28 protein-coding genes and 1 pseudogene (1 of these 29 only partly in view) are annotated in these 44,353 nt (G+C 42.4%); 20 read left to right on the top strand and 9 right to left on the bottom strand.

Features of this window, described 5'->3' with window-relative positions; genetic code table 11:
• A pseudogene (locus B9A58_RS08475) lies at window positions 1-702 on the bottom strand (collagen-like protein); the annotation flags it as partial.
• A gap of 2 nt (window positions 703-704) precedes the next feature.
• A complete protein-coding gene (locus B9A58_RS08470; RefSeq protein WP_084372297.1) occupies window positions 705-1,187 on the bottom strand; it encodes a T9SS type A sorting domain-containing protein in 483 nt (160 codons plus the stop codon).
• A gap of 255 nt (window positions 1,188-1,442) precedes the next feature.
• Here B9A58_RS08470 and B9A58_RS08465 point away from each other — a divergent pair, with 255 nt between their 5' ends.
• The 5 genes from B9A58_RS08465 to B9A58_RS08445 all read left to right on the top strand — a co-directional run bounded on the left by B9A58_RS08465 (window position 1,443) and on the right by B9A58_RS08445 (window position 6,702).
• Window positions 1,443-1,805 (top strand): response regulator, encoded by a 363-nt coding sequence (locus B9A58_RS08465; RefSeq protein WP_084372295.1) that lies wholly within the window; start codon window positions 1,443-1,445, stop codon window positions 1,803-1,805.
• Between the two features lie 64 nt (window positions 1,806-1,869).
• Window positions 1,870-2,355 carry a T9SS type A sorting domain-containing protein gene (locus B9A58_RS08460; RefSeq protein WP_084372293.1) on the top strand — a complete coding sequence of 162 codons (486 nt, stop codon included), beginning with the start codon at window positions 1,870-1,872 and terminating at the stop codon, window positions 2,353-2,355.
• Between the two features lie 21 nt (window positions 2,356-2,376).
• On the top strand, window positions 2,377-5,376 hold the full coding sequence (locus B9A58_RS08455) for a hypothetical protein (RefSeq protein ID WP_084372291.1): 3,000 nt from the start codon (window positions 2,377-2,379) through the stop codon (window positions 5,374-5,376).
• An 88-nt stretch (window positions 5,377-5,464) separates the two neighbouring features.
• Window positions 5,465-6,283, top strand: coding sequence for a sulfotransferase domain-containing protein (locus B9A58_RS08450; RefSeq protein ID WP_084372289.1), 819 nt, complete (start codon window positions 5,465-5,467; stop codon window positions 6,281-6,283).
• 2 nt (window positions 6,284-6,285) lie between these two features.
• Window positions 6,286-6,702: a hypothetical protein gene (locus tag B9A58_RS08445; RefSeq protein ID WP_084372287.1), complete on the top strand. Its 417-nt coding sequence runs from the start codon at window positions 6,286-6,288 to the stop codon at window positions 6,700-6,702.
• A gap of 50 nt (window positions 6,703-6,752) precedes the next feature.
• On the opposite strand, the gene B9A58_RS20360 is transcribed toward B9A58_RS08445, so the two are convergent.
• Window positions 6,753-6,893, bottom strand: coding sequence for a hypothetical protein (locus B9A58_RS20360; RefSeq protein ID WP_176214727.1), 141 nt, complete (start codon window positions 6,891-6,893; stop codon window positions 6,753-6,755).
• 57 nt (window positions 6,894-6,950) lie between these two features.
• On the opposite strand from B9A58_RS20360, the gene B9A58_RS08440 reads away from it, so the two are divergent.
• Together B9A58_RS08440 and B9A58_RS08435 are read left to right on the top strand one after the other, a co-directional pair.
• On the top strand, window positions 6,951-7,298 hold the full coding sequence (locus B9A58_RS08440) for a PadR family transcriptional regulator (protein WP_084372284.1): 348 nt from the start codon (window positions 6,951-6,953) through the stop codon (window positions 7,296-7,298).
• Window positions 7,285-9,888 carry an ABC transporter permease gene (locus B9A58_RS08435; RefSeq protein WP_084372282.1) on the top strand — a complete coding sequence of 868 codons (2,604 nt, stop codon included), beginning with the start codon at window positions 7,285-7,287 and terminating at the stop codon, window positions 9,886-9,888. The genes B9A58_RS08440 and B9A58_RS08435 overlap by 14 nt, the downstream gene beginning before the upstream one ends.
• Before the next feature lie 14 nt (window positions 9,889-9,902).
• Here B9A58_RS08435 and B9A58_RS08430 read toward each other — a convergent pair whose 3' ends face one another.
• The 5 genes from B9A58_RS08430 to B9A58_RS08410 form a co-directional block, all read right to left on the bottom strand.
• Window positions 9,903-11,012, bottom strand: a complete 1,110-nt coding sequence (locus tag B9A58_RS08430) for a beta galactosidase jelly roll domain-containing protein (RefSeq protein ID WP_084372280.1) — start codon at window positions 11,010-11,012, stop codon at window positions 9,903-9,905.
• A complete protein-coding gene (locus B9A58_RS08425) occupies window positions 11,009-11,551 on the bottom strand; it encodes an aspartyl protease family protein (RefSeq protein ID WP_176214726.1) in 543 nt (180 codons plus the stop codon). The genes B9A58_RS08430 and B9A58_RS08425 overlap by 4 nt, the downstream gene beginning before the upstream one ends.
• Window positions 11,552-11,649: 98 nt before the next feature.
• Window positions 11,650-12,339 (bottom strand): response regulator transcription factor, encoded by a 690-nt coding sequence (locus tag B9A58_RS08420; RefSeq protein WP_084372277.1) that lies wholly within the window; start codon window positions 12,337-12,339, stop codon window positions 11,650-11,652.
• Window positions 12,332-13,909 carry a sensor histidine kinase gene (locus B9A58_RS08415; RefSeq protein WP_084372275.1) on the bottom strand — a complete coding sequence of 526 codons (1,578 nt, stop codon included), beginning with the start codon at window positions 13,907-13,909 and terminating at the stop codon, window positions 12,332-12,334. Before B9A58_RS08415 ends, B9A58_RS08420 begins: the two co-directional genes overlap by 8 nt.
• Before the next feature lie 79 nt (window positions 13,910-13,988).
• Window positions 13,989-16,400, bottom strand: coding sequence for an ABC transporter permease (locus B9A58_RS08410; RefSeq protein WP_084372273.1), 2,412 nt, complete (start codon window positions 16,398-16,400; stop codon window positions 13,989-13,991).
• 318 nt (window positions 16,401-16,718) lie between these two features.
• Between B9A58_RS08410 and galE the strand changes: the two genes are divergently transcribed.
• The 13 genes from galE to B9A58_RS08345 all read left to right on the top strand — a co-directional run bounded on the left by galE (window position 16,719) and on the right by B9A58_RS08345 (window position 43,091).
• Window positions 16,719-17,741 carry a UDP-glucose 4-epimerase GalE gene (gene galE / locus B9A58_RS08405; RefSeq protein WP_084372271.1) on the top strand — a complete coding sequence of 341 codons (1,023 nt, stop codon included), beginning with the start codon at window positions 16,719-16,721 and terminating at the stop codon, window positions 17,739-17,741.
• A 281-nt stretch (window positions 17,742-18,022) separates the two neighbouring features.
• Window positions 18,023-21,934, top strand: coding sequence for a hybrid sensor histidine kinase/response regulator transcription factor (locus tag B9A58_RS08400; RefSeq protein ID WP_084372269.1), 3,912 nt, complete (start codon window positions 18,023-18,025; stop codon window positions 21,932-21,934).
• 217 nt (window positions 21,935-22,151) lie between these two features.
• Window positions 22,152-25,280 carry a SusC/RagA family TonB-linked outer membrane protein gene (locus B9A58_RS08395; RefSeq protein ID WP_084372267.1) on the top strand — a complete coding sequence of 1,043 codons (3,129 nt, stop codon included), beginning with the start codon at window positions 22,152-22,154 and terminating at the stop codon, window positions 25,278-25,280.
• A gap of 19 nt (window positions 25,281-25,299) precedes the next feature.
• Window positions 25,300-26,841, top strand: coding sequence for a RagB/SusD family nutrient uptake outer membrane protein (locus B9A58_RS08390; RefSeq protein ID WP_084372265.1), 1,542 nt, complete (start codon window positions 25,300-25,302; stop codon window positions 26,839-26,841).
• A 1-nt stretch (window position 26,842) separates the two neighbouring features.
• Window positions 26,843-28,456, top strand: coding sequence for a hypothetical protein (locus B9A58_RS08385; RefSeq protein WP_084372262.1), 1,614 nt, complete (start codon window positions 26,843-26,845; stop codon window positions 28,454-28,456).
• A gap of 166 nt (window positions 28,457-28,622) precedes the next feature.
• Complete coding sequence (locus tag B9A58_RS08380; RefSeq protein WP_221407840.1) at window positions 28,623-30,935, top strand: glycoside hydrolase family 3 N-terminal domain-containing protein; 2,313 nt, start codon at window positions 28,623-28,625, stop codon at window positions 30,933-30,935.
• A 12-nt stretch (window positions 30,936-30,947) separates the two neighbouring features.
• Window positions 30,948-32,549, top strand: a complete 1,602-nt coding sequence (locus B9A58_RS08375) for a sulfatase family protein (RefSeq protein ID WP_245827039.1) — start codon at window positions 30,948-30,950, stop codon at window positions 32,547-32,549.
• 12 nt (window positions 32,550-32,561) lie between these two features.
• Window positions 32,562-36,047, top strand: coding sequence for a sulfatase-like hydrolase/transferase (locus tag B9A58_RS08370; RefSeq protein ID WP_084372258.1), 3,486 nt, complete (start codon window positions 32,562-32,564; stop codon window positions 36,045-36,047).
• 4 nt (window positions 36,048-36,051) lie between these two features.
• Window positions 36,052-37,599: a sulfatase gene (locus B9A58_RS08365; RefSeq protein WP_176214725.1), complete on the top strand. Its 1,548-nt coding sequence runs from the start codon at window positions 36,052-36,054 to the stop codon at window positions 37,597-37,599.
• On the top strand, window positions 37,578-38,396 hold the full coding sequence (locus B9A58_RS08360) for an alpha/beta hydrolase fold domain-containing protein (RefSeq protein ID WP_084372254.1): 819 nt from the start codon (window positions 37,578-37,580) through the stop codon (window positions 38,394-38,396). Before B9A58_RS08365 ends, B9A58_RS08360 begins: the two co-directional genes overlap by 22 nt.
• 2 nt (window positions 38,397-38,398) lie before the next feature.
• Window positions 38,399-40,066: a sulfatase family protein gene (locus tag B9A58_RS08355; protein ID WP_245827038.1), complete on the top strand. Its 1,668-nt coding sequence runs from the start codon at window positions 38,399-38,401 to the stop codon at window positions 40,064-40,066.
• Window positions 40,067-40,072: 6 nt separating this feature from the next.
• Complete coding sequence (locus tag B9A58_RS08350) at window positions 40,073-42,241, top strand: sulfatase-like hydrolase/transferase (RefSeq protein WP_084372252.1); 2,169 nt, start codon at window positions 40,073-40,075, stop codon at window positions 42,239-42,241.
• Window positions 42,242-42,347: 106 nt separating this feature from the next.
• The gene (locus tag B9A58_RS08345; protein WP_084372250.1) at window positions 42,348-43,091 is read left to right on the top strand and encodes a TdeIII family type II restriction endonuclease; all 744 of its coding nucleotides are present in this window, start codon (window positions 42,348-42,350) and stop codon (window positions 43,089-43,091) included.
• Here B9A58_RS08345 and B9A58_RS08340 read toward each other — a convergent pair.
• Window positions 43,083-44,353: the 3' portion of a DNA cytosine methyltransferase gene (locus B9A58_RS08340; protein ID WP_084372248.1), read on the bottom strand. It continues 127 nt past the right edge of the window; only the last 1,271 of its 1,398 coding nucleotides appear in the window; the start codon falls outside the window, past its right edge — the gene reads right to left on this strand; its stop codon occupies window positions 43,083-43,085. The two genes, B9A58_RS08345 and B9A58_RS08340, sit on opposite strands and share 9 nt — an antisense overlap.

Genomic DNA, 44,353 nt, shown 5'->3' with positions numbered 1-44,353 from the left:
TCCCGTGGGTCCTGCAGGCCCAATGTCTCCCATGTCACCTTTATCACCCTTATCTCCTTTTGCACCTTTTAGAGAAGCTAAAAACTCCTCTTCAGTACCTTCATTTCCATCTGCTAGCCATAATTCATAGGCGGATTGCCCGTCTTCACCATCTTGGCCATCTGCTCCAGTTTCTCCTTGAGCACCCTGTTCTCCTGTTGCCCCTTGAGGCCCAGTGGCGCCATCTTGGCCATCACTACCATCTGCACCTGCTGGTCCTTGCGGCCCTGTATCTCCTTGTGGTCCTGGGAGTGAACTGCCAGATGTTTCTGCGTAAAGTGCGTAGGGAACACTCAGCATTTGTGTGGTACCTAGTGTTTGGAAACTAGAGCCTCCGTTCGTATCAATAGCTACTTGGATGAAATAGGGGCCTGCACTCCAGTCAATTGCACTGAAAGTACCAGAAATTGTGTTTCCACTGCCTATGTCCATTCCGACCAGCCCATAGCCATTGGTGTTCACCAAATGGGTTTCTGAATAGACTGTGGTGCCAGAGGCACTTCCCTGTAATAGGCTGATTTGAAAATTGACCTCTTGATTGACCATGGGATCTCCTGACCCATCACGAGCAATTGCCTGATATTTGAAGGCATTAGGAGACTGTGCCCAGACAATAGATGTTAAAATAATTAGTAGAAAGCTGAAGGATAGAAACTTCTTCATGGTTACCGAGTTTTGGATAGTTTAAATTTTTTAATGGGCTGCTGGCTCGAGTCTAAAACTTGCAGTGCATAGGCTCCTATGCTCAAGTGACTCACATCAATAATTTTTTGATTTATTCCTGAACTAAAACCTTGATAAACAGTTCTTCCTGCCAGGTCAGCAATAAGGACTTGATAGTTGGAAGCTGCATTGTTGAATTGAATGGTTAGTTGATCCTGAATGGGATTAGGAAAGATCTGAATGTTGACGAAATCTGATTTGACATTTAGTACGTAGGGATCTATTTCTTCCACTTGAACACCAGAGGAAAGCGTGACTTCACTATTAGAAAAAGAGTCTAAAACAGTACCTCCAAGAGTCCAGCTGAGTTGCACGTTGGTACCAGTATAAAAGTCTCCGGCCGAAGCAAAAATGGACGGCGCTAATTCCTGAGCTGAGCAAGGCAGAGCAAACAAAAATAAAAGGGAGAGCAGTAGATTTTTCATGGTCAGACTTTCTGTGTATAGAAATAATTCTTTCCACCGAATAAGTTTCGGTGTCCAACCATTTTTCTGCAATTACCAAAAATAATTAAAAAAAATCTAAATAAAACACAATTAGGAGTATCTTATATAGATTTGATCTATCCTCCAGAGGATTTTAGGTGGTATATAAGTTTTATTTCTTTTGCGATTAATAGGGGCAAAATGATGTAATAACTATATTTAGTTAAATGATTCATTGGGTAAATAACAACCATCATGACAACAGTACTTGTAGTTGACGATTCGAAGTTTCAGAGAGAGACCATCAAAAACATCTTGGAAGAGGGAGGATATGAAGTAATAGGAGAAGCAGCAAATGGTGAAGATGCAATCAAATTGGCTCTGATTCTAAAACCAGAAATAATCACATTGGATAATGTACTTCCGGATATGTTTGGATTAGATGTGATGGATGAGCTGAACGATGTTGATTTCAAAGCCAAAGTAATCATGATTAGTGCCGTAGGTCAGGATATAGCCCAACGCGAAGCCAAAGAAATAGGCATTCTCGAATACATCGTCAAGCCATTTGAAAAGCAAGATCTTTTGGATAAGGTGCTCAAGTTGGCCACGATGTAGTGAGTTTTATAGCATTTGGTTGTTTAAATGACTAAATTAATGCCACCACCAATGATTAGAAGCTATGAATACCCGTTCACTTCTACTTAGTATTGCTTTTTTTATCTTATCAACAGCACTCTGTGCTCAGCAATTAGAGAGGCATATTATTGCAGCAGCTGGTAGTAATAGCACTACAGGCTCCTACACCTTAGGAGAGGTCATAGTAGGATCTACGTCCAATGGGGATTTGGAAATTATTTCAGGTTTTCAGCAGCCATTCCCAGTGGTGGATTCGCCTTTGAATGTTGAAGACATTTCTAAAACAATTAGCGTTTACCCTGTTCCTGCCGAAAATAGGGTCACCATAAATGGACCAACATTCGATCCTGAATTGACAGATATAAGTCTTTTTTCAAGTCAAGGACAAAAAATTAAAATTTCACCTATCCGATCTAAAAACAAAGCCCTATTAGACATAAGTCATTTGCCTGCTGGCAATTATTATTTGACTTTATTGAATGAGGCGAACTCAACCATAGCTAAATACAAAATACTTAAACTTAAATAATACCTCTTAATCCTTACTCCAATGATAAGACGTTATTTCTATATCTTCTCAGCCACCTTGTTTGTACTGTTTACAAGTACCAGGGGTGTCAAAGCCAATATTTATAACCCCTTGCTTGAAGAACTAGCAAGAAACACCAATAGCCCACCAGATGGGTTTAATTATCAGGGTGTACTACGTGATAATAATGGCACGGCACTGGATGAGGCTAATGTAACTATGCGTTTTACCCTTTCTAATTCCGAAGGAGATTTGTTAGTAGAAACCCATAGTGTCACCACCACAGCAGATGGCTTGGTCTCTTTGGTCATTGGGCAAGGCACTAAGACAGGAGGCAGTGCCACATCATTTGCTGATATAGACTGGTCTACAGGAGTTGCTATAAAAGTGGAGGCCAATGCCGGAGATGGCTTTGTGAATTTAGGGACTAATGAATTACAAAGTGTGCCTTATGCCAAATACGCAGAAAATGGCCTGACAGATGTTCAAATTGAAAAACTGGAGGCGCTTGATGAAAATGGAGAACAGAATGTGAATCCAAACTGGGACGAAACGGACAACACGTCTGATGCCTTTATCCAAAACAAGCCGGAAATCCCAAGCGATATCAATGAATTGACGGATGCAGACGGATTGTTAGACGGTAGCACTTTTGATGGCTCCTTTGAAAGCCTGACGGATGTGCCAGCCAACCTGGACGAGGATGCAACTGATGATTTTTCTGGTTCTTTTAATGATCTGACAGATGTTCCAGCTGATTTGGCAGACGGAGATGATGTGAGTGCAGGCGTGTTTTCAAATACTGCTGATGTCATCTTTGCTGGCGATGCAGATGATGACTTTGTTTTTGGGTCAGATCAGCTCACTGATGCAGATGATGCCACCAAGGATGTACGCATGTATTTTAAAAAATCTAATGGTGCCTTCAGGGCAGGTAGAGTTACGGGAACTGCCTGGGACGACCCTGGTGATTTCTCTTTTGCAGCTGGAAGAGCAGTGGTAGCAAGTGGTAGTCTTTCGACTGTAAGCGGAGGTGGGGAAAATTTAGCCACTGGGAATTATTCTACCATAGGAGGAGGAGATTCAAATTCAGCTTCCCAAGATCACGCAACAATTGCAGGAGGTAATAATAATGATGCTTCTAATTATTTTTCTTCTGTAGGCGGAGGTAATAACAATGACGCCAGTGGCTATGCGGCAGCAATTAGTGGAGGGTCTGGCAATGAAGCTTCTGAGTTTGGGACCTTTGTAGGTGGAGGAGTGGACAATGTGGCTTCGAGTCAATATGCGACAGTAACTGGCGGATATAGTAATGCGTCTGAAGGGGATTTTACTGCCATTAGCGGTGGCAAGAACAACATATCTGATGGAAATTACTCTACTATAGGTGGAGGATATGAGAATAGAACATCAGGGGACTTTTCCTTTGTAGGTGGTGGAAAGGGAAATAGAAGTTGGGGAACAAGTGCATCTATTCCTGGGGGACATTATCTGAATGCAAAATCTTTTGCTCAAACAGTAATAGGAACTTATAATACTGACATAGTACCCACTAGTAGCACAGCCTTTGTAAATACAGATCCAATATTTGTGATTGGAAATGGAGCTGACAATGCAAATCTTAGCGATGCTCTAGTAATGCTCAAAAATGGTAATACGACTATAAATGGAGAGCTCACCTTATCGGATGGAGCTAATCCTATTACCTTTCCGAACACTGATGGATCCAGCGGTCAGGTTTTGAGCACTGACGGATCAGGGGCGCTGGGCTGGACTAATGCAGGAGGAGCATTTAGCAATACAGCTAATGTCATCTTTGCTGGTGATGCAGATGATGACTTTGTTTTTGGGTCAGCTCAATTGAGTGATGCAGGAAATGCGGATGAAGACAACCGAGTTTATTTTGACAAATCTAGCGGAAGCTTTAGAGCAGGGTCTGCGAGCTCTACAGAGTGGGATTCGCCAGGCTTATTTTCGTTTGCTGCTGGACGGAATAATACGGCATCTGGTTCTAGATCTACCGTAGGAGGAGGAGAAAGTAATACGGCTGCGGTAAGTTATAGCACGGTGGCTGGAGGTAGGGGCAACGTGGCTTCTCAAAGCTATACGACAATTGGAGGAGGAAGAAATAATGATGCAGAAAATTCTTTTGCATTTGTAGGAGGAGGTGATTCGAATTTTGCTGAAGGCACTGGAACCGCTATAAGTGGTGGGTTAAATAATACAGCTTCTGGAGGTGGGTCTTTTGTTGGGGGTGGACTTGAGAACACGGCCAATGGAGCCTATTCAGTGATAGCTGGTGGTTATCAAAATGTCACTCAAGGAAACTACTCGTTTATAGGAGGTGGCTATTATAATGTAGCTTCTGGCAATCATTCCTCCATTCCTGGGGGAGACAATCTTCTTGCAGAATCATTTGCTGAGACTGTTATAGGTACCTACAATACAGATGTGACACCCAATAGTACTACTACTTTTAATTCAGCTGACAGACTATTTGTCATTGGTAATGGCACTGGCCCATCCAGAAGTGACGCCATGGTAGTGATGAAGAGCGGAAACACAGATGTCAATGGTAGCTTGGTGGCCACAAGCCTGGGAGTAGATGGACAATTTACTTTGCCTACAAGTGATGGAGCAGATGGACAGGTTTTGTCTACAGATGGATCAGGTACTGTCAGTTGGGCAACTATAGTGCCCACCATAGTCACAAGCACGGCCAATGCTGTGACGGTTCCAGATGATGTCAAGGAGTACATTCTTTCACATGACGGATCACAATCTTTTGTCGTCACTATGCCAACTTCAAGTAATGCTGGTGATAAAATCCAGATATCTGTCTCGACTGGCTCTCCTTCAAACGGCGAGGTGTCCTTTAGTGCGGGCTCAGGTTCAGCTACTATATTAAGTACAACTCCCAGTACTTTTGGTGCAACAATGAATTTGACCAACCCCACCATTATTTTTATTTACGATGGTACTACATGGTTGCTGGTCAAAGGAGAATTAAGTGCTGTTTGAAGTGAAATAATTGAAAACGCTATGAGCTAACTTTATTTGCTTGTAATTGTCAGGTTTCTATTTATCTTCTTATTGATTAATTTGAAGCATGGACAAACTACACTTTGTATCTGGATTCCCACGTAGTGGGAGTACATTGCTCTGCAACTTACTCAATATGACAGATGGCTTTTTTGCCACACCTACTTCTCCTACTTTGGATATGGTGCTTCAAATGCGCAAGGTCTTTAGCCACAATGTATCCTACAAAAACATGGATCGTCTGACAGAAGAGGTGAGATTTCAAAGAGGGATGAAAGCTTATCTCCAATCTTATTTTGCAGACCAGCGAGTGGTTTTTGATAAAAACCGGGGTTGGGTCAACAAGCTGCCCATAGTAGATCGGATGATGGAAGATGAGGAGAGTAAAGTGATTTTTTGCTATCGCAATCCAGTAGAAGTTTTTCAGTCTATAGAAAATCAGTATCAGCGAACCATCATGATGGAAAATGTAGATGAGTCGCAAAATACAGCGGGTTTCACCACGCTTTATAATCGGGTGGAAACATTTATAGCAGACAATTTTACTTTGATGTCTACCCCCGTGGCTTTGTTAGAAGATGCACTTACACAGGGTCATGGGCATAGGATACTCATTGTTAGATACGACAAGCTTTGTGCGGAACCTCAGCAGACGTTAAATATGATTCATCAATTTGTGGGTGAGCCGCCACAGCAGTATGATTTCAGTCAACTGAAACAAACCACCTTTGAAAATGATGCTGCCTACAACTATAAGTTTTCGCATAAAATTAGAGAAGGAGAAGTCACCTACAGCCCAACCAAAATCACGTTGCCCAAGGATGCAATAGATCGTATCAACAAAAGGTTTCATTGGATTATAAGTCGTGTCGAGAAATCAGAATAGTCATGGCAGCGATCAACCTTCAAAAAATAGTAGCAGTAAAAGGTCAGCCCGGACTGTTTCATCTGATCAACTATAACTCCAAAGGCTATTTTTTACAGCCATTTGAAGGAGGGGCGACGAGGTTTTTTTCCAATGAAAAAGGAAAAGTATTGGCCGTGGGCAATGTAGATCTAAAACTAAAAGAAGGCTCCATTAATTCACTTCAAATTTTTTTGCAAATGAAGGATACTGAAGTTCCGAGCCAAAACACTTCCAATGATGACATATCGTTTTTTTTCGAGCAATTAATTCCAAATTTGGATGATTCAGTGGCACCCAGTCATTTGGAAAAAGTATGGAAATGGTACCATCTCATTGCTGATCAGTATCAGATGCATGACCTAGTGAATGATGAAGATGATGGGCTGAATATTATCTGATACCCTGGTGTTATTCCTTTTGTCCTAAGACAAATTTCATATCAACGCCTTTAGATCTCCACCAGTACGCCATTATGATTACCGCTCCACATACAGGTTTCATCCAAGCCACTCACATACCTATCGCACTCATCCAACATGGTATTTCGAGTCTCCAGCAGTTGGTCAAGATTTGGATAATCAATATACATATTTGTAGGATTTGATAAAACAATTTATACATTTGTATAAATTGAACTGTTTTTTTTATGAAAGGAACTCAAATTGGTGAATTTGAAGAGGTGGTATTGCTTGTTGTGGGTCTATTATTTCCAAATGCTTATGGCGTCAATGTTCGGCACGAAATCGAATCCCAAATAGGAAGAAAGGTAGTCCTTGGCGCTATTCATTCAGCTTTGAATCGACTGGAAAGTAAAGGGTTTCTCATCTCGAAGCTTGCCGAAGAAACTCACGTACGTGGTGGACGGAGAAAACGACTATTTCAAATTACGGCTAGTGGAAAAAAGGTATTGGAAATCAATCGCAACCTAAGAAATGAACTCTGGAATCAAATCCCAGACATCGCTTGGAAAGGCCTAAACTATGGAGAACTATAGACCTCACTCACCTCCAAAATTGGCGGATAGATTTCTAAAATGGTTCTGTAAAAAGGAACTATTGGAAGAGATCAAAGGAGATCTGCATGAAGTCTATTTTGAAGAGACAAACAAAATGCCTCGATGGCGGGCTTCACTGTTTTACTGGGTGCAGGTGTGCAATTTTTTTCGCCCTTTTGCCATCAATGGTCAAAACTCAAAAAAAACTATCATGATTTTTAGTTATCTAAAGTTCGCGAAACGCAATCTTGTGAAACACAAAACCAGTGCTTTTCTCAATATTCTCTCCTTAGCCATTGGTACAGCCTGTTTTACTTTTATTGCTGCTTATGTCTATTCAGAGCTGATGTACGACAGGTTTCATAAAAACGCAGATCTCATCTATCGTGTGCCGATCGACTTTGTGGATAGCAAAGGCCATAGACTTCCTGATGCTACCACACCGCCTGCATTGGCACCTGCATTAAAGAGAGATTTTCCAGAAGTAGCAGCGGCTGTCAGGCTTTTTCCAGGATGGGGGGAGAATTTCCGTTTTGAAACCGCAGAGGGCAAGCAGTTTTTTGAATCAAAATTTTTAAGAACAGATTCTACATTTTTTGATGTATTTACTTTTCCGTTTTTACATGGAAGCGCTCAGTCGGCATTGAATGCACCTGATCAGATTGTAATTACCAAAAAAGTAGCCCTCAAGTATTTTGGTAAGGATGACGTCATTGGTGAAAAGATTGCCCTCAGAGGCTCGGAAGGTAGAAGCTACCAGGTTTCAGCAGTACTCGAAGACTTGCCAGAAGCGTCTCATTTTCATTTTGATTTTTTGACCAAGATTGACTTTGATGGCCTGGAGCAGCGCTGGGGTTGGTATAACTATTATACCTACATCAAAATGAATAGAGGCGTAGACATGAATGCTTTTGAATCAAAGCTTCAACCATTTTATGAGAGCTATCTGAACGAGGGTGAAGAGTATTATAATATCATTTATACACAGCCACTTACTTCCATTCATTTGCATTCTCATCTGAAGTGGGAATTGGAACCCAATGGAGATATCAATAGCATTTACATTTTTGCCGCCTTGGGGATTTTCGTCCTCTTGGTTTCATGCCTCAATTACGTTAACCTGACCATTTCACAATCTGTGCGTCGTTTTAAGGAGGTGGGCGTGCGAAAAGTATTTGGTGCCAATAAAAGTGGCCTGATAGGACAATTTATGGTTGAGACCATTTTGTTTGCAGCAATTGCTCTTATTTCTGGGTTTATAATCACAGAAATTGCTTTTATACAGTTGGCGCCATTCTTGGGCAAGCAAATCTCTCTTTTGAGTATGGATGGGGCGATTTTTATGTTGGTGGTAGGCATGGTCGTACTGCTGATAGGTTTGATTACAGGAATTTTTCCTGCTCTTCATTTGTCCTCCTTTCAAGTGGTACTGGCCATCAAAGGATTAAGAAGCAGCTCGGGTTCATCTATTAAAAAAATGAGATCCTCACTGTTGATTATTCAGTTTGCCATTTCCGCTTTAATGATATTGGCGGCACTAGTGGTACATCAACAATTGGAATACATGCAAGGCGTGGATAAAGGATTTGACCCAAAGCAGGTATTGGTGATCAAAAATGGCAGGGAAATTGAAAATTATCACACATTAAAAAACGAATTGCTCAACATTCCTGAGGTCCAAAGTGTAGGCAGAGCAAGTGGCGTTTTGGGTCAGCTAAATTGGACAACTAACGTAGGTTATCCTGACCCTTTTTTGATGAATTATTTGGTAATTGATCCTGATTTTATCGAAACACTGGAGTTGGAAGTGATCGCAGGCAGGCCTTTTTCCAAGGAAATAACCACGGATAAAGAAGGCTGGACCCTTATGGTAAATGAAGCAGGGAAAGAAGAACTTGGGTTGGCTGATGACCAAATAGGTGAGTCCATACCACTTACCCAAAGTGAAGATTCAATAATCTATGGGACTGTGGTAGGAGTGATCAAGGATTTTCAGTTTACTGATTTGAAAATGAAAACAAAACCCTTTGCTTTTTTCTATCGCGAAGAGGCTCAAGGTTATATCAATCTGAAAGTCTCAAACAAAAACATCAGCACAACCCTCATGGCCATAGAAGAAGCTTGGGGTAAAGTAGCTGGTGGTGCACCAATTGATTATTTCTTCTTGGACCAGGTGTATGAAGGTCTACTTAAAGAAGAGGATCTTCTCAGCCGATTGATGTTGGGTTTGACCTTACTTTCATTTTTTATAGCGTTTATCGGAATGTTCTCCATTGCCAACATTCGATTAAAAGATAAAACCAAAGAGATAGCTATTCGCAAAGTGCTTGGTTCTTCAGCGTATGCTGTTATACAATTGGTGATTTCCAAATTTTTGTTGCTCGTACTTGCAGCCAATTTGATAAGTCTACCCGTAGCCTATTATTTTGCAAATAGATGGTTGGAAAATTTTAGTTATAGAACTACTCTTGATCTTGATCTGTTTGCCATTTCTTTCATATCTACGCTCTTGGTTGTGCTTGTGGTGGTTGGCGGACAATCTATAAGGGCAGCCTTGGTGAATCCAGTGAAGAACCTGAGGCAAGAGTAGGAGCGAGTATTTTTTCACCTCTTATTCCTAATCATCCTTGTCACCTCCTCTTCCGACACGATACCAATTGGGCCAGAATAAATACCGCCTTCCAGACCAATGTCAATGACCTTGATGGCTATGGTATTTTTGCCCTTCTTGTTTAACAAGCCTTTTGGTATGGGGTAGACTCGCACGGTTTGGTACGAACCACTTTGTCCAAAATCTCTTCCGTCGTCAGTTTCCCCTATTTTTAGACCGTTCAAATAGGTAACATCAAAATCGTCAATTCGCCCAAGGGTCAAATAGTAGTTTTCGCTATCCTTTGGTGAAAAATCCAACTCAAAAGTTTTTCGGTACCAAGCTACACCATCCAGTGATCGGTAACCCTGGTTGTCCCAATAAGATGGAACCAAAATAACATCCCAATTGTCATCATCTAAATCAGGTTCGCTAAAGACTCTCTTGTTCGATTTAGTAAATTTCCAGGGGCCATATAAGTTCTGGAGCAGCTGTTCACTGCCGCCAGAAACATAAATGCCTGGCTCTCCTTTTGCTATGCCTCCATTTTTGTACTCGTCATAGACCTTTACAGCTATTACATTGTCGCCATTGAAATTGATCAGTTCGTTGCCAATAAAATACTCTCGGTTAGAATCGTAGCCAGTTCGGAACCTAGGGGGGAAGTCTCCTGTCTTCCCCACCAATGTGCCATTCAAAAAGGTCTCGTCTACATCATCTATAAACCCCAGCACCAAATAATGGGCTTCATTTCTTTTGAGCATTCTGCCATCAAAGTGGACGCGATACCAGGCAAAGCCATCATAGCCATGAAACCCGTCATTTTCCCAATCTCCTGGTACTTTGATATCGACCCAAGATTTGTCGTCATGCTGGGGGTTTGCCCATCTGTCATTGGTTCCAATCTGAAATTTCCACTGACGTTCTAAGTCAATCACTCTGTAGTGGTCCTTAAAATTGTTAGGGACGACTTTCTCATGGCCGTCAAAAAAATTATTGAATATCAACTCCCAAAAACCAGGTTCCTTTTCTCTTTTACCATCAGATTGAGCTGAAGTATATGGCGCCCAAACCAAAGCAATTAGAAAAATACACCATGCGATTTTTGTACTGTTACTCATCATTTTTTAGCGTTTTTAGCAATGATCATATCGTCAGAACTAAAATCTGACTGGTTCTTTTTCTTTTTGGATTTGATGTGCAAGGTAGCTGTGCTGTCTCGCATATCAATGACAAATCCATAGCTTCGCATCATGTGTGTGCCTATAATTGCAGTAATGCGTTTGCCAGTTCGAAGTTGGATAGATTTGGCTACAGTAGATAGATCAAAGGCATAAGTTGGTCCCTTCAATTTTACGTGGCCAAACCTTAGTTCGGCGTTTGAGGTTTCGCTCAGCCCATTATTTGTGGATCCAAGGCCAGATACATTTATTCTGTCATCATTGGAATGACTGACAAAGAAGTCGTATTTCTGTTTGGCACCACTATCTAGGATGGTATATTCAGATCCAGTATCTAGTAGCACCCATGTTTTTTTGTCGTTTAGTGTCATTTGAATGATCGGTTTTCCTCGATACTTTGCTTCTACAGTTTCTAATTCTTGTGCTCGGGTGAAGTTGTTGACCAGCGCCACTAGCGAGACGATTACAATAAATTTTTTCATGGTTTTGAGTTTTATGTTATTGAATAATTCAAAATAACACCCACTCATGTTACCGTGTGTCACCCTTGGGTAAACAGATGTCACAAGTTGTCAAAACCTTAAAATCCAACCATTTTATACCCCATGCCATGCACGGTCAATATGATCTTGGGTTCGTTCGGGTTGATTTCTATTTTTTGACGAAGCCTCAGGATAAAGTTGTCAACCGTTCTGGTCGTAGGGAATTCGTCGTACTTCCAGATATTCTTTAGTAGTTCGTCTCTGCTCACTATCTCCTGCTGATGGTTTTTCAAAAATTTGAGTACTTCAAATTCTCTATGAGACAATTTGATTTCTTGGTGATCCTTTTTGGCAATGAAATTCTTGAAATCTACTTCCATCAGCCCTATGGTTTCAAACTGCTGAGGTGAAGAAGAATGGCTGTCCTGAGTTCTTCTCAATACCGCCTTGACTCTGGCAAGCAATTCTCGAAGACTAAATGGTTTGGTGATGTAATCATCAGCCCCCAACTCCAGGCCGAGGACACGGTCTATCTCTTCTCCTTTGGCTGTCAGTAAAATCACTGGCAATTTGTGACCTTCCATTCTCAATTTTTTACAAACATCAAAACCAGATATTTCAGGCATCATGACGTCCAAAATCAGCAAATCGTATGACTGCTCCGCTATTTTTTTTAGCGCGACCTTTCCGTCTTCTGCCATATCTACCTGATAACCTTCAAAAAGCAGATTATCTGCCAGCCCTTCCCGCATGGCGGGCTCATCATCAACTACTAGTATTTTATTCATCTTTAGATTTGATTAAGGGGAATTTGAGCGTAAATGTACTGCCCAAGTTTAGGCGAGATTCTACCACCACTTCTCCTTGATGTGACTCCATAATATGCTTGACCAGACTTAGCCCTAGGCCAGTACCCTTGGTTTTTTGTGTTAAGGCGCTTTCTACTCGATAGAACTTGTCAAAAATATGTTTCTGTGTACTTTTTGAAATGCCAATGCCCTGGTCTTTGATACTGCAACAGGCGAAACCACTGACGATAAATGTGGTAATGAAAATCTCCTGTTGACCATTTCCATATTTAATGGCATTTTCGATCAAATTGGACATGGCTTCATCAAACGCCTGCTCATCTACGGAGACAGGAAGCGATTGGTCTGATAATGTCAATTGGCAATTGATTTTCTTTTCGACAAAGTAATGACCATAACTTTCGTGCAATGATTTAATTAAATGATTCAAGTTTTTTTCCTCCATGCGATAGGTCTTTCTATTACCTTCTATTCTGGAAAAGTCCAAAATGTTGTTGACCAAAAAAGTCAATCTACCAGACTCATGATGGATCGTTTGGTAATAATGGTTTTTCTTTTCTTCAGAGGTGAGTCGGCCGAGCATGAGTGTTTCGGCATACATGCGAATCAGAGATAAGGGTGTTCGGATTTCATGAGATACGTTGGAAACAAAATCTGATTTGAGTTGTGCAATTTTAAGCGCATTCCTGATATTTCTAATCATCAAGTAAGTGCCAATAGACACGGCAAAAAGGGAAAAAATTAAAAAGTATAAATTCTCCTGTGACCTGGCCTTGATCAGTTCTGTATAACTTTTCCCTTTAGACTGAATAAATAGGTAGGTATTGGGCAAGAGCCAAAGTTTGTTTTTGACAGAGTTTTTTTTCGGCTCATAAGCTGTGGTACGATACAGCATATCCTGTGCGCTTTGGCTTGGTGGCCAGTGGTCGACAGCAATAGAGAATTCCTCGTGATTGATTTCTTGCATTCTGGGGCCAAGAATCTGTTCGATCCAAAATTTTCGCTCTACAATCAATAGTGCGTTGTACAACACAGAGTCTTGGTCATAAACCATAATGGTAAAGCCCGTTTGATCTGGCCTCAGCCCATCTAGAGGAGTCCAGTCGTCTGCTGATTGAATTTTCTGGAAACCAGCGTCCAAGTATTGGGACAGTCTATTCAGCACGGAATCCTTTTTTGAATACCAATGATCTATACCCGTTTGTGTACTTGCATTGATGGTCACATAGTCATTGCCGTAGATACTATCTACTTGTGTCTCCATATTTTTTAGCACCAGCATTTGAATGGATTCGTTGCCTAGGATCAGCATATTGGCATTTTTAGCCAAAGGATGTTGGTGGTCAGCCAACTGCCGCACCCATCTGCCCATCATGTCGTCCGCATATTGGTTGAGAGAAAACAGCACGGCCTCCATTTGTTTCTCATAGGCCGTTGCGGCCATTTTTTCATCCTCGTCTAGTGATCGGACCTGGAGGAAAGTGTAGATTAAAAAAGGCGCGACAATAAGAATAAGTATCAGGAAAAGTGCTCGAACTTCCTTAGTCATGATGAATTTGAGTTTGCCAGGCTAAAAATAATGCTTTTGCAAAACCTAAACGAGACATTGACGGAATGGATAATTTCTGCTATTCATTTCTCAATGTATCTGCCGGGTTGGCCTTTGCCCCTCTGTAGATGGTAATGCTTGTGGTGGTGATGCCTATAATGAATATAGCTAAGGCGCTTAGCGCGACTGGGATCAACTGGATGGGAATGTGAAAGGCATAGATCAAATCCAAAATCCAAGTCGCGCCATAATAGCCACCTACACTGCCGAGTATACCAGCTGTCACTAAAATGATTACAAATTCTTTATTGAGAAGGAAAAGGATGTTTTGCATAGTAGCACCCAGCGCCTTTCTGATTCCCAGCTCTTTGGTACGTCGTGCAATATTCAATGACGCCAACGAATAGATACCCGAAGCAGAAAGTAACCCGCCGAGTATGGTGAGAAATAAAAATATTTTTTTCAGATTACCATTGGTCTGGTTGCTTTCTGCGAGTACCACATCTTCTTGAAATCGACTAGAATAGGGTTGAGTGGGGTACATTCTTTTCCATTCTTGCTCCAGGTAATCATTGATGGTACTGAGATGTTCAGCTTCTGCTCTCACAATCATATTTCTCCATCTCTCGCCTACAGTAGCATAGAAAATATATGGCTCTGGTTCTTTGGATCTAAAGACGTTATCCACAAAATCTTCAATTACACCCACGATCTTTTTCTTCTGTTCCCTGATGGTCACGTATTGCCCTATAGGGTCTCCCTGAATGTTTAGAGTCTTTAAAAATTGTCGGCTGACTACAGCTGCTTCGTTGAAGTCATTCGTTTTGAAGTAGTCTATTGAGCGGCCTTGAATAAAGTCGAAATTCATGGTTTCAAAATAGTTTTCCCCGAATTCTAAATGTCTGACTTCGATTTCCTGACCTTCAAAAGAAATGGGGTTTGGGTAAGTACTAAATCCTATTTGATGCTCTGTGGAGCCTACTTCCAAAACCCTTGGGTTCAACCGTGCCTTGGCAGCCAATGCCTGATATTCTTTTTCGCTTTTAATATCAATCAACATCAATTGATCTTTTTTATAGCCAAAATCAATTTGCTCCTGAAACCTGGCATTTTGTATAAATACAATTCCTCCAATGAGCACAATTACAGAGATGGCAAACTGGATAGAAACCAATGATCGAGTCAAAAGGTTGGTGCCTTTCACCTGTACCTTTCCTTTGAGTAGCGAAATAGTATTTAGCTTAGAGCTAAATAGCGCAGGGTATATGCCAGCCAAAAGTGCTGTGATCAATACTAATAACAGCAGGGTGATGACTAGGTTGGTTCCACTCAAATCCGAGATGCCGTAGGGCAATTCCCACATGGCCGTAAACTCAGGGACAATGATGGTGGATAGGATGTATCCAGCCAACAAGGCAAGGAAAGCCACTATCACAGTCTCCAGCATGAACTGAGAAATAATTTGTCTCTTGTTAGCCCCTAGGGATTTTCTTACGCCAATTTCTTTGAGTCGATTAGCCACCATAGCTATGGAAGTATTGGTCAGATTGAAACAGGCAATCAGCATGATCATAACGGCCAGAATAATAAAAATAAGGAGAGGCTCTATAGGAATAGGGCTATTTACATAACTCCAGGTAAGGACAGTTGGATCAATGGTTGATTTGAAGGGTTCAAGGCTTACACGTTCGACAACCTGCTCTTTGAATGCTTCATTTCGTCTGGGCAGATACTTCTCAAAGTAGCCTGCAATTTCGTCAGCCTTTGCTGGATCTTCCAGCTCGAAAAAGGTCGCAGGAGCATTCCAGTCGCCCCAAGCAGGTTGATCCAAAGCTCTCATTTCTTCAAAGTGCTCGAAACGCATCACCATGGGCAAATAGATAGAGCTGTTGACTGGTACCTTGGCCAATACACCACCTACAGTTACTTTTTTGACAACACCCCTGGCGAAACTCATGGTAAGGACTTTGCCTATAGGGTCTTCATTTCCAAAATACTTTTCTGCAATCCTTTCACTAAGAAAAATACTGTGCAAACTTTTGAATGCCTTGTGATTGCCAGCCACCAATGGAAAGTCGAAAAAGTCGAATAAGGTGCTGTCAGCATAGGTTACAAATTCACCAAATGTATTGTTGATGTTGGTAGCTTCGTTGATATAGCTCACACTGGCTCCACCACCCTGGCTCCCAGCATACCTCAGGTATCTTTTGATGCCTGTGATGTCAGCTGTCGCCATGGGGCCTACAGGTGACGGAGTGCTCACAGCTTGTCTAAAATCAGAACCATTGATAACCACATGCGAATGCACACGAAAAATATGGCTGACTTTATCTTCATCATGAAAGTCATCAAATTCAATATTGAAGGCGATGAGGATATAGGCTGTCAGACAACAAGCCATGGCAATGCCGAGCCCCAAGGTATTGATGATCACGTAATTTTTGTTTTTAGCCAGATTGCGAATGGCGATGAGTAGATAGTTTTTGATCATGGTGTTTAGAGTTTTGTCAAAGGTGGATCGAATTTTTTGGAGACCAATTCATATAATTTCATTCCTTGTCTGAGAATGTCATAGTTTGTCACCATTCGATGGAATAATGCGAATTCATTCTAAAAAGACTTATGAAAGAAGGGATAGTCACCTTTTTTAGAGAGAAAGTTGAGGCATAGGGAATTAATTAGAAACTTGTAATAATCAACCAGGAGAAGAAGCTGGGCTTGTATTGGCAAATAGTTGTAGTAAGTTCGTTAGTAAACGTAATAAATACGTTTATACTGATTACTTTTGTATTCAAAATTTATGTCACCCATGAGAAAAATTTTAGTCAGTGGCGGATCAGGTTATATAGGGTCACATACTGTGGTGGAACTACAGCAATCTGGTTTCGAGGTTTTGATCGTTGATGATTTATCCAATTCTAAGAAAGAGATACTTCATAAAATTGAGACCATCACCAATCAGCTCCCTGAGTTTGTAGAACTCGACTTGAAAGATGAAGTGGCCATTGCGCATCTGTTCCAATCTTATGAAATTGATGCTGTCATTCATTTTGCAGCAAGCAAATCGGTAGGGGAGTCAGTGGTCAATCCATTGCTGTATTATCACAACAATTTACTGTCCATGCTCAATTTATTGAAAGCCATGGAGGCCAGTGATGTCACTTCCTTTGTGTTTTCATCCTCTTGTACTGTTTATGGTCAGCCAGATCACCTGCCCGTAACAGAGCAGACACCTACCAAACCAGCAGAATCGCCTTATGGCAATACCAAGAAGATTTGTGAGGACATTTTAAAAGACTATGCTCATGCAAACAGCGAATTTAACGGTATGTCACTAAGGTATTTCAATCCTGTGGGTGCACATCCATCAGGAAGTATTGGTGAACGCCCAAGTGGAGTGCCAAATAATTTGATCCCCTATTTACTAGAAACTGTAGCAGGAGTGAGGGAGAAGTTGAGCGTTTTTGGATCAGACTATGGAACGCCTGATGGTACAGCTATTCGTGATTATATACACGTGGTGGATTTGGCACAGGCGCATGTGATTGCAGTTCAGCGACAGCTTGATCAAAAGAATAAGTCCAACTACGAAGTCTTCAATTTGGGCTCAGGCCATGGTTATTCAGTATTAGAAGTGATCAAGGCGTTTGAAAAAGTGAATCAGGAAAAAGTGAACTACGAGTTAGTAGATAGGCGACCTGGGGACATAGAAAAAATATATGCAGATACCACTTATGCCAATGAAGAGCTAGGCTGGTCTGCCAAACTCGGCATAGAAGAAATGATGCGTTCGGCCTGGCAGTGGCAGCAAAACCTCAACAAAGAATCGTAACACACTAAGACAGTTTTGGGTAAATTGGGCGCTCCGGGGGGAGTGCCTTTTTTTATTCCAGAATTCACAGAAATACAAAAGAAATCGTTTGAGCTTCCCTTATAACACGCATCTTAGGTCAAATATCTGTTAAATGAGGTTTGAAAATTGACGAATCGAATATCAAGTAATATTTCAGTTATTTAGACAATTAGATTTCTGTTACATTTACTTAGATCAACAAATTCCAGTTCGCCATCAATAAAATTGTCAAATACAAAAAAAGGTCTTTTGTGAAGCACATGGTCTGTGTGATCATTCTGCTGTGCTTAGGCAGATCAGGCCAGACTCAGGGGTTTGAATTTCAGCATCTAGGTATAGAGGAAGGTATGCCAGGCAATAAAGTATTCATGACGCTGGAGGGCGATGACGGATTCATGTGGATGGCTACAGATCATGGTGTGGTGAGATATGATGGCAGAGTGCTGAAGACTTATCAGCTTCAAAATATTGAAGAAATCAAAAAACGCTCTTTTGTATCTCTGTTTTTGAGTAAGGATAGCCAGGGCAGGGTTTGGCTTATGGCCAATAATGGATTGCTATTCTATTTTGACAATGGACAAGATGAATTTCAGTACTTTGATCAGGTGTTGCCTGTTGGTGGTAAGAATATCTATGTCACAGAGTTTTATATAGATCATCAAGACAGGTTATTGGTTGGTTCTTCTCAAGGTGTGACTATCTATGAGCCTAAAAACAGAAAAACCAGGCAGTTGGAAGAGATAAAAAAGACCGTCTCTTCAATTATTCAGGCAGACAATGATCAATACTATATAGGAAGCAGGGGAAGTGTCCATGTTTTGGATGCCAATCTAAATTCAATTTCTAGTCTCAAATCCAATGGGTCAAATGGAACATGGTTCTCAGAGCAACAAAAAGTGGAGTCACTTTATTTACAAGAATCTGAAGACGAACTTTGGATAGGAACAGAAAGTTCTGGTTTGTATGTGTATGACTTAAAACATGATTTACTTTCTTCTATTAGTCAATTAGGTGGATTGGATATTTCTATTAGATCCATTGTAAACTATCACGGAGGGAAAGTACTCATAGGTACTGATGGCGGGGGTGTTATACTCTTTGATACTTTCAATCAAAAGGTGCTCACTCGTATGACACATCAAGATGACGATTCACAGGCTTTAAGTTCTAATGCTGTTTACGATGTTAACATCAATTCTCAGGGAGTCATTTTTGTCTCCACATATCGTGGCGGTGTCAATGTGCACAATCCCCAACGACAAAATATTTTATCTCTTCGACATATCAAAGGTGAAGCTAATTCGCTAAACAACGACGTGGTGCTTTCCATAGTCGAACCCAAGCCTGGGTATCTCAGCTTTGGTACAGATAAAGGGATTAGCATTTGGCGTCAAGCGCGAAATACCTGGGAGCACCTTGGTTTGGATACTGGAGAAAGCACCTCAAAAAGTGCTGTTGTGCTGTCGCAAACTGTGGATAACGAGGGCAACCTCTGGGTTGCGTCCTATGTATATGCGCTTTCTCAGTTTGCACCCAGTGCGCAAGGCTTCCAATTGTCTTCCAGTCTGACCCGAATCGGAGAGCAGTCTAGGGTCAAGCGTGTGTTTTATCATCCACATGGCGAATTATTAGTAGGAACCATCAATTCAGGATTGTTTTCTTATTTACCCTCTGGAGAAATCAAGAGTTATGACGTAAGAGAGCCTTCAGATTTTGAGGTTTATTCAGATCTAAAAGTAGTGATTGCGAATGGTGATGGATTGGCTCTTTTGGACTTGGTCCACGATCAACTCACCTGGATAGAAAACGATACCTTGTCCAAAATGGTGGTCGTGTCAGTCTTGGTTGATACCAATCGTGAACTATGGATTGGTACGATTGATCATGGCGTATTGAGAGTGGACAACAAGGGAAATATTTTGGATACCTACAATACTTCGTCTGGGCTATCTTCTAATACTGTTTTCGATTTACTATCTGACATGGACAACAATATTTGGGTGGCCACGTCCAGAGGGATCAGCAGAATAGCTGCCCAACGAGTCACCAACTTCTATGAGTCTGATGGGCTGATTTCTACGGACTTCAACCGCAACGCAGGCGCTCGGGACAGCCGAGGCAATTTATACTTTGGCACCAACAGAGGAGTAATCACGTTTGACCCGCAAAAGGTGAAACCCTCAAAAATTGAAAAAAAGGTCGTTTTCACTGATTTTTACCTTAATCATGAACGAATCCTTGTAGAGGAAAATTCAGTCTTGGATCGTCCACTGACTCAGATTCAAAGTATACCACTTTCATACAATCAGAATTCCTTTTCGATTGGATTTGCCAGCATCGACTTCGTGCATGCAGCGTTGGGTCAATATGTTTGGCGGCTGGATGGATTTGATAAAAGTTGGGTCGTAGGTGATCATCAGGACAGGGCAACATACACGAACCTAGACCCTGGCGTTTATACTTTTAGACTGAAAATGACCGACGGCATGGGCAACCAGATCGGAGAAGAAAGTCAGCTTAAAATGGTGATAGACAAACCATACTGGAAAACACCCTGGGCTTATGTGCTATACCTTATCATTATATTGCTTTTGGTTGCTTTACTCCTCTATTCTAATAGGTTACGATTAGAATCCAGGAATGCAGAGGAGCGACTTCATTTCCTGATAGAAATGGCGCATGAAATCAAAACGCCATTGACACTCATTCGAGCACCATTGACTGATTTATTGAGTAATAGCAAAACAGATAATCAAATGAGAGAAAGTCTGCAGGTAGCTTTGGGTAGTGCAGAAAAACTTCACAAGCAAATGATGCAATTCCTTGATTTCAGAAGAATCAATGTGAGGCGCAACGCCCTTCAGCTGGCTCCAATCGATTTGAATGCATTTATTCATTCTAAGATCTATGCTTTTAAAATCCTAGCCGATAAAAAGAACATCAAGCTCATATTCGAACCATCACAGGAGGCTATGATGGTCAATACGGATGAGACGATTTTAGATAAAATCGTGAGCAATCTCATATCCAATGCCATCAAATATACGCGCGAAGATGGCGAAGTCATCCTCAAGGCAGATACCACTGACAAGAGCTGGGCATTAACCGTATCTGACAATGGTATTGGTATTTCAAAAGAAGACCAAAAAAGAATCTTCACCTTATTTTATAGGACTCAAAATGCCAGAACCTCTGGTAGTTCGGGCAGTGGAGTAGGGTTGGTACTTGCCAGCGACCTTGCCCGTACCATGGGCGGTTCTGTCAAGCTAGTAAAATCAGACAGCCAGGGGTCAAAATTTCTGGTCACTATGCCCATGGTCGAGCTGTCAGAACAAACTATGCCAGTGGAATCTTTTGAGGCTATTCCAGTGGAGCAGGAGGCTGAAACCGAAGCAGAGGATAGCGCCAAACTCACGATACTGATGGTAGAAGATGATGAGGACTTGCGTAATTACCAAAAATCAAAATTTGATACAGAATATCGTGTACTCTCCGCATCTAACGGAGAAGAAGCACTGAAAATAGTAGCCAATGACCCACCTGATATGATTATCAGTGACGTGGTCATGCCCAAAATGAATGGAAGGCAGTTGTGCATGAATATCAAGTCTAATTTCGCGACCAGTCACATTCCTTTTATTCTATTGACTGGACAAGAATCTAAAGATCACATTCAGCAAGGTTTGGAGAGTGGCGCTGACGATTATATAGTGAAGCCATTTGATTTTGAGATGTTGTCGTCCAAAATCAAGAATCTCCTAAAAACCCGCGCAGCCATCAAAGATCGTTTTGTGGCAAGCGAAGAAAAGGAGACCTTCCAGGATATATCCAACGAACTGGATCAAAAATTTCTGGATGAGATTACCAATTTGATAGAGGAAAACATAAGTGACCCCGAACTTTCAGTCAATCATATTTGCCAAAGCATGGGGATGAGCCGCACCTCCCTTTACCATAAGTTGAAATCTCTGGTAGACATGTCTCCTGCCGAGTTTATCCGAACCATCAGATTGAAACGTGCTCGTAAGTTGCTTCTCAATCCCATGAATAATATCAGTGAAGTAGCCTATAGTACCGGTTTCTCAGATGCCAAATACTTTAGCACGTTATTCAAAAAATACTACAATCAAAGTCCTTCAACGTTTGTCGCTGAAAAACGCGCAGGCCTCTAATTCGGAGAAATTCAAGGATTGCTAATTATCATTTCCTCTTATTTAGAGTTATCTTATAGTAAAGAATTGATAGTTAAAAATGCCCATTATAGCTCATTAAAAAGGGTTTAACTGGATTTCAACCTTTTGAAACAGTATTTAAACCCTAAGATTCACCGAATTGCTCAACTTCGGGAAATGAATACTGATACAAATCGAACATGACTAACGTGATGATATGAAACAAACTTACTTAATAACGATTTTAATTTTTCTGGTTCATCTGACCTACGCCCAGCACAGTATCAAAGGTACTGTTGTAGATAATGAAGGGCAAACCATCCCTGGAGCCAGCATCCTAATCAAAGGGACAAAAGAAGGGGTGGTTACAGACATTGATGGAAAATTCAATTTGGAGGTTCCACAAAAGGACGCGGTTTTGGTAGTGTCTTTTTTGGGCTTTACCAAACAGGAAGTTGAGGTAGGCGGGCAGTCAACTGTAGATATTGTCTTGCTGCCAGATTTTGTAGAGCTAGAAGAAATAGTGGTGGTCGGCTATGGCACGATGAGAAAGAGTGATCTCACGGGTGCCATCTCTTCAGTGAAAGTCGAGGACAATGTAGCCAGACAATACACCACAGTAGATCAGCTACTCAATGGTCGAGCACCTGGAGTTCAGGTGATTAGCAACAATGCCAATCCAGGGGCTGGTATAAGTGTAAAAATCAGAGGAACCAATAGCCTCAGAGGCAATAATGAACCATTGTATGTGGTAGATGGGGTGGTGATTTCCTCTGCAGGTGAAGATGTAAATAGTGCCTCCACAGATTCGAATGAAAGCCAATCCAATCAAAATGGCCTAAACGGTATCAATCCACGAGACATCGAAAGTATCGAAGTACTAAAGGATGCCTCAGCTACTGCCATATATGGCTCCCGTGGCGCGAATGGTGTAGTACTCATCACCACCAAACAAGGCGTAAGTGGCGAAACGAGGATCAACGCTTATGCGACATCCAGTGTGGCAATGATTGAAAAAAAGCTGGATGTATTGGATCCAGTCACCTATGCCAAGTATCAGAATGAAGGTCAATTGCAGAAAGACGCGAATCCAATATTTCATATTGAGAATGGTCAAATTTATTCAATCGATGGTGGTTCTAATGTAGGATCAGAACCAATGAAAACAATCAATTGGCAGGACGAAATTTATCAGCCAGGCTTGAATTATAATGCTGGCGTTTCTTTCGGTGGTGGGAGTGATAATGGAACCTATTATGTTTCGGCAGGGTATAACGACCAATCAGGTATTGTCGAAACATCGAAATTTCAAAGTGGCGACATTCGTCTAAACCTTAAACAAGATCTGACCAAGGATCTTGTTCTGGATACCCGATTTACTATTTTTTATAGTGAAGGCAGTTTTTCTCAAGATGGAAGTAGAGCAGGAGGAAATCGAGGATTTATCAAAAATATCATCGACTCAGCTCCAATTATTGATTCTGAGATTGAGACGACTGCTGGTGATTTGGACTTAGGAAATCCCTATTCATTCATCAAAGATTTTGAGGATAAAACGAAGGAGTCGAGAATCATAGGTTCCGCGGCTTTGACCTATCAATTGCCTGTGAAAGGTTTAAAATTTCAAGTCAGAGCAGGTGGAAATATCAGAAATAAAGATCGCAGAAGATGGTATGGACTGACCACCTTTCAAGGGCAGCAAGCCAATGGCGTACTTTCAGTTTCAAATATTGTGACTAAATCATACACCATCAACAATTTATTGCTATTCAATCGTACCTTTTCCAAGATTCATAGATTCAATACCACACTCGGGATGACCTTTGAAGGTAGACAGCGAGAAGATCAAATCTACGAAGTACAAAACTTTTCCACATTTGATTTTACAGTGAATGGCGCCCAATATGGTCAATTTCCATCTCGCCCGTTGAAGACCTTACCAAGCGAAGAACAGTTGCTGTCATTTCTTGGCAGGGTGAATTATACGCTGAATGATAAATATATTATTACTGCTTCGCTTCGAGTAGATGGCTCATCCAAATTTATCAAAGACAGGTATGGTTTTTTTCCATCTCTGGCTGTGGCATGGAGATTATCAGACGAAGCATTTGTACAGTCCTTAGGGTTGTTTGACGACCTAAAACTTAGAGCTGGAGTAGGACGGATAGGTAATCAAGCCATCCAACCCTATCAGACGGGAACTAACTATGCCCCAGTGTACTACGCCGCTCCTGATAATTCAGATAATATCGGTTTTGTAGCATCCAATGTGGCCAATCCAGATTTGACATGGGAAAAAACGGATCAGCTGAATGTGGGTCTTGATTTTGGAGTTTTGAATAATAGATTGACGGGTACAGTGGATACCTACTACAAGAGCACCACGGATTTGTTGCAAAATCAGCCATTGCCGAATTCGGCGGGGTTCAGTAGTATTTTGGTGAACATGGGAGAAATCATAAACAGAGGTATTGAGCTTTCTCTCTCATCGACCGCCATAGATAAAGGTGATTTTAAGGTTTCTCTGGGAGCCAATATAGCCTTCAATCAAACACAGCTAGGAGAGCTAGGCATTCCTGATTCGGAGCTACTCATAGACGGTGAGTACAAACAAAAGTCGTTTTATGTAGGAGACCAGATTTCTACAGGTACCTATTTTAAGGCTCCAGCCAATATTTTTATCAAAGGAGAAGAGTCTGCCCTGTTTTATGGCTGGCAGACAGATGGCATTTATCAATCCACAGATACGGAAATCCCCACCGCCTTTCAGCCAGGTGATATCAAGATCATTGACCAAAACGGTGATGGTATAATTGATGACAAAGACAGAACAATCATTGGAAATCCGAATCCAGACTTTATCTATGGAGGTAATATCAACATCAATTATAAGAGATTTTCATTGAATCTGGTCTTTGAAGGCTCACAAGGCAACGACATCGTAAATGGGAGTGCCATCACTTTAGGTACAGCAGAGGCTTCTAGTAGAAACATCTTTCCAGCTGCGTACCACGAAGCCTGGAGGCCTGATCGGGAAACCAATACTTTCCCAAGAGTGGGGTACAGCAAAGAGCAAAGTGCTGGTGCCATCACAGATAGAGTGGTAGAAGATGGTAGCTATTTCAGGTTGAACAATGTGATATTATCTTATGATGTCCCGGTCAAGAACGTGGTTAGCAATTTGAACATTTATGCATCAGCTCAAAATGTTATTACGCTGACCAATTACAGTGGATACAATCCAGTCGTATCAAGCTTTTCAGGTAATGGCCTGATCAATGGTGTCGATTGGTTTGGTTACCCCAATGCGAGATTATTCATCATAGGCTGCAACGTCTCTTTCTAATCAACTAAATCTCAAGAAAATGAAATTCATAAATTATATCATATTAATGGGTCTGCTAATGACCACATGGGCTTGTGACTTAGATGAGAATCCACCATCTCTGTCGAGAGAGTCTGTTTATTCAAACTTAAATAATGCGAAAGGAGCTTTGGATGGGACTTACGCAGGTGTTGCCGCCTATCATTATTATGGCAATACTTTCCATTTTGTAGCCAATTGTCATTCAGGCTTCTTTGTTTCGGGCAGAGGCAATAGTGCTACTGCCACTGATAATGTCACAATCGCGGCACTTCAGCTCACTAATGGTTACAATGACTTGGAAAATGTATGGGAAGCCATTTATCAGGCTATTGCACGCAGCAATGAAATCATTGATCAGCTCGACGCTGTAGAGATACCAGAAGTAGATGAGGAGATCGGAATGAATGAAGTGCTTGGACAGGCTTATTTTCTGAGAGCTTTTCACTATTTCAACTTGGTGAGACTCTGGGGAGATGTGCCTTTGAAATTGGCATTGACTACTAAGGACAACGTTCAGCAAAATACGGCCAGTGCTGAGTATATTTATGACAATATTATTGCTGACGTGAAGCAAGCTCAGTCCTTGATGACAGGGTATTTTGGCGAGGGTTATCCAGAGCAGTACGCGGCGGATATGTTGTTGGCCAAGGTATATATGACATTGGCGACAGCGGACGCTGAGCTGCAAGACAGTACCTTAGACTACTGGCAATTGGCTTATGATGAAGCCATCAAAGTATATGGCCAGTACAGCCTGCTTAATAATTATGCAGACCTGTGGGTAGATACTGGTGGAAATACCTCAGAATCTATCTTTGAGATCCAGTTCAATTATACAGGCCCATCCAACTTTGTTAAGTTTTTCACGGCTCCAAATGCCATTAATACCTCTACCTGGGGTAGAGTTAAAATCAATGCTGATGTTTATGATCGTCATGCGGCAGTTTATCCCGCAGATCCGAGAATTGGCGAGACTTTTCTGGGTTCTTATTTGAATAATAACACTACAAGTAATGGGTTTGGCAATCTACGAGCAAACTATCCGGATAATGCTGCACGCAAAAATTTCTCGCAAGGATTTCCGTACCTGTTGAAATATTCCTCTAAAGACCCAGGTCAAAATACTGATCTAGGGGAGCAAAATTTCATTGTCTATAGATATGCGGATTTGCTACTCATGCTGGCAGAGATCACCAATGAATTGGGTAATCCTGATGGCAATCAATATGACTATGTAGAAGAAGTATTGGGCAGAGTAGGTATGATCCCGAGTGCAGCGCTGCAGATAGGGAGCAGTCAGTCTGACTTCAGGACAGCCATCATGAAAGAGTACACGCACGAGTTGTTAGGTGAGGGGCAGGATTGGTTCAACAATCGTCGCAGAGGATATGCCTACTTTCAATCTGAAGTGATCCAGGCACACAACAATAGTGCAGTCTTTGATCCGAATGTAGACGTGACACTTCTCGACAATGACGAAAGTGTGATGTCGCTGCCTATCCCTCAAACAGAAATTGATAACAACCAAGAAATTGACTGATATGAAAGCCATAAAACTAGTAATGTACGTGATGATCGCATCAGTAAGCATATTGTTTTCGTGCGATGACAATCCTTATGATACCTTTGAAGAATACACACCTGCTGTCATCGATCCGGCACAAGTGGGATTATTGACTTACACAGATACAACCTCTTTCCCAGTTCAGGATGTCATTTATCTTCCTGTCCCATTAGACGAGATTGATCGTTCCCATAGATTTGTATTGGATACGATCAAGGCTGAAGGCCAAGCCGCACCTGTTCTAAACATTTTCTCTGTGGATAGTAGAACTGGTGTGATTGAAATTGATAACTCAAATGGTCAACTCACACCAGGTGAATATGTCATTAGTGTAGGCGTCACCAGTGGCGATGGTGTGGCTATCTTCGAAGATGCTGTGACCATGACTGTCTTGGACGTGCCAGTAGACCTAAATGTCGCGAACAAAACAGTGAACGTTGGCGCCTTAGATGTAAGTACCTTGTCCAACTTGACGGTAGTAGACAACTCTGGAGGTACACTGACCAGCTCTTCAATCACTATTTCATCGAATTATACTGCAGAGATACAAATAGATTCAAATACTGGAGATGTTGAAAAGGTGGCTACCATCCTGGGTAGCCCTACCTTCAACATATCGGCCACGGTACAGACTAATTTGGGGACAAAAGTCTTCAATGACGTGATTACTGTCACAGTAGGAGCTGCCCCCACGATCAACTATGTGCAGCAAGATGGAGTCACGGCCTTAGCAAACGTAAAACTGTCGCCTTGGAGTAGCTATACGACACATGCACCCGTTTTGGATGGCATGACAGCAGCAAGCTTTGATGTGATTTTGCCAGCAGAGTTGTCAGCATTTAGTTCTGAAATCACTATCAATAGCTCAGGACAGGTAGATATAGCTGCGGATGCATCACTTCCAGATGGAACCTTTTCGATTGGCGTAATAGCAAAAACTGTGGCCAGTGTAGAAGCCTCATTTGCGGATGTATTTAGTATAGAAGTTGAAACAGTGATCGAATCAGTTCTCAACGAACAATTAAACGAAGAAGAAAATGATGCCGCAACACCTGAAGTAGCGTATCCTGGCGAATGGCAACAATACAACAATGGCAGTGGTGCGACCTGGAAGAAAAAGAACGGAGCTAATAGCCATTATGGCTTCCGTATGTTCAAACCAAGCGTGACTGCTGCGGATGCGAGCATGACCAGAGCAATAGATGTTACTGGTTACAAATCAGTCAATGTAACCTTCGGCGAGATCCTCAACAATAGTAATAGCCTCAAATTCTGGGAGCACTATTATCGCGAGTGGTTATATGGTGATAATGTCACCGATATTGCTGGTGGCACCTTCAATGCATCCAACTGGACGACCATATTAGATGCCAATCATGCGGATTGGGTAGATACAAATGAATCTTGGAATGGATCATCTAATGAATATTCTACGGAAATAGATGTGAGCCAATTGTCAGGTTCCACCTTGTATTTGCACTGGAGAGTCACACCTCAAAACACCTCATCTGCGGAAGTGGACAACGGACAATGGTGGGTAGATTTTCTGGTAATCAGCGGAGCAAAAGTATACGAAGCGACAGAGGAATAGTATCTCTGATAGACAGATAAAGATATGAAAAAAGAAAACATGAGAGTGGTAGGAAAGGGTAGACGGCGATATGCTGTGCTGGAGGTATTTTCCAGTGTCTTGTTGGTAGCAGTACTACTTACCATGCTCCTGTTTTTATTGTAATAATTTTTTAATGAAGAAAAACGTGAATAAAATATTAATCTCCTTGTCACTGGCATATACAGTGGCTGCTTGTCAGCAACCTTCTATACCTGTTGACTATCTGAATGCTGATGCACCAGTCGAACAAAGGGTAGAAAGTTTAATGTCCCAAATGACATTGGAGGAGAAAATCGGCCAAATGTGCCAATACGTGGCTCCCTTGCATATCGAGGAGTCTAAGAAAAGAATCAAAGGAGAAGAATTGATTCATAATGACCAATGGGGCTTATATCCAGGCATGAGTGCAGATTCTTTGAGATCATTAGTAAAAGAAGGAGAGATAGGCTCATTTCTTCACGTGAAAGATGCCAAAGAAGCGAATGAACTTCAAAAATTAGCACAAGCCACCCGCCTCAAAATTCCATTACTCATTGGCATAGACGCTATCCACGGTCATGCCATGATCGAAGGCAGTACAGTTTTCCCTACACAACTGGGGCTTTCTTCTTCTTGGGATAACGAGTTGTTGTATGAAGTAGCCAAGGCTACTGCCAAAGAAGTGAGAGCAACTGGCATGCACTGGACCTTCTCACCCAATGTAGACGTAGCTCGCGACCCGAGGTGGGGAAGATGTGGAGAGACTTTTGGCGAGGATCCATTCATGGTTACTCAGATGGGATTGGCTTTCACCAATGGCTATCAGGGAGATTTTGGAGAAGACAATGTGCTGGCTTGCGCCAAACACTTCATTGCAGGTAGCGAACCCTACAATGGCACCAATGCATCTCCCATGGATGCATCTATGAGACAGTTACGCGAAATCTGGTTACCGCCTTATAAAGCGCAGGCGGAAGCGGAAGTCTTCACCTTCATGGCCGCGCATAATGAACTGAACGGCATACCCTGTCACAGCAACAAAATGTTGCTCAATGATATTCTTCGAGAAGAATGGGGGTATGATGGTTTTGTGGTGAGTGATTGGATGGATATCGAAAGAATAGAAAAGCTGCACCACGTGGCTGGCAGCCCTAAGGAGGCCATCCAACTGTCCGTAGATGCGGGTATGGATATGCACATGCATGGCCCTAACTTTTTGAAGCCTTTGGCTGAGTTGGTAAGAAATGGAAATATAGACGAAAACAAAATCAACGAATCATGTCGCAAAATTTTGACTGCCAAATTCATGCTTGGCTTGTTTGAAAATCCTTTCGTAGATGAGGGTAGCGCGGCCAAAGAATTATACTCACAACAACATCAGGAATTGGGGGTTGAAGCAGCCCGAAAATCAATTATTCTTTTAAAGAATGACGGGTTGCTTCCTTTTTCTGATCAAAAGAAAATCCTGATCACTGGGCCAAATGCAAACAATCATAGACTCATGGGTGACTGGGCACTGCCACAGCCTGAGGATAAGATCACTACGATTTATGAAGGTTTCAAGCAAGTGTTTTCAGATGCACAAGTCGACTTTGTGAATAGTGGAGAAAGTCTAAGAAACCCAGACGCAGCTGCATTGGATGCAGCCATTGCACAAGCCAGAGGATATGATGCTATTGTGGTGGCCGTGGGCTCCAATTCGCTCAGATACGAAAAGTATGAGAAAAACTGTGGCGAGAACGTAGGCCGCTCCACCATCAATTTGATGGGCAACCAACTGGAGTTGATCAAAAGATTATATGAAATCAACAAAAACATAGTCATAGTTTTAGTGAATGGACGTCCACTATCAGAACCCTGGATTAAGGAAAACATCCCAGCCATAATTGAGGCTTGGGAGCCGGGTTCTTTTGGTGGGCTGGCCATAGCCGAGATCGTGAAAGGCGACGTGAACCCCTCAGGCAAATTGACCATGACTTTCCCTCAGCACGTAGGCCAAGTGCCCATGGTGTACAACCAGAAACCATCAGTATTTTTTCACAAGTATATAGACTCCCCATCCAAGCCGCTTTGGCATTTTGGTTATGGTCTGAGCTACACCCAATTCGAGTTCAGTGATTTGCAATTAAGTGCCAGTGAAATAGCGCCCGAAGATCAGGTGTCGATTGCTGTGACAATCACTAATACGGGAGATCAGGCGGGCGACGAAATCGCTCAGCTTTACATCAGAGATGAGGTGTCGTCTGTTACACGACCAGTTAAAGAACTAAAAGGATATCAAAGAATCTCATTAGCTCCGCAGGAATCAAAGCAAGTAGTGTTTGAGCTGGTGGCAGACGACCTCGCGTTCTACGACATAGATATGAATTATGTGGTCGAGCAGGGCAGTTTCAAAATCATGGTAGGTGCCTCATCGGCAGATGAAGATTTGCTCACGACAAATCTTGAATTGACCCAATCAAAATCAATGAATAAGTAATAAACACTATAGATGATGAATAAAATGAAATATCAAATTGGAGTAGGATTAGCAGTAGCGATGGTAATGTCATCTATAGTGACAAGCTGTACCAGTTCGACTGCCAGCAAGAAAAAACGCCCAAACATTATCTACATCATGAGTGACGATCATGCCACACATGCGATCAGTGCTTATGGGGGTATTTATGACGATTATTTACAAACGCCGAATATTGATCGTATTGCCAATGAAGGCATTAAGTTCAATAATGTGTTTTGCACCAATGCCATTTGCGGCCCTAGCCGCGCGGCTATCCTGACAGGCAAGTACAGTCACGAAAACGGCTACTACAAAAACGAAAGTGGGGGCAAATTCGACTCTACGCAGTGGACATTCCCAAAGGCCATGCAAGACCATGGTTATAAAACTGCCTTGGTAGGCAAATGGCACTTAGGTACTGAACCAGTCGGGTTTGACTACTTCAAATATCATGACAACCCTGGTCAGCAAGGGTTCTATTATAATCCTATTTACAATGAGAATGGTACTAAGGTGAAAGAGGAAGGCTATGCCACCACCCTGACTACTAATTATGCGCTGGATTGGCTGAAAAACGAAAAGGAAAATGAAAAGCCTTTTATGTTGATGCTGCAATACAAAGCGCCACACAGAAACTGGTTTCCTGAAGAAAAGTATGTGGACTTGTACAAGGGGATGGAATTGCCATATCCTGAGACGTTCTACGACGATTATAAAGGCAGAGAAAAGACCGCAGGTGATACGGATATGACCATGGACTTTTTCAATAGAAAAGACATGAAACTGACACCTCCAGAGGGTCTCTCTCCAAAGGAATTGAATAGGTGGTATGCTTGGGGAAATAAACGAGGCATGGGCGAAGGCTGGATGCCGAACGACACCATGACAGTAGAAGAAGCCCGCAAGTGGAAATACCAACGATACATCAAAGACTATCTGGCCTGTGTCAAATCTGTAGATGATGGCATTGGCAGAGTATTGAAATATCTGGATGAAGAAGGCTTGGCCGAAAACACTATAGTAGTCTATACTTCAGACCAAGGGTTTTACTTGGGTGATCATGGCTTTTTCGACAAGCGATTTATGTACGAACCTTCATTGAAAATGCCGTTTGTACTTCGCTATCCTGCAGAGATCAAACAACCTAAGGAAAATAATGACATGATCACAAATGTAGATTTTGCCCCCACCATCTTAGATCTGGCTGGTGTGCAAATTCCAGGAGATGTTCAAGGGAAAAGTTTTGCTTCCAATATGATTGGCAATAAGCCAACGGATTGGCCCAATTCCATGTACTATCACTATTATGAATTTCCATTCTGGCACCATGTCCAGCCTCACTATGGATTGAGAGGAGAGAGGTACAAGCTGATTCATTTCTATTACAACGTGGATCAATGGGAATTTTATGATCTCAAAAAAGACCCGAACGAAATGAATAATGCGATTGATGATCCGGCCTACACCGACATCATCGTACAGATGAAAATAGACCTGAAAGAACGGCAAAAGCAGTATGGCGATGATGAGTCATTGAATGAATTCAGAGCCATCACTGATACAGATTTTGGCAACATTTCGGGAAATCATTAAACAACTAAAGAGATGAAGAAATTGAAGTTGGTTTTTTTGTTGATCTTGAGTCTGGCCGTTTCTGGTTTGGCCAGTGCTCAGGATCAAAATGTACTGTTTATAGCAGTAGATGACCTCAAGCCATTATTAGGTGCTTATGGTGATGAGATGGCGATCACGCCTAATATTGATCGTCTGGCAGCCATGGGTGTCACCTTTACCAATACGCAGTGTCAGCAAGCGGTATGCGGACCATCCAGAGCGAGTTTGCTCACTGGTATGCGTCCAGATGTAACCGAAGTTTGGGATCTGAAAACTTTGATTAGAGATAAAAATCCCAACATAGTAACCCTGCCACAATACTTTAGAAGCAATGGTTACGAAACGGTAGGTATAGGAAAAATCTTTGACCCAAGAAGTGTAGACAAAGGCCTGGATGAAAAATCATGGTCTGTGCCCTATCTGATGCCTGATGTGGAGGATGAACAGTATGGTGAGCCAGCCGGACACTACCAATCACCCGAAAACAAAGCCAAATTTGAAGCGCTCAGAAAAGAAGGCGAAGCCAAAGGATTGTCTGGAGGCAAGCTCAATGCTTACGTGAGAAATGGCAACAAGCCTACAACTGAATCTTTGGATATAGCAGACGAAGGATACTTCGACGGGATGGTGGCAGTAGAAGCCATCAAGCAATTAAAAAATTTAGCCAGTGGATCAAAGCCATTTTTGCTTTGCGTGGGGTTCAAAAAACCGCATTTGCCTTTTGTAGCACCCAAGAAATATTGGGACATGTACAAAAGGGAAAACATGCCCTTGGCAGAATTTCAAAAGCAAGCGTCAGGTACAGTACAGCTCTCTTATCACAACAGCGGCGAGCTCAATTCCTACACGGATATCCCTGATGCCTATGGTAAGAATGGATTGGTCAATGAAGACAAACAACGCGAGCTGATTCATGGCTACTACGCCTGTATTTCGTATGTCGACGCTCAGATAGGAAAAGTACTGGATGCGCTGGAAGCGCAAAATTTAGCTAAGAATACGTCTATCGTGCTTTGGGGTGATCATGGCTGGCACTTGGGCGACCATGGTATGTGGAACAAACATTCCAATTTCGAGCAGGCCACCCGATCACCATTGATTTTTGCCAGCACCACTATGCAGCAAGGGGTACAAAACGATTCACCTACAGAGTTTGTCGATATCTTCCCGACGTTGTGTGATTTAACTGATCTGGAAACGCCAGATTACCTCCAAGGCAAAAGCTTAAAACCAATCCTGGATGGTAAAGAAAAGAGTGTAAAGCCATTTGCGATCAGCCAATATCCGAGAGCCAAAAACATGGGCTATGCCATGCGCAATGATAGATACAGATATGTGGTGTGGTACAAAGACGGTGACACATCCAGCCCATCCAATATCTTGGCCAAGGAGCTGTACGATTACAAGAAAGATCCCTTAGAAACTCAAAATGTAGTAGGGAGCAACAAGGCCCTGGCAGACGAACTGCAAAGTCAATTGGATGGTTTTTTAGTAAATCAAGAGACTCAGAAAAAGGCTTTCAAAAAGTCAATGAAGCAAACTGTGAAAATAGGAATGGCTGCACCCGTAGTAGGTAGTGGGGCCAATCTGGTCTCTAATCCGGGATTTGAAAATGGACTGGAGGGCTGGAAAACCTTTGGTAAATGTGGCATAAAGGTAGTGAATGAGGAGGCGCATGCTGGCAGTGCCAGTTTGCAGTTTACAGGTTCCAAAGGGGGCGTCAATCGAGTGATCAAAGGACTGAAGCCCGAAACTACCTATGAGGTTTCAGTTTTTGCCAAAACACAAAACAATGAAGCCGTCATACTGAAGTTGGCTGACTTTGGGGGTGAGGAGGCGAAGGCAAAGCACAAGGCCAATGACTATGGTCAAATGACTGCCTCATTTACTACTGGAGCAGGTGCCACATCCGTAAAGATTGGACTTCAAAAGTATGGCGACGGCACAGGCAAATCATGGTTTGACGAGGTACAAGTCGTAGAAAAAAAAAGTAAAGGTGAGAGTATCCAAGGCGTAGCGCTAAAAGACGCCCTAAAGGACGGAAATAAAGAACCCTTCTACATAGGAGCCACCATGGCCCATAGCCAATTAGGTACAGACGCGCAGGATATACTTGTCAGTCAATTCAACTACACCGTTTCTGAAAATGCGGCCAAGCAAACCAAAGTTCACCCTGCTCCAGGAGAATGGAACTGGCAGGAAGTAGACGCCATAGTAGATATGGCCAAGGCCAATAATCTCGTGGTGAGACTGCATGGGCCTATCAGTCCACAAGCTTCGAAATGGGCGAAGGCAGATGAGCGCACACCTAAAGAGTTGGAAAAAATAATGACTGAGTTCTTCACTGCCCAATGCAAGCGCTTCAATGGTCATCCGAATATCAAATGGATGGACGTGGTGAATGAGACAGTAGAAAAAGACGGCACTTGGTTTAGCCCAAAACCAGGTGTGAAAGATTGGGAAAACCCATGGACGATCATTGGCGCTGACAAGGACAAAAATCAAACACCCATCTATATTTCAAAAGCCTTCGAAATGGCCAACCAATATGCCCCAACTATTAGTCTGGTTTATAATCAGCACGGTGGCATGGAGCCACCCATGTGGGAGCGAGTAAAGGAGACCATTTTATACTTAAAAGATAAAGGACTAAGAGTGGATGGTATTGGCTGGCAAGCCCACTTGAGAAGCGATGAGCCATTGGCTTTCGCGCCAAAAGAACTGAATTATTTGGCCGAATTGATCGATTGGACGCATGCCAATGATTTGGATTTTCACGTGACTGAGATTGATTATAAACTCTGGGATAGAGTGAAGACAGCTGATGCCTTGAAAAAGCAGGGAGAGGCTTATGCCAATATTCTCAAAGTATTGTTGGCCAAAAGATCCACAGGAGTAGTCACTTATAATACCTGGGGGATTCTGGATGGCCATGGCAAACATGCCGACAAATTCATGTTTATGTTTGATGAAGATGGCAACCCAAAGCCAGCATATTTTGCCGTGAGGGAAGCTTTGATCAACCCCAATTCAACAGTTCGAACCGTCTCAAAAACAGTAGTGTTTAGTGATGGATTTGAAAACGGGGATTTCGAAAAATCCTGGAAACAGTTTGGTGATACCAAGCCGTCTGTGGTCAATCAAAATGCCGAGCAAGGCCAAGCTTGTGTGGCACTTACTGTCGACAAAAGTGGTATTAAGCGAACGCTAGAAAGCCTAAAGCCAAATACAAAATATACCGTTGAGGCTTCTATCAAGTCGCCTAAGGATATGAAATCTGTTGTGAAAGTAGATGATTTTGGTGGCGAGCAGGTGGTAGAAAGAGTAAAAGGAAATGGAGACTATCAAAAGGCCGTGCTTTCATTTACCACTGGAGCCACAGCCACCAGCGCCCAACTGATCATCAACCGTTGGAACACAGCAGGTGAAGGGCAGGTATTGATCGATGCCGTGGAAGTTTCAGAATCAGCTAATTAAGTCTATGAAAAGTATTAAGAACATACTATTGGGGATATTGCTTTTGTTTGCCTTTTACGCTTCCGCGCAAAACAAAAATGTCCTTTTCATCATCGTTGATGATTTAAAACCCTTGATTCATGACTATGATGAAAATCAGATGATCACCCCAAATTTGGATGCTTTGGCAGGGGAAAGTGTGGCCTTTACCAATGCGCACTGTCAGCAGGCCGTGTGTGCCCCGTCGCGAGTGAGTTTTATGACTGGTATGCGCCCAGACTATACCAAGGTGTGGGATTTGAAAACCAATATGCGAGACAAAAATCCGGATATCCTCACCATGCCGCAATATTTCAAGCAGCAAGGATACGAAACAGTAGGAATGGGAAAAGTGCTGCATGGTGCCAAAAAGAATGATCCTAAGTCGTGGTCAATGCCTTTCATCGAAGATTTGGATTTGAGCTATGCCAAGGGCTTTGACACACCTGCCAATTTCAAGTATCAGAGTCCTGAGATTCAAAAAATCTATCAGGAAATGAAAAACGACTTTCCGGGAGACCCTACCAGCGACAAAGTCTGGCTGGCTGTCAATCGGGAATTCAAGAAAAAGGGAATCAACCCATCCAGCGAATGTCTGGATGTGCCCGACGATGCTTATGCAGATGGCGCATTGATCACCAAGAGTACTGCTTTGATGGATCAATTTCAAAAGGAGAATAAGCCCTTTTTTCTGACAGTTGGTTTTCGCAAGCCGCATCTGCCCTTTGTGGCCCCCAAAAAATATTGGGATTTGTACGACAGAGATAAGATTGAACTGGCGCCCTTCCAGCAGCACGCAGAAGGTTCTCCTGCGTTTGCCTATCACACCTTTGGCGAGTTGAAGAATTACTCCGACATCAAAGAGCACATTGACGAAAATGGCGCAGTAAAGGCAGCCAAGCAAAAGGAATTGATTCATGGCTATTATGCGAGTGTTTCTTATGTAGATGCACAGGTCGGAAAACTTATGGCATATTTGAAGTCTACAGGACTGGATCAATCGACCATGGTAGTGCTGGTAGGAGATCATGGTTGGCACTTGGGCGATCATGGCTTATGGAACAAACACTCGAATTTTGAGCAGGCCACCCGTACACCACTCATGATCAAATCGCCAGATTATAAGGTTTACACTCAAAACAGCAGCCCGGTAGAGTTGGTTGATATCTTTCCTACAGTATGTGAGTTGAGTGGATTAAGTATCCCTGAGCATTTGCAGGGCAAGAGCTTGGTGTCGATTGTTTCGGGAGATCAAGCCAGCGTAAAAGCCTTTGCCATTAGTCAGTACCCTAGAGGTCAAAGAATGGGGTACGCCATTCGCAATGATCGCTATCGCTATGTAGAATGGTATGAGGGGGATTTTACAGATCGTATCAGCCACGACGAATCTAAGGTGGTCGCCAGAGAATTGTACGATTATCAGCAAGACCCATTGGAAACCAAAAACTGGGTGAATGAAGCAAGTATGGCACCTATTTTATCTGAGTTGCAAGAGAGCTTAAGAACGATGATATGGCAGTCAAACGGATTATAATACTGCTACTGACCTGTACAAGTATTTCTTGGCTATGGGCAGCACCAGCCCAGCCGAGTGTCGCAGATAAAGTAATCGTATACAAACAAATGGATACAGTAGTCTTAAAACTACATCAGTATTTGCCAGCCGATTTTGATTCTACAAAGACATACAAAGCAGTCCTTTTTTTCCATGGCGGAGGCTGGCGGTCTGGCAGCTACAAAGCCTTTAATCGTCAGGCCAGGTATCTGGCTAAACGGGGGATGATGGCTTTTTCGGCTGATTACCGTATTTACAACTTGCATAAGACCTCTCCATTAGACGCCACTGCAGATGCTTCTGATGCTTTCCAATACTTATTGGATCATGCCAGAACATTGAATATTGACCCTAATCAGGTAGCAGTAGGTGGTGGATCTGCTGGTGGACATTTGGCTTCTGCTACTTGTTTCTGGCAAGATAGAGATATAAATCCTGCAGCTTTATTGCTGTTCAACCCAGTACTTGATACTGGCCCCAGTGGGTTCGGGTTCCAACGAATGGAGGGTCGCTATCTGGAAGTGTCACCCATAGACCACATAGCTGCCAATTATCCACCTACCTTGATTTTGGTAGGCACAAAGGATAAAGTTTTGCCAGTAGACTTGGCAAAAAGATATCAGAAAGGAGTAGAAAATGAAGGTGGTCGATGCGACGTCATATTTTACAAAGGGGAAGAACACGCCTTCTTTAATAAGCCAAAATATGTGGAACTCACAATGGCTGAAGTGGATAAATTTTTAGTATCCTTAAACATATTAACCAGCAGCGAATAACTATGATGAATTTACCATTCAATCGTCTTTCGAAAAGGATGCACATGGGGCTAATCAGTATATGGTTCAGTGGGATATTACAAGCCCAACAGCCCAATATCCTATGGATCACTTGCGAAGACATCAGCCCAGCGCTGTCCATGTATGGCGATTCTACAGCTCAAACCCCCAATTTAGATCGACTGGCAGCTGAAAGCACCATCTATACAGAGGCGTATGCGACAGTAGGTGTTTGTGCGCCTACACGCAGTTCGATCATCACTGGCATGTACCCCATTTCGATAGGCACGCAGCACATGCGTACTGGAAGAGATATGGCTGGGTGGGGAAGCCGGGATTATAGCTCGCCCTCTGAGGCTGTAGATGTCAATGGAGAGGCTATACCCCTGTATTCGGCCGTGATTCCCGCGAAGGTGAAATGTTTTACTGAGTATCTGCGCAAGGCCGGGTATTTCTGTACCAATAATCCCAAGACAGACTATCAATTTGCTGCGCCAGTCACCGCTTGGGATGAGAATGGATATCAGGCACATTGGAAGCACAGACGGGAAGGGCAACCGTTCTTTTCAGTGTTCAATATCAATGTAAGCCATGAGTCTTTCCTTTGGAAAAACAAGGACAAGCCGCTGACTGTAGACCCTGCCACAGTGCCTGTGCCCCCATATTTTCCTGACACGGAAACCGTGCGGAAAGATATCGCCAGAAACTATTCCAATATCGAATTGATGGATGCGCAAGTAGGTGTACTGATTGAAGAATTGGAAGCTGCTGGTTTGTTGGACAACACCATCATATTCTTTTTTAGCGACCACGGCGGCCCATTACCAAGAAGCAAAAGATTGCACTATGAGTCTGGCTTGAGGGTGCCACTGATGGTTCGCATGCCTGACGCATTGAAACAGAAGTATGACTATGACATGGTGTCTTTTGTGGACTTAGCGCCAACAGTGTTGGTGCTGGCCAATGTGGATGTACCTGATTATTTACAGGGGCAAGCCTTTATTGGAGGTCCGGTCGCACGACGAGAATTTATTTTTGGCTCTGGTGATCGCTTCGATGAATTCAGTGATCGGGTACGATCTGTGATCAGTAAGAACTATGTATATGTCAGAAATTTCTATCCCGAAAAACCAGCCTACAAGGATATCTCTTATCGCAAGCAAATTCCCATGATGGATGAATTGTTGGCTATGAATGCATCAGGAGAGTTGAATAAGAACCAGCAATACTGGTTTCGTCAGACGAAAACGAAAGAGGAATTTTACCTGAGGAAAGAGGATCCGTACAGTTTAAAAAATAGGATAAATGACCCCAAATATCAGACGCAAATCCAGTTTTTGCGCGGCGCCATGGATGAGTGGTTGACTGAAGCAAAGGATTTGGGGGCAATACCCGAAAAGGAGCTATTTCTAAAAATGTGGCCTGACGGTAAGCAGCCAAAAACACCAAAACCTTTAGTGAATGTAAAAAAGGGCAAGGTGGCCATTTATACCAAAGAGCCCGGAGCGTCTTTGGCTTACATCCTTTCGGATCACGAAATCGAACCTGACCTTGATTCGGGATGGCAGGTGTACACTCAGCCTGTTGATATTGATAAAGGACAATACTTATATACCCTGGCGGTCAGAATTGGCTATAAGGATAGTGACATAGTAATGATTGAAAAGTAAGAGAATATGAAAAAGCTATTAGTTGTAATCTTATATCTATTTTATTGTTCAACTTTTGCCCAACAGAAGAATGTGCTCATGATTGCCATTGATGATCTGAAGCCACTATTGACCAACTATGGCTACGACCAAATGCTCACGCCCAATATAGATCGGCTGGCAGCCATGGGTACCACGTTTACCAATGCATCTTGCCAGCAGGCAGTTTGTGCTCCTTCCAGAGCAAGTTTGTTGACTGGATTGTATCCTGATGCCACAGAGGTTTGGGATTTGAATACACTGATCAGAGACAAAAATCCAGATGTAGTCACGTTGCCACAGTATTTCAAAAACAACGGTTATGCCACCACTGGTGCGGGCAAACTATTTGATCCACGTTCGGTAGATGATGATTACGATGGAGTGTCCTGGTCGCAGGCCTATGTGCACTCCGTGGATGACGAATATTATGATGCTACTTGGGGAGACGGCTACTCGGGCTACCAAGATTCGCGAGTGCCAACAGATGACGCAGCCTACGAACAGTACTTGGCCGACAATGACATCACCAGTAGCAAAGATCAGAATGAAGCTGTCAAAATGTTTCCTTATGCCAAGCCCACTACGGAAGGATTAGACGTGCCTGACGATGCCTACAAGGATGGAGCCACCACCAATTATATCCTCGAAAAGATGGAGTCTTTGGCTTCCACCAATGAGCCATTTTTGCTAGTCTCTGGCTTTTCCAAGCCACATTTGCCATTCGTGGCACCAAAAAAATATTGGGATCTGTATGACCGTGAGGAGATCGAGCTAGCTACAGATCAAACGCAAGAGGCAAGTGTACCTGGCCTAGCCTGGCGCAACAATGGAGAAATGACCAATTCATACTCCGATGTGCCTTTGTTCAGTGATCGGGATTTGAACGAGGACGAACAGAAGAAATTGATTCACGGCTATATGGCCTGTGTGTCTTATGTAGATGCGCAGATTGGTCTACTGCTAGACAAATTGGATGACCTGAATCTCACTGAAAGCACAACTATCGTGCTCTGGGGAGATCACGGCTGGCACTTGGGCGATCACAACCAGTGGGGCAAGCATTCCAATCTGGAACAGGCCGTTCGCTCTCCCTTGATCATCTATGATCCAGATTATGGCGAAGGGGGAGTTACTTCAGCGTCTCCAGTAGAGTTGTTGGATATTTATCCTACGTTGAGTGAATTGACAGGGCTTGAAATTCCCGAATCATTACAAGGAAAATCTTTAGTTAAAATACTAGAGAACACCACAGATGAAGTGAGAGCAGCAGCTATGGCTCAATTTCATCGCAAGTCAGGTGGAGAGCCACACATGGGCTACACCTTGAGAGATCAACAATACAGATACACCAAATGGGTGAAGATGGACTATGAAAACGGCGAACGCTATGGAGAGGCCGTGGGATATCAGCTGTACGATTTGGACGCAGACCCTACAGAATCTCACAATCTGATCGGCAATAGTGAATATGATGATGTTGTGGATCAATTTGAGTTGGAATTTAAAAGAAGAAACGTGGCGCAGGCTACACCAAGTAGCTACTTGGAAGTGACCATCTGTGAAGGCACTTATACCTCGCCAGATGGATCAGAATACACTGAATCGGGACTCTATTCAAATACCTTGATGGCCACAAACGAAATGGACAGCATAATCACCATTAGCCTGACAGTAGAACCTTTGGAGATTCCTGAAATCTCCTTGTCTGAAGGAGCATTGAGCACTACGGCCGAGGGTGTAACCTATGGCTGGTGGAACTGCGATACGGAAAGTTTTGTGGAGGAAGAAACCAGTCAAACCTTTGTACCAGTAATCACTGGCAGCTATGCCGTACAAATTTCGAATGACGGCTGCTCTCAAAAATCTGTCTGCCAACAAGTAGAAGTCGAGGAAGAAACGATTCTAAATTTGGAATCTAAGGAATTAATTAGCGTGTACCCTGTGCCAGCGAAGGAAGGAGTTTTAAATATTAATTTTCAAAACATGAATGATGCCGTTACCCTCAGGTTAGTAAACTTGACTAGTAAAACGGTATTGAAACAGCATTTCACTCAAAAGAAATCCGTCAGTTTGGAAGGCCTCCCTTCAGGACTTTATATCCTTCAAATTCAAGCTGATCAATCTAGCCATACGAGCAAGGTGCTGGTGGAGTAGATTAGTACTAATCTGGATTGAAAACGCCAGCTTTTCAATTGCTATCTAATAAGCAAACGTATATCTTGGACTTCGCAATTGAGAAATAGCTCACTTAATTTGGATTATGACCGAAGAAACGAGAAATAAAATTGAAACGATATTAGAGAGTTGTGTTTCAAGAGCACTTGAAAGGACAGCTAACAACAAAACACACAGGCCTTTTCATGAATCTTTGCTGACTAAGGAATTGGTTAACGCTTCCTCATTCGAAAGATCCTTCTCCACCTCCTTCGGACAAGGACGAATTGAAGAAATTTCTCAGTTGATTGCAATAGACTCTGGACACGAATCGAAAAGACAAAAGGAAACACGGGTCAATGTCTTTAAAGGAGTGATAGATGAAATAGAAAGAATTTGTAGTAGCCTTAGGAGTGGTGAGAAAGCTCCCAATTGGAATCAAGAAATAAATAAACTACAAGCATATCAAAAGGGAGATACAGAAATTAGGAGGGTCATAACCGATTTATGGATTAAAAAGGATGGAATTGAAACATTTATTTCAATTAAGACAGTCAAACCAAATCTGGATCAAACGGAGATAGCTAAAAAGGATTTATTGCTATTGAAAGCCCATGACCCTGACTATCAAACATATTTTGGGCTATTCTATAATCCAGGAGGGCCTGAAAGGAAAGATTATAATTGGACAATACCCTCCAAAATTTTCAATATGAAGAATGATTCTGTTGTATTAATTGGGAAAGATTATTGGAATAGGCTCGGCGATTCAAACACTTACAAAGAACTCTTGGAAGTGTTCGCGGCTGTTGGTCAGCGAACTAGGAAAGAAATTTTGAGGTTAGGCTGACTCTATGGCTAAAGTCATATCAAAGTTTTCCTTCCACGAAACTTCATCAGTAAATTTATAACGGGAGTATTTGAAGTTTTTCAAGGTTCTGACTTCTTGATTTTGCATTAACTTTAATAATAACTTCCCTACGGCATAGCCTAGTCCTACGGGTACAGCATTTCCGATTTGCTTGTACTTATCCAGAAGGCTACCTTGGATTTCCCAATGGTCAGGAAACTCTTGAAGTTTCATGTATTCTTGCACACTTAGTGGTCTGTTTTCAACTGGGTGGCAAAGATCAGTAGCGGGCATTGCAGGGTGGGTGACCAAGGTAGGACTTGGTTCATTCCATTTCAATCTTCTCAAGAAGCCAGTTTTTCCTCCACCAGAATAAAATGATGCTCCCATAGCCTCCATTTGCAAATCTAAGGGTAAATTTTTCCAATTTTGTCCTTCAGCTAGCATGCGGTAATATCTCAATCGTTTCTCGGGGAACTCTAAATGTTCATGGGCCCCTTCAGGTATAGTTTTCACTGCATTTTTAAACGTTCTCCATTTCTTAAGTTCACCTTTCCCACTTTCATCATGAGTAGGTTCTAAATAAGGTGGTTTTTTTGAATCTCTTGAACAAATAATGATTACCCTTTCTCTTTTCTGTGGGGTTCCAAAGTTAGCTGCGTTGTATAGATTGAAACTGACACTGAACCCTGCCTTTCTCAATTTGTCAATAATGTAATTCAAGGCTCCTCCGGGTAATTCGTCAGTGGTTAATTCCCTAAACCCTTCGCCTCTTTCATTGTGAGTTCGGTGCTTTAAAGGAGCTGACAGTAGCCCTCTTACATTTTCAATCACTGCAAACCTTGGGTTCAACTCGATTATCATATCGATAAAAGTTAAAAAGACATTTCCTCTCTCGTCTTCAAATGCCTTTCTTTTGCCAGCTGTACTAAATGCTTGACATGGGGGGCCACCCACTACTAAATCAATATCTTCATCTGGCTTCAAACCTGAAACAAACCTAACTTCAGATGCCGAATATTCTCTAATATCTCCTATTAAGGCAATGTCTGGATCATTTTTGAGAATCGTCTTTCTACAGGCTTTATCAATTTCGCTTGCCAATAGGGTTTGAAATCCAGCCTTTTTCAGCCCAAGGTCCATACCCATGGCTCCGCTAAAAAAGCTTAATGCGATTGGTTTTGATTTGTCTTTCTTAGAAAACCCATAAACTGTTTGGTTCTCAGCAACTCCACAATGGGTTGAGCTAATTAGTTTATCAA

This window comes from Reichenbachiella faecimaris, assembly GCF_900176375.1.
Classification (GTDB): domain Bacteria; phylum Bacteroidota; class Bacteroidia; order Cytophagales; family Cyclobacteriaceae; genus Reichenbachiella; species Reichenbachiella faecimaris.
The sequence above is the reverse complement of the archived record's forward strand: the minus strand, read 5'-3'. Positions and strand labels throughout refer to the sequence as shown.

What these genes read in the sequence shown, in the direction of transcription:
- B9A58_RS08350 (WP_084372252.1), top strand. Translation starts at nt 40,073, where the DNA reads ATGAAAAAGCTATTAGTTGTAATCTTATATCTATTTTATTGTTCAACT.
- B9A58_RS08450 (WP_084372289.1), top strand. Translation starts at nt 5,465, where the DNA reads ATGGACAAACTACACTTTGTATCTGGATTCCCACGTAGTGGGAGTACA.
- B9A58_RS08465 (WP_084372295.1), top strand. Translation starts at nt 1,443, where the DNA reads ATGACAACAGTACTTGTAGTTGACGATTCGAAGTTTCAGAGAGAGACC.
- B9A58_RS08370 (WP_084372258.1), top strand. Translation starts at nt 32,562, where the DNA reads ATGAAGAAATTGAAGTTGGTTTTTTTGTTGATCTTGAGTCTGGCCGTT.
- B9A58_RS08470 (WP_084372297.1), bottom strand. Translation starts at nt 1,187, where the DNA reads ATGAAAAATCTACTGCTCTCCCTTTTATTTTTGTTTGCTCTGCCTTGC.
- B9A58_RS08420 (WP_084372277.1), bottom strand. Translation starts at nt 12,339, where the DNA reads ATGAATAAAATACTAGTAGTTGATGATGAGCCCGCCATGCGGGAAGGG.
- B9A58_RS08410 (WP_084372273.1), bottom strand. Translation starts at nt 16,400, where the DNA reads ATGATCAAAAACTATCTACTCATCGCCATTCGCAATCTGGCTAAAAAC.
- B9A58_RS08445 (WP_084372287.1), top strand. Translation starts at nt 6,286, where the DNA reads ATGGCAGCGATCAACCTTCAAAAAATAGTAGCAGTAAAAGGTCAGCCC.
- B9A58_RS08360 (WP_084372254.1), top strand. Translation starts at nt 37,578, where the DNA reads ATGGCAGTCAAACGGATTATAATACTGCTACTGACCTGTACAAGTATT.
- B9A58_RS08375 (WP_245827039.1), top strand. Translation starts at nt 30,948, where the DNA reads ATGATGAATAAAATGAAATATCAAATTGGAGTAGGATTAGCAGTAGCG.
- B9A58_RS08430 (WP_084372280.1), bottom strand. Translation starts at nt 11,012, where the DNA reads ATGATGAGTAACAGTACAAAAATCGCATGGTGTATTTTTCTAATTGCT.
- B9A58_RS08415 (WP_084372275.1), bottom strand. Translation starts at nt 13,909, where the DNA reads ATGACTAAGGAAGTTCGAGCACTTTTCCTGATACTTATTCTTATTGTC.
- B9A58_RS08365 (WP_176214725.1), top strand. Translation starts at nt 36,052, where the DNA reads ATGAAAAGTATTAAGAACATACTATTGGGGATATTGCTTTTGTTTGCC.
- B9A58_RS08385 (WP_084372262.1), top strand. Translation starts at nt 26,843, where the DNA reads ATGAAAGCCATAAAACTAGTAATGTACGTGATGATCGCATCAGTAAGC.
- B9A58_RS08460 (WP_084372293.1), top strand. Translation starts at nt 1,870, where the DNA reads ATGAATACCCGTTCACTTCTACTTAGTATTGCTTTTTTTATCTTATCA.
- B9A58_RS08440 (WP_084372284.1), top strand. Translation starts at nt 6,951, where the DNA reads ATGAAAGGAACTCAAATTGGTGAATTTGAAGAGGTGGTATTGCTTGTT.
- B9A58_RS08345 (WP_084372250.1), top strand. Translation starts at nt 42,348, where the DNA reads ATGACCGAAGAAACGAGAAATAAAATTGAAACGATATTAGAGAGTTGT.
- B9A58_RS08390 (WP_084372265.1), top strand. Translation starts at nt 25,300, where the DNA reads ATGAAATTCATAAATTATATCATATTAATGGGTCTGCTAATGACCACA.
- B9A58_RS08455 (WP_084372291.1), top strand. Translation starts at nt 2,377, where the DNA reads ATGATAAGACGTTATTTCTATATCTTCTCAGCCACCTTGTTTGTACTG.
- B9A58_RS08355 (WP_245827038.1), top strand. Translation starts at nt 38,399, where the DNA reads ATGATGAATTTACCATTCAATCGTCTTTCGAAAAGGATGCACATGGGG.
- B9A58_RS08400 (WP_084372269.1), top strand. Translation starts at nt 18,023, where the DNA reads ATGGTCTGTGTGATCATTCTGCTGTGCTTAGGCAGATCAGGCCAGACT.
- galE (WP_084372271.1), top strand. Translation starts at nt 16,719, where the DNA reads ATGAGAAAAATTTTAGTCAGTGGCGGATCAGGTTATATAGGGTCACAT.
- B9A58_RS08435 (WP_084372282.1), top strand. Translation starts at nt 7,285, where the DNA reads ATGGAGAACTATAGACCTCACTCACCTCCAAAATTGGCGGATAGATTT.
- B9A58_RS20360 (WP_176214727.1), bottom strand. Translation starts at nt 6,893, where the DNA reads ATGTATATTGATTATCCAAATCTTGACCAACTGCTGGAGACTCGAAAT.
- B9A58_RS08395 (WP_084372267.1), top strand. Translation starts at nt 22,152, where the DNA reads ATGAAACAAACTTACTTAATAACGATTTTAATTTTTCTGGTTCATCTG.
- B9A58_RS08425 (WP_176214726.1), bottom strand. Translation starts at nt 11,551, where the DNA reads ATGAAAAAATTTATTGTAATCGTCTCGCTAGTGGCGCTGGTCAACAAC.